This is a genomic window from Microbulbifer mixtoriginis (SeqCode) (assembly GCF_052466765.1).
Window position 1 is genome coordinate 1,728,473 of sequence record NZ_CP174289.1, and the last position, 57,671, is coordinate 1,786,143.

Genomic DNA, 57,671 nt, shown 5'->3' on the forward strand with positions numbered 1-57,671 from the left:
ACACCGATCAATAGCGATATAACTAAATTCACCAAAACAGTTCAGAGTTATTTTTTATTACCCTAAATAAAGAGCCAATGCTTCTGTGAATTGATTGCTGCGACTATAAAATTCTGCGGCAATCATCCCCTGAAAAGGAGCAATCCGATGGCAACTGCAAGATCTCCACATAACTCCAGCAGGGATAAGCTGCAACAGGCCTATAATCTCGCAGGAGAGGCCGCTTCTGATGCTGCTGAAAACCTGAGACAGAGAGCGAGATCTTCTGTCCAGCAACAGAGGCAACGCGCTTCAGAGGTTATGGAAAAAGCGGAGTCTTCCCTGCGGGAAAGACCGATCCTCGCAGTCGGCTGTGCTTTTGTGGTCGGCTGGGCAATCGCCAAGCTTTTTAAATAAAGCCAAAGCGTTTGCCGTTTTAACCGGTAAGGAAACCGCCGATGGGCAATGGAGAAAAACGCCAGGGAACTGACCAGAATTCCGACCCGACCGCGCAACAGCGCGGGCGGGACGGTTCCGCTGAAGGCAGCGGTAACGGTGATAGTAGCGACACTGGCGGCAGTTTAGAGGAGACTATGGCTCGTGTTGAAGCCACTCTCACTCTTATAACTGCATGGATGGGTAATATTCAGCGCTTATTTCAGCTAGAGCTGGAGAGAACCCTAACAGCCGGGAAAAGGCTGATTATTCTGCAGTTGATGCTGGTACCCCTGGGAACCGCACTACTCGTCAGCCTTTGCGGTGGCATTGGTTTGATTGCCTACTATTTTAGCCAATCGATCTATATCGGCTTCCTTGTATTTGTACTGATACAAATTGCCCTTTTCCTCGGTGTGTTGCTTTATCAGCAAAAACTGCGCCCTCTGCTGGGGTTTGAAGAAACCAAACGGCAGTTAAAAGAGGCCATACAAGATGTCGCTGAAACAATTAAATAGAGAAATTACACAATGCCGTGTGGACGCTGAAAAACAGCGTCGCAGTGCGTTGCACTTGTTTGATCAACAGCAAAGGCAAATTAACCAGCAGCTGGGCAAAATTCCTATAGTGGCCATTCTCGGCGTCGCTTTTGCCGCCGGCTTTATTACCGAAAAACTCTGGCAGCTGCCACACACCTCACAAATCATTCAATTCGCACTCTCTATGCGCGCCCTATAAGCTATTTCGCTAAAGCTAAATAAGCAGAGAGACAACCATCTCACCCTGGGCGTGCAATAGAAAAAACTGCCAGTCAATACTGCTCAGCTGCCTTTTTGCGCCATTTTGTCCTGGGTTTTTTCATCAAAATCACTGGCGTCATGGCGTTCATGGAGCTGCTTACTGGGATCCCCCCAGGTGCGGTTCACCATACGCCCACGCTGTACCGCCGGTCGCTGTGCAATTTCATCCGACCAGCGCACAAGGTGTTTGTAACTCTCGGTCTGCAGGAATTCGCTGGCATCATAGGCCTCATTACGGATCAGGGCTCCGTACCAGGGCCAGATGGCTATATCTGCAATGGTGTATTCACGCCCAGCGATAAACTGGTGCTTAGCCAGTTGCCGGTCCAATACATCCATCTGCCGCTTTACTTCCATGGCAAAACGATTGATGGGGTACTCCAGTTTCTCGGGCGCATAGGCATAAAAATGCCCAAAGCCTCCACCGAGATAGGGCGCCGCCCCCATCTGCCAAAACAGCCAATTGAGAGTCTCGGTACGCTGCTCCGGTGTATGCGGCAGAAAGGCGCCAAATTTCTCTCCCAGATACAGAAGAATTGATCCGCTTTCAAAAACCCGAATTGGTGGTGTCGTACTGTGGTCCACCAGGGCTGGGATCTTTGAATTCGGATTGATATCCACAAAACCACTGCCGAATTGCTCACCCTCAGTGATGCGAATCAAGTGGGCATCGTATTCCGCCCCTTCAACCCCCAGTGCCAGAAGCTCCTCCAGCATAATCGTAGCCTTGGCACCATTGGGGGTTCCCAGGGAGTACAGTTGCATCGGGTGCTTGCCCCGAGGTAATTCTTTATCATGGGTGGCTCCCGCTATGGGGCGGTTAATTTTGGCAAACTGCCCACCACTTTCCGCATCCCACTTCCAAACCTTGGGCGGAGTATAGGGTTGATCCGGCATTACAGAGCTCCAACTGGTGTTACGGGTTAATCCAATAGAGATAAGGGCATACTCCCCGAGAGTAAAGGGTCGCGCCAATAAATCCATGGAAACCTTAAATCGCCTCTCGCAAGCATCGCGCACTAGCCCAGAGGTACCAACTATTCTCAAAGCCAGAACCTAGCTTGGCGCCTTGCAGGGGTCCTCTGCTGCCAGAAGATCCCCGACTGAGTTGAAGGCCCCCCGCGACTCACCCATAATACCGGCCCTGCGCGACATTCGACGGAGCCCCAGGCCCTCTGCCTCTCACCGGGGCACCTCGACTCCGCCAAGGCGCTAGCATCATTTTGTTCCTGGGCTTCAACCGGACCTGATATGACCGAATTTGCAGTCATCCTGCTCAGCACCATCCTGGTCAACAACTATGTGTTGGTGCAGTTTCTTGGGCTGTGCCCCTTTATGGGTGTCTCCAACAAACTGGAGACCGCCGTGGGTATGGCCGGCGCCACCACTTTTGTACTCACACTGGCCTCTATCTGCTCTTACCTGGTAAATACCTATTTGCTTGAGCCCTTTGGCATCGAATACCTGCGCACTATTTCCTTTATTCTGGTGATCGCGGTAGTGGTGCAATTCGCCCGTATGTTTATCGAAAAAACCAGCCCACTGATGTACAAGGTTTTGGGCGTTTTTCTGCCGCTAATTACCACGAACTGTGCCGTACTGGGCGTAGCGCTGCAAAACACCATGAAGGCCCACACATTTATACAGTCCACCCTGTATGGCTTTGGCGCCGCGGTAGGCTTCTCCTTGGTATTGATTCTTTTTTCCTCCATGCGCGAGCGATTGTTTGCCGCGGATGTACCGCTGCCATTTCGCGGAGCCGCTATTGGCATGGTCACCGCAGGGCTGATGTCCCTGGCATTTATGGGCTTTAGCGGTCTGGTATAGGGTTACGTGATGCTGGACTGGATTTCTGAAATTTCCTCCCCCCTGCTGGTACTCGGCGGTATGGCTCTGGTGTTTGGCGCCCTGCTGGGATTTGCCGCCATTCGCTTTAAGGTGGAGGGGGATCCTCTGGTAGAACAGGTCGATGCCCTGCTGCCGCAAACTCAGTGCGGGCAGTGTGGCTATCCCGGTTGCCGTCCCTATGCCGAAGCAATTGTGCATGGAGACGCCATCAACAAATGCCCCCCAGGCGGTCAAGCCACCATCAACGAGCTGGCCAACCTGCTGGATATGGAACCCATGCCCCTGGATGCAGAGCACGGGGTCGAAGATGTAAAAAGAGTGGCCTTTATTCGCGAAGCCGAATGTATTGGCTGCACCAAGTGCATTCAGGCCTGCCCGGTGGATGCCATCGCCGGCGCAGCCAAATATATGCACACCGTAATTGCCGACGAATGCACTGGATGCGATCTCTGCGTAGAGCCCTGCCCCGTGGATTGTATTGATATGGTGCCCGTAGATATGCCGCTACAAGATTGGCATCCACAAAAGCCCGAAGACGGTATCCAGCTGATTGCCACCGACCGTCGCCCGCAGCAAACAGATCAACGGGGAGGTGCAGTTTGAACCCCGAAAATGAAAACCGCACAGCGCTACAGGAAAAAAACCAGCGGCGCGAAGCGGTAGAGGAGCGTCGCGCCGCCCGCGAGGCACAGCTAATCGCCAGCGAAAAGGCGCGGGAACTGCGCCCCAATGATTTCCACGGCGGCGTACATCCACCGGAAAACAAGCAACAGAGTACCGTCGAACCCATTGGCAGCATTCCCCTGTCCGAGGATTTGATTGTGCCTCTGCTGCAACACAGTGGTGCCACTGCATTGCCCCTGGTCAAACTCGGCGATGACGTACTAAAAGGCCAAAAAATTGCCGAGGCGGATGGCCTGATCAGCAGCCCTGTGCACGCCCCCAGTTCCGGTAAAGTCGTGGCCATAGAGCCCTGCGCCGTCCCCCACCCTTCGGGGCTCGCCGAGGACAGTATTGTGATCCGTACTGACGGCGAGGAGCACTGGTGTGAACTGCAACCCTGTGAGGATTACACCCAGCTTTCGCCTGTTGAGCTTCTGGAGAAAATTCGCGACTGCGGCATCGCCGGCATGGGCGGTGCGGGCTTCCCCACCGCAGTGAAACTCGATCCCTACGGCGGGGCGGAAATCGACACACTGATCATTAACGGGACAGAGTGCGAGCCTTACATTACCGCCGACGACATGCTGATGCGCGAGCGCGCTGAAGAGATTATCGCCGGGATTGGTATCATCTCTTATATCCTTGATGAGCCCGAGCGCGTATTGATCGGGATTGAGGACAATAAGCCGCAGGCCATTGCCGCCATGCGCGAAGCCGCCGGAGATACCCGCTTTGATATCGTGGTGTTCCCCACCAAGTACCCCTCTGGTGGGGAAAAGCAACTTATCCAGATTCTCACCGGCCGCGAAGTACCCAATCAGGGCCTGCCGGCCAATGTCGGCATCGTCTGCCAGAACGTGGGTACCGCCAGGGCCATTTATCGCGCCGTTCGCTATGGTGAACCTCTAATCAGCCGGGTAACCACAGTTGTTGGGCAAGCCCTGGAGCGCCAGCGCAATATCGATGTGCCCATCGGTACTCCCATTCACCATATTCTCAAACACCACGGTATCCACCGCGGCCAGATGCAAAAGGTGATTATCGGCGGCCCCATGATGGGTTACACCATCGACGATGAGCGCGCCCCTGTAGTCAAAACCACCAACTGCCTATTGGTGCCCACCAACCAGGAGTTGCCACCAGCACCGGTAGCCAAGGCTTGTATTCGCTGCGGTTACTGCGCCGAGGCCTGCCCAGCTTCACTGCTGCCACAGCAGCTGTACTGGTATGCACGAGCCGATGAGCGCGAAAAGCTGCAAGCTTATAACCTGTTCGACTGCATCGAATGCGGCGCCTGCTCCTATGTCTGCCCCAGTACGATTCCGCTGGTGCAGTATTACCGCGCTGCCAAAGGGGCAATACGCCTGGCGGAGGAGGAGAAAGAAAAGTCCGACCGCGCCCGCGATCGTTTTGAGTTCCGCAAGCTCCGCCTGGAAAAGGCCGAGAAAGAAAAAGAAGCCAAACGTGAGGCACGCCGCAAGGCAGCCGAACTGGCGCGCCAACAGCGCGAGCAGAGCCCTGAGTCCGAGGAAGCCAAAGAGAGCAAGCAACAAGCAGATATCGTCGCCGCTGCCCTGGCCCGGGTTAAATCCCGCCAGGAGGATCCCCAGCAGCTGCTCGCCCGTGCCCAGCGCACCTTCTCCAGCGCCGAAAGCCGCGTCGAACGCCTGCGCAATAAGGTGGAGGCCGCAGAAGAAGGCCAACGCGACCAGCTGGCAGCCCAACTCAAGGCTGCCGAGTTAAAACTGCAGGAAGCCGAACACAAGCTCACCCTGGCCAGGCGTCGCGCCGATCGCGATCCCGCCAGAGAGCCCAGTCAGGAAGAGACCAGTGCCGCCGTGCGCGCTATCACTAAGGCGCGTGCCTCGGCAGAAGCTCGCTCTCAAATGAGCGGTGCCGAGCGACTCGCCGCAGATATCGAGGCCCTGCAGAAGCGTCTAGGCAAAGCCGAGGCAAGGTTGCAAAAAGCCAAAAATGAAAATGATGCCAACCTGGCGGCCTTTGAGACTGCCTTGGAAAAGCTGCAGAAAAAGTTGGAAGACAAGATGCGAGAGCAAAAAGCCGCACAGGATGGTCGCCAGTAATGTCCTTGATGCGAGCCACCTCCCCCCACGCCCGCTCCGGCGATAACACGGCCAAAGTGATGTTGCAGGTAGCGGCCGCCACCGCACCTGGTGTTCTGGCTATGGTGATTTATTTCGGCATCGGCGTGTTGATCAATATTGCTTTCTCTGTAATTACCGCTCTGCTGTGCGAAGCCGCAATCATGAAACTGCGGGACAGGCCCGTGGCTTTCTACCTGCGTGACTACAGTGCCATGGTCACGGCACTCTTACTGGGCATTGCTCTGCCTCCATACTGTGCCTGGTGGTTGCCGGTAGTCGGCAGCGCCATGGCCATCGTATTGGCTAAACAGCTATATGGCGGCATGGGGTACAACCCTTTCAATCCGGCCATGGTGGGTTATGTGGTATTGCTGATCAGTTTCCCGGTGGATATGACCCGCTGGGTTGGCGCGGCGGATGTGATCGGTGGTGCACCGGATATTGGCGAGGCCATCTCCCTGGTCTTTGGCAGTTACAACGTGGATGGTTTCACCCGTGCCACTCCCTTGGAAATCGTGCGCCTCAACGAGTCAGTGTTGCTGTCACAACTCTACGAGATGGAACCGGTTTTCAGCCAGGGGACTTTTGCCGGGGCAGGCTGGGAAACCATCAGTTTCGGGTTCCTGTTGGGCGGACTTTTTCTATTGTTTCGCGGCATTATCACTTGGCACGCGCCAGTAGCCATGCTCGCAACCCTGACCCTGATCTCTCTGTTTTTCTACGACAGCGGCAGCTCTCTTTCCGAAGGCTCACCACTGCTGCACCTGTTCTCCGGCGCTACCATGTTCGGGGCCTTTTTCATCATCACAGATCCGGTCAGTGGCTGTACCAGTAATAAGGGGCGCCTGATCTTCGGCGCCGGTGTTGGACTCTTCACTTATATTATCCGCGCCTGGGGCAGCTACCCGGATGCCGTAGCCTTTGCGGTACTGCTGATGAACTTTGCCGCACCCACCATTGATAATTACACCCTGCCACGCACTTATGGCCACAAGCGGGCGCGTCGCGCCACTGACTTGGAGGAGCACTGATGCTCAAGCAGTCTATGGCCACCAATGCCGTTGTGCTGACCCTGTTTGCCCTGGTCACTGCAGGCACTCTGGCAGTGACCCAGATCACCACCCGAGAGCCCATTGAACGGGCGATACGCGCAGCCTCTGCCAAAGCCCTGCTGGAAATTATTCCTCTGGATCGCCACAGCAATGACCTACTTGTGGACACCTATCCAATTCCCAAGACCTACTGGAATCAACTAGGGCTCTCTCAGGGTGGCGATATCAACTTAGCGCGTGGCAAAGACGGTAAGATTTCAGCGGTCATTGTACCGGCGGTGGCACCAGACGGTTACTCGGGCCCAATCAAAATGCTGGTAGGCGTCAACCGCGATGGCACCATAGCTGGTGTACGGGTCACCAGCCACAGTGAAACGCCGGGCCTTGGTGATAAGGTCGAACTTAAAAAAAGTGATTGGATTCTTCAGTTCGATGGCCTCTCACTGAAAAACCCACCCTCTAGCGAGTGGAGAGTTCAAAAAGATGGCGGGGTCTTCGACCAATTTACCGGTGCAACGATCACCCCCCGCGCAGTGGTTGCTGAAGTACATCAGGTGCTGGAGTTTGTCGCCAAAAACCATCAGCAAATATTCAGTGCACCGGTGTCCAAGCGAGCCGTTGAGGTGGAAAATCCTGAAGCGGAAAATACTGATGAGGCTCAGCCCAATACGGAGCAGAATTAATGGCGTCCCCCGGTTACGCAGAAATTACCCACAACGGACTCTGGAAAAATAACCCCGCCCTAGTTCAGCTTTTGGGGCTCTGCCCCTTATTGGCAGTTACCGGCTCAGTGGTCAACGCTATTGGTCTGGGGCTCGCCACCACTGGTGTACTCACCTGTTCCAACTTGGCAGTTTCCCTAGTACGGAAACAGATGCCCGACACCGTGCGTTTACCCGCCTCGGTAATGATCATCGCCACCTTCGTCACCTGTGTCGAACTCTTGATGAAGGCTTTCACTTATGAGCTCTACCTGGTGCTGGGGATTTTTATTCCATTGATTGTTACCAACTGCGCCATCCTCGGCCGCGCCGATGCCTTCGCCAGTAAAAATCCGGTACTGCCGTCACTGGTCGATGGTTTTATGATGGGGGTTGGCTTTACCGCAGTGCTGATTGCTATCGGCGCCGTGCGGGAAATACTCGGCCAGGGCACTTTGTTTTCGGATATGGATTTGCTATTGGGGCCTATGGCCAAAGACTGGAGCCTAAACTTGCTGGGAAGTAATTATCCCGGTGTGCTGGTGGCGGTGTTACCGCCCGGTGCATTTCTGGTAGCCGGTCTACTGATTGCAGCGAAAAATGCTATTGATACGGGTATTGAACGGCGCCGCAGTCAGCAAATCAGAATTGTACCTGGCTCCAAACGGGTGCGCGTTACTGGAAAAATCTCTTAAGATTGCCCCAAACAAGCCCTTATTCCCTACGACAATCGTTTAGTGTAGCGAAAGCTATTCGATTGTCGCTGACCTACTTGCCGAGTAATTTTCATATTCCGGTGAGAAAAAGACCTAGGATTGACGCCTAAATCTTTATTTTCTGATTCAATAAAAGCCCCCTACACAAAAGTGCACAATATTGAGGAGATTCACGTAGAAAAACCACAAGTGAAGCCTCTGACTTGTGCAATCTTCGTGTAATCGAATGTAATAGCTTTATTCTCTCTTTTTGAATTCGTTTGGCTAGAATGGCACGACCGAACAGCTTGCTAGAGCGATCGGAGCCAACACAAAAAGAACAGGGATACTGCTATGACTGTAGACAATGGAAAGTCTGATCTGGTCTATCACGGCCGCCGTGCACAGCGAGCCGACAGCCGCCTGCGCCGCAAGGCCATCCTAGAGGCCACCCTGCGACTAATCGTAAAAGAGGGGATTCGCGGTATCCGCCACCGCGCCGTAGCTCGCGAAGCGAATGTACCACTGGCCGCCACTACCTACTATTTTAAAGACCTCAACGATCTGATCAGTGATTCATTCACTTACTTCGTTGAGCAGGGATTGGAAAGCACACGCCAACTTCAAGAAGAAAGTTTCAATGCGGCTCGCAACCTCTCTTCACAAGAGCGCGCATCGAGTAGTAGTCACAAACTGTTGGTGCAGCAGCTCACCCGCTTCATCCTCACACATGTGCGCAACCAGGCTGAAGATCGTGACCGCCGTTTGGTTGAGTTGGCCTTCCGCAATGAGGCGCTGCGCAACGAACAACTGACGCGGGCGGTACGCATGTCAAGCCATGCGAGAGAGTCCCTAATTCAGGAATTCTTCCACTTGCTGGGCGTTGTTGATCCAGAAGCCGCTGCGCAAATCGCTCACGGCACTATTCTCAAGTTGGAATATGAAATTTTGAGTGGCTCCATTGCACTGGATTCTCCATTGCTTGAGCGCACAGTTACCATGATGGTTCGCGGCTTAATTCCTGCAACAGCTACCCAAGTTGCCGAGACCGCAGCATACGGCTGAAATATAAAGACTATCTCACAGGTTAGCGGCACGGTGCCCAAACACTGTGCCGCCTTCTTCCTTAAGTGGCCAGCCTGATATCACTCACTGCACTATGAGCAGCTTCCCGACATAGCCGCCACCCACTGGCGTAGTAAGCTCACCCCCTCTTCATGTACCAAACTTCGCCCTAACTCCGGCATCATCGCGCCCGGATCGCTGGACTCTACACGGAAATTCAAAATTGAGTGATCCGGCTCTCCCGGTACTATGGCAAATACCCGCCCTCCACTGCCAGTACCCGCCGCTACTGGTGGTTTACACAAGCCCATCTTGCGCCAGTCTGTTTCACTGTGATGAAGCATCAGCCCCGATGTGTCAGCGGCACCGGCCGGGTTATGACAGTGACCGCAGTTGATATCGAGGTAGGCGCGAGCTCTATCTTCTAGCGATTTTGAAGTATCTGCATAACTAGCCTGGCTTGGTAGTGATATCAGCGCGGGAAGCCCTTTGAGATATCCCACTTTCTGCCAGTGGGATAACTGATTCTCTGTTCCACTAAGATAGGTAAAATCTCGATTTAAGTGTCTTGCTCTCGGGCCGAGTGGGGAAATCTTCTTTCCAGTAAAGTTGTCAGCATGGCAACCGGCGCATTGATTGGCATCGGGCACCACATAAGTAAATTCTGAGACATCCCCAGAGTCGTTCACCAGTTTAAAATGTGTGGTATCACCAGCGATTTCATAAACGGCTTCAGTTTGAGCCGCATTCCAAATATAGGGGATCGCCTGCCAGCCCCTCTGACGTTTTACTAACAGACGGGTCTCAATCAAACGCACAGCCCGCATATCCAAAGCTTCTCCACTGCGCCCCTCAAGGTAGTCCCGAGTAAAATTATCGGTGCGCAGAACTGTATTACCCTCTCCTCTTGGATAGTAAAAAGTCTTGGTAAGTACCGTGCCCACCGGATACTCAAACTGCTCCTCACCATACTCTGCCGAGGTGCCTGCGGGCATCCACACGGTTCGCAGTTTATGGGCGTAATCGGTAAAAAGCCCAGTATTTAAATCGTACGGCAGCACACCTGCGTTGGGGATCAAACCGTTATCAATAATATTGACCAGATTCCAGTCACTAAGCCTCTCAGGAATAGCATCTTCGGCAAATAGTTGAACTGGGGCTTGGGCTTTCTCACAGCCACTGAGGGTGACCATTAATGTAGTAATAAGGAGAAGGAAAGAGCCCACCAAGTAATTCCACTTATTCATTCCCCCCCTCCAAGACAGCCAAATGATCTCCCGCGCTTTTTTCTTCATCCGGCCGGTCAAATTTCAAAACGACCTCTGGTAGCTTTTTCAGACGGCACTGATGAGCAGAAATATCGGTGGAAATATTTTGATAGTTATTTTGGAAATCAATATTCAATATGCCCACATCCGTGTTATCGATGCATAGCCGAAGGTGGTCTGGCAGGGCGCCCTCAAACATTTTCTTGGTATCTACAACACCATCCCAAAGTACATCGGGCAAGCTTCCACCCAGTCCAAAACGCGCTAACTTTAGCGCCTTAAGTTCTAAGTGGTCTGGTGATGAACCACCTCCTGCAAAGTGATTGTTATAGATATAAATACCTTCCGGATATGGATCAAAGTCTGCCTGAGTCGACTTATCGCTGTAATAACCCGCAGTAAAGTAGCTACTCACAATAATATTGGCAGTATCATTATCCGCAATCTTGTTATCAAATATCTCAACCTGATCATTGGAATTAATCACGATACCCGATCCTGCAGGAACTGCAGCCACAGGGGTTCCTTCATGCCCAAAGTTTTTTACATTGTTTTTAAATATATCGTTATCATAAATACGCGTACTATGCCCAGGCTGAGGCAAATTTGGCATATTAAAAACCAGAATACCCCCTGTATTATTGGTTGCCACATTGCCATACACATCAGCACCGATAGTATTTTCTATTTCGATGCCCGCCACATTAAACTCAGCGCGATTGTTCCGCACAATCACATTGCGAGACTGACCGACATAAATACCAGCATCTGAAGCGCCAATAGCAACTGAACCTTCCACCAAGGTGTTTCGTGTCTGTACCGGATAAATTCCATAGGCACCATTTTCTGTAGATGGGCCATTAGTCCACTCAACACGAACATTACGAATAATAATGTTTTGCCCTTCATTAATTTTTAAGGCATCACCCACCGTATCCTCTATTGCCAAGTTTTCTATCGTGAAATCGTTAGCATTGACCAACAGTCCCTCAGCCCCTTGAATTTGACTCTTAAATGAGAGGATAGATTTATCCATTCCCATACCACGAATAGTGACATCATCAACATTTAGAGAAAGACTACGATCAATCTGAAATTCCCCTTCAGGAACAATAATGACATCACCTGGCTTAGCAGCAATAAGTTGCCTCAACAGTTTTTTCTGAAAATCAACATCATTAGTTGCAGGATTTGATTGAGGGGCTTTCTTCTCTCCGCAGGCGGAGACTAGTAATAACGTGAGAGCCACCCCGATGTAGGACAAGGTCTTCATGCTTCACCCTTTGTTTGAATTATTGTTTGTAGCTACTACATCTGGCTTTGGTAGGTACGAATGTACCAATTAAGTCGCGCAAAAAAACTTGCTAGGCAAGCTTCTGCATACTATCTGACCCCTAGATACCCTTCAAGACACTATTATTATTTGAAAGACTAGAAAACATGCAGGGCTACCAGCTTGGCGCTTCATGCAACCAATTATTGAAAGCACGTTTACCCGTACCCCACATTCCCTAAGGAATCGCAATCAAGATGGAATTTCGCAAGTTGATTTTAATGCCATTTGCCTTTCTAAGTTTTCAAGTGCTTGCTCAACCGACTTTAAAAATTGAGATTACAACCCCAGAGGGATGGCAGTTTCATACTCGACAGATATTGAGTGAATTAACCCTAAGTAAGGAATCTAAGTCTACATCTGCCCAAACAGCGCCCTCAGAGTACCAGGCAATTCGCTGCGATGGCCCCTGGGGGGCTGTAAAATATACTATCCCCCTATTAAAGGGCCCCGGTATTAAAATCTTATATGGGACAGATAGTCTTTTTCTGCAAGTTATTGAATATTCTGTTGACAGTAAAGAAGGTGCCATTTATTCAATGAGTATTCAATGCATTGATGTCGAGCCCACACAGATAATCAATGCGATCACTGAAATTGAACTCTCTATTGGAAAAGAAGCTTCTGAGCAATTGGAGCTCAGCAATGGCTATATTCTTAAGTACCATTACAAGCCTGGTTGAAGAATTTACAATAATTTAGCTGTTCAGAAACCTACCTATTTTTTCATAAGCTTCTGCACAAATATCTTTGAGCAAATCTTCAACATTTAAAAATCCATGTATAACACCCTCAAAGTGTATATACTCAGCGTGTGCACCAACCGACCTCACCCTCTCAAAGTAAAATTTACCCTCATCACACAAGGGACAAAACTCTGCTGTAATCACCAGAGTTTTTGGCAGCCTTTGAGTAAAATCCATATAAAGTGGAGATGCCGACTTTCTACACTGGCCATCCCGGAAATATTTTTCAAAGAACCAGTAACATTTCTCAGCTTCTAGAAAATATCCTTTCCCATATTTTTGGTAAGATTGACAGCCTGCCGTATAGTCAACACAAGGATAAATAAGAACCTGTTTGTCTATATAAATCCCAGTGTCAAATTGTGCTATATGCGACAAAGTTGCCGATAAAGAACCACCTGCAGAGTCTCCCGCTACTGAGAGTAACTTTTGATAGTCGATCTTGTGTCGGGAAAGGCTCGTCCAAACTCCACGAGCTACAGCGCAAGTATCTTCAATATTGGCTGGATAAGGATTTTCTGGAGCAAGCCGATATTCTGGTGCCACCACAATATGCTGTGTAGCTATCGCCATTTTACGACAAATAGGGTCATAGGCTTTAACACTATCCAGCATATGACCACCCCCGTGCAGATATAAAAGAACCGGTAGTGCCAAGCTCGAATTAGGGTTAAATATCCTCACAGGGACATTGTATCCACTGGTATAGATTTCATCATCTATCACCTGGTCAATGTCCGGGATGTCTGTAACATATTCCTGTATTATCCTTTCCGACCTCTCGCGAGATTCGATAACACTAAAGGCATGACCTTTGGCTGTACGCTCTGATAACAACTCATTGCATACTCTGAGAAATTCAGAGAGGTTCGGATTTACTTTCCTCAAAAGAGACCTCCAAAGAGTAACAGCACCCATAGTGTTTTGGTGCAAAAAGGAATATTACAATTGAGTTGAGATAAAATAGATTCAAGACAAGCTGATAAATGAAGGGGGTAAGCCAGCCGGCTCAAGTAAAACCGACTGGCAGATAAACACAAAAATTCACAGGTAGTGATCTGTGAAAAAAAATCAGTGGAAAACAGGAGCGGACACATAGCTCCAGAACAATACCGTGCCTACCATAATTATTACAGCGATAACCAGGGAAACAGTAATAATTGCACTGGCAAAAAGAAATCCTCGCTCCTCTGAGACACCCATAACAATAGGAATCCCCAGGTAAAGTAGATACACCGCATAAGCTACCGCCACAGTTGCCAACAAAATATCCAACCACAACACCGGATAGATTCCCGCAATACCTGCCAAAAATATTGGAGTCGCTGTAAACCCTGCCACGACTACACCTTTCATCGGGTGCGTTTCTGCACCATAGGTTCTCGCCATCCAGTGAATTAAGTAACCAATTGAGACAACCGCCAATACCATCGTACAGTAGAAAACCGCTACCAATTCCAACGCACTCTGGCCGGTTATTCTTACCGGATTCCCATTGCCGATACTCCAACCCACCTGAGTAGTGCCAAAATACCAGGCGATTGCAGGGAATAGTGCCAAAATAATAACGTAGGAGATTTGTCGGCGAAGTTTTTTCTCGGGGAGGCAGCTAATCAACTCCCACTGCTTGCGAGGTTGGAGCATCAGGCCGAACATATGGGTCAACATTCTGTTTTCCTCAGGTTCTAGGGAACTCTGAGTGCGACCTATCTAGTCAAATTGATCTTGGAACTGCCGGTCAATATGAAGGTACTACCAAAAGGCCACCCCAAAAGCTCCAGTGCGTTTCTTCTTGTATCGAGTTACTTGTAGGAGCAACAGTCGTTCAAGTCAACCGTAGAAAAGAGATTGGCGGGAATGCTTACATGCACGTTTCTCGCGGAAACATTTTTAAAGCGTGAGGTGATACCAAACAACCCCAGACTAAAGGGAAAGAGGCAGAAGTAGAGAAAAATCAAATGCTGCCATGCCAATTTCGCTAATTAAAAAAAGTAACCAGCCACCAACCTACAGCCGGTTACTTTTAATAATTTAGCTAAGCTCAGAAGCTCGCAGGTTCAACAGTCTGCATCCAGCCAAAGCGATCCTCTGCCCGCCCCTCTTGAATATCCAGAAGCGCCTGACGTAAAGCTTCGGCCACAGGACCTGGAGCCTGCTGCAGCTCATAGCAATGCTCTGCATCACCAATAACGCTAATAGGGCTGATAATAGCAGCTGTACCGCAGGCAAAAGCCTCTGTGCAGCTGCCAGAAGCTATCTGGTTGAGTAATCGATCAACCGGAATGGACTCCTCTACGACCTGATAGCCCAGGCTTTCGGCCAGCTCCAATAGTGAATAACGGGTAATACCCTCCAGGATGGAGCCGGTCAGTGCTGGCGTATGCAATGTCCCTTCAATTACCGCAAAGAAGTTCATCCCAGAGAGTTCATCTACGCTGTTTCGGTCAGACGGATTGAGCCATAAAGACTGATCATAACCGCGCTCCTTGAGCCGCCCTACGCTCAATAGAGAGGCCGCGTAGTTACCGCCAACCTTGGCATCCCCTGTGCCACCCACTGCGGCGCGTGCATCTTCCCTCTCCACCCAAAGACGCATGCTACCGGAGTGATAAGCCTCTGAGGGACTGGCAATCACATAGAACTCATAAGAGCTGCTAGCAGACACGGTAAGGTCCGCCTGGGTGCCAATCAGAAACGGCCGCAAGTAGAGAGACTCGCCGCTATTACCCGGTACCAGGTTGGCGCAATAGGAAGCAACAGTACGTACGGCATCGAGAAACAGGGATTCTGGCACCGGGGGCATGCACAGGCGTTTGGCAGAAAAGGCCATTCGCTCAGCATTTTTCTCGGGTCGGAATAGAGCAATACCACCAGCCTGGGTCCGGTAGGCCTTCATTCCTTCAAAACACGATTGAGCGTAGTGCAGCACTTTTGCTGCAGGATCTATCGACAAGGGCGTATAGGGAATCAACTCACCCTGACTCCAACAACCGTCCTGATAGACCGCACGAAACATTATAGGGGCCATTGCCGTCCCGAAGCCCAGCCTCTCGGGTACTTCATATCCACGCAGGCTTGCGGCCACTTCGGGATCGATATAGATGCTCACCGGCACTCTCCTCTCATTCGAATCGGCTGATTATGGCGCCTGCCGGCCAGCAATCCAAATGTAGTGACCACAGACCCCATGGCTTTAGCCGTTTTCACCTAATCAAACCTATTCATATAGGATGAAAATCCAAATACTCCTGTTCTTACCCCTGCAGCGCAAAGCCATCGAGTAGTCACTTAAATTTACTCTAAAAATTTTTGGCACTTACTTGCCGACCTTCGGCACTGCTATTTCTCCCCAGCTGCTAAACCGAAAGAGTGCCCGCAGGCATCCCGGTAACCTATTCACCGGTTGGTTGAAGTCTCCGTCACAATCCCTCTGATGACAGACTGTGCTGGCTATACTGTTTAATACGCAGCCAGGAGCGCAAAAATAAGCCTCCGGATGCGGCTTCTCTGAGCGGCTATGAGTAAAAAAGACGTGCCTTCAGAGTTGTAACAGAACCACATTTCAGGAGAGAGCTTCCACCGTATCTGTCGGTTTTCCGGCGATCGGGCGGAGACGAGATCCACACCCCTGCGTGATGGCTAAGGCCTATTGCACAGCTGTGGGCAAAGTAAACCGGAATGGAAGTGGTTCAATCGTGACACAGATAGATACCTGCAATCGCCTTGCTATCGGCTTGATGTTTACAGCCACAGCACTGCTGTGTAACGGCGCCATTGCCGCAGATGACGCCACTGCGAATCCAGATCCGAAAGGCCCTCCCCAGGCCTTTATTGAAGCCGCCTCCAAACCGCTGAAAAAAAACCGAAGACAGCTGCGCCCCTCAGAGGCTGTCGAATATTACCGTGAACGCATTGAAGATCTTGAAGCAGAGTATGGTGCCTATGGTATCGGTATTGATGAGCAGCTGCTGGGCCTGGCCACTGCACTGCAGAAAGCTGGAGCCCATGAGGAAGCCGCCACCGAATTCCGCCGTGCAATGTTAGTTAATAGAGTGAATGAGGGCCTCTATTCCCTCAGTCAGATACCGATGATTGAACGCTTGATAGAAAGCCAGATTGCGTTGAATCAATGGGAAGAAGCCAACGACAACCAACAGTATCTCTACTGGTTGCACGAAAAAAATTACGGTAAAAAAGATCCGCGGATGTTGCCTGTAATCAATAACCTGAGTCGCTGGCACCTACAATCTTATGTTGAGAAGAAAGGTGAGACTCTGGTCGAGCACCTAATCAACGCCACCAAGCTCTACACCCTCGCGGTCGATATCATCAGCAAAAATTTTGGCTCCAACGATCTGCGTCTAGTGGACGCACTACGCGGGCTGAAAGCAACGAATTACTATCTCGCCAATTACAAAGGAGAGGCCCAGGCGCCGCTCGTCGTCAATACCAGCTTTGGCGGCGGCCCCGATGTAAGTCAGCGCAGTATGGTAGATCACTATCGAATGAAGAGCTTCAATACTGGCAAAAAAGCGATTACCCGAATCGTCGATGTCTACCAGCGTAACCCTCAATCACCCCCGGCCGCATCTGCAAAAGCAAAAGTCGAGTTGGGCGACTGGTATATGATGTTCAATAAATGGCATTCCGCGCGCCGCACTTATGGAGAGGCTTATAAATCTCTGTGGGACAATGGTGCCTCCAGCGATGAAATTGAGGATATTTTTGGTCGCCCGATCGCACTACCTGCCCTGCCGATTTTGGAATCGGAAAGCAAAGCCCTGGCCAACTCACATATCACTGTTTCTTACGATGTCACTGCCTTTGGCAAAGCACGCAATATTAAAATCCTCAGAGCCTACCCATCCGATAAAGTACAGATTCGCTCCAAAGTCCGAAACATACTTAAACGCGCCAAATTCCGGCCGCGCTTTGAAGATGGTGAAGCGGTAGCAACACGCGGTATTGTTCAGCGCTTTGTTTTCGATTGAGTAATTCACTGAAAAGACACTGAGTGATGTGTTGTGGAGAGCGCGCAAATAATCAAATAACAACTACTTTTAAATTTCCACACCAGCCATTTTCCGGGCAGCTGGGGAGTCGCAGAATTGATCGCGGCCTCCCGGCATAACGCCAAGCCCTTCTAGGAGAAAAGAGATGACAACTCGGAAAGCGGTACGAAAAAGTCACCGCCAGGGCATTAGCTGGCACACTCTGTTCTCTGTCGTTGTACTGACTACAGTGATTACTGGATGTAAAAGCCAGCAAACCCAATCGCAACCACCGGCGATGCCCTCTTCCAGCTCGCAATCTCAGTCTCAGAGCAGCGCCTCATCAAGCAGCAGTTCTAGCAGTAGTTCACAGAGCTCTAGCCAGTCACAGTCCAGTAGCAGTGGTGGGCAACCCAGTAGTCGTTCTTCGAGCCAACCCAGCGCGAATATGCCAACGGCACAGCGAGAGTCCAAACAAAAGTCCGGAACAGCTTCCAGTGAAAATCAACGTTCCTCCCGTGAGCCCTCAGCAGGTGATAGCATGCCGGAGGCAGATTCCCGCAATCGCTCTCCATCATCCCCTGTCTACAGTGATTCACAGCAATCTCCGGATGAAAGACGTACGCCTCCAGATCCCTCTTCTAGCCAGGACGGCACCCCGCCGGATGAGATCGACTTCTCCGAGGAGGAGCAAACAGCTTCGGCTTCAAGTAGCTCCTCATCAAGTAGCTCTTCCTCGAACAGCTCCTCGTCGAGTAGTTCGGCCTCAAATAGCAATGCGTCCACCAACGGTCAACCCAGTAATGGCTCTACTCGCGCTGGCAGTGCGCCCAATGAAGTTCCCAGCACAGCCGCGGAGAGAGTCGCAGAGCTTGAGGGCCGCTTCGAATCCACTATGGTGAGCTACGACGGCATGATCCTGCGTGAACGGGACTATGTCCGTAACAGGCCTGGTTCCGCTTCAAAAGAGGGCGAGGAAGAGGCAATGGATGAAGCGCCACCTGGAGAATCACTGGAAGATCTCATTGAATCTGCGGAAGCCGAAATCCCCCCTCCACCCGGAAGCGGAGCACCCAGCGGCGGGGGCCCACAGCAAAACAATTCCAGCGGCCAGGTAACAGGCCCCGGTTTACCCACTAAGGGGCGCCAAGGGGAGTACAACCACAGCGGCTCACAGCCAGTGGTGCCTGCAGATATTCCCAGTGGTACCGATGACGATGTAGTGGCAAGACAAATTCGTGAAGCCGCCACACGGGAGACCGATCCTGAATTACGGGAAAAGCTCTGGGAAGAGTATCGAAAATATAAAAATGCGACGAAGTAGTTACAGAGGACGCATAGATGGCACTTTTAACTCGAAAAAACTATCGCTGTTTATTTACAGCTCGGCTCGCATTGATAACTGCTGGGTTACTGCTAGCACTACTTAGCGGATGTACCACAACCGAAGTACGAACTACTGCATTTACTCCCCTCACCATTGAGGACAAAAATATTGCGGAAGAGCGCCTGCTGGACGTCGGCGTTATCCAGTTCGATCCCGGTATAGACACTGTTGAAGTTGACGAAGACACCCTGGTCTTTCCCGAATTACGCCAGGCTGAGTCCCGCTTTATGGCAGTTACCCTGGCTGACTCATTGCAGTCCAGCCTGGGTTGGGGGGCAGTGAGAGTTATCCCATCTGCCCGCACCAATATTGATGTAACAGTTTCTGGAAAGATAATCCAATCCGATGGTGAAATTCTCACCATGGAAGTGACCGTTACCGATTCCCGTGGTCAACGCTGGTTTACCAAGGAATATTCGGAATACGCTTCTCACTACGCCTATGATCGTAAGCACCCTACTGAAGGAGATGCCTTTCAGGGAATCTATAACCGGGTTTCCAATGACATGTTGAATTATCGACAAGGGCTATCCAATCAACAGATTGCTGAAATCCGCACTATCTCTGAGATGCGCTTCGCCAGGAGCTTTTCCCCTGAAGCCTTTACGCGCTATCTGCAGCAAAGCCAAGAAGGTATTTATTACCTGAGCGCTCTACCTGCAGAAAATGATCCTATGTTGCAGCGAGTACGAAAAATCCGTGAGCGCGATTATCTATTTGTGGACACACTCCAGGAATACTACGGCACTTTTGCCAAAACCATGGAAGTACCCTACCAAGAGTGGCGAGCACGGAGCTATGAGGAAGTTCGGCAAATGCGCGAACTCAAGCGTAAAGCCCGCAACCACACCATCATGGGAGCCGCGGCCATTATCGGCGGTATCGCCGCAGCCGGTGCAGGAGGAGGCAGTGCCCAGGCTGCGGGACAGGTAGGTATTGGTGCTGGCGGTTATTTAATTAAGAGCGGCTTTGATCGTCGCGCAGATGCCAAGATGCATCTGGAAGCTCTGCAGGAATTAGGAGACTCGATGGAGGCTGAAGTCGAACCACAAATTGTCGAACTGGAAGATCGCACCGTCACCCTGAGCGGCACAGTAGAGAACCAATATCGTCAATGGCGGGAAATCTTGAAAGAAATTTATGAAGCCGAAACAGCGTCTTCCGAAACCAGTATATGAAGTGCAGACCTTATCGAGGTAAACCGGTCAGATTTTAACCCTTAGCAAGCACCCAAGATCTTCACTGGGTAACTTAATAAAACGGCGGAATCACTATGCAGCACCGCAATAACACCAAGGAAGATTCAACTCCGATCGAGCCCGCAGAGTTTAGCTTTGGCGGTGAGGAAGCTCGCATCCCCAAGAAAACCAGCCCTAAAACTGACAAGCCGGAAAGGGAAAATTCATACTGGCCTTTTTTGCTGGGGGCAGTAATGCTCAGTGGCTTGGTAGGGGTTTTCTGGGGACTTCCCCAAGTTGTGCAAACTCCAAAATTACAAACCGATAAAATGGCTGTTGCCAAAACAATAAATACACCAGAGGAGGATCCGGCACAGTCATCCCCCTACTCCGATGCTGAAATCATGCAGCAACGCAGGGATGTGCAAAAAATTCTGCAAGATATTCTCGCCCTTAAAGAGGAGCTACAAGAACGTCAAGTTGAGTTATGGGCATTCGAAGATTACTACTCCGCTGAAGACCTAGCTCTAAAGGCTGACAGTCTTTATCGAAAAAGACAATTCATGCAAGCCCTGGAAAAGTACCGGGAATCCTTACAAGCACTAGAAACATTGCGTGACAGTATTCCCGAGCGAATTGAGATACACCTTAGCGAGGGTAATCGTGCTTTGGATATAGGGGATAAGGATTCTGCACTAGATGCATTTAATCTAGTACTTACTATCTCTAAAGATCACCCAAGAGGTCTCAAGGGACTTGAGCGGACCGATAAATTACCCTCTGCCTGGTGGAGATATATTCAGGCAAAAGACGCCTACTCCGATTCCGACCTAGACCAGGCTAAGTCATCTCTTGAGCAATCACTCTCGGTTGACCCTGAGACTGTTGAAGCTCAAGCATTACTGGCAAAGGTTGAAATAGAAATCACTGAGAGAGACTACCAAAAGGCTATGTCTTCTGGCTACGCAGCGATTGCCGATAAAAATTACACATCCGCTAAACAATTCTTCAATCAAGCGCAAGCATTAAAGCCTACTGCTAAAGCACCGACCATCGGCCTACAACAGGCAAAAAATGGTATGGAGCGGGAGAAAATTAATAAACTACTGAGCTTGGCACGCTCACAGGAAAAAAAAGAAGATTGGCGTGATGCTCTCAAAAGTTATACGGCCTTGTTGAAAAAGGATAGTAGCCTGGTTGCTGCAGTTACGGGGAAGGCACGCTCTTCTGCCAGGGCCAAATTAGATGATCAGTTACAAGAATTACTCAAAGACCCCCTTACCCTTAGTGAAGGTAAGCGCAACCACTTTGCCCGCACTGTCTTAGCCGATGCACGTAAAGTAAACGGTCAAACACCACGCTTAGTTCAGCAAATAGAAGACCTAGAAAATGCGCTTACCCAAGCTCTGATACCTCTACCCGTTCGTTTCAAATCCGATCGTAGTACCAGTGTCACGATTTACCATGTTGGACGTCTGGGTAATTTTGACCAACGAGAAATCGCCTTAAAACCCGGTCGCTACACAGCCATTGGTACCCGCGATGGGTATCGGGATGTACGGCGTGAGTTCATTGTAAAACCCGGAAAACCTGTCACCGAAGTGGTCATTCAGTGCGCAGAGAAAGTAAACGGCGCTAATAATAGCTGAAGACAAGAACCCCTGAGCGAGATGAAAATCCAATAAAGAAGATATTCGCAAGGGGCAAATCCTGAGATGAATCAGAAGGTTCATTCACAGGAAAAGAGGTGTTCTGTGACAAACGGCTCGCTGATCGCCAACCCTCCGGTGGCAGCGAGCTAAGCTTTATTTCACACAAAAAAACATCCAACCCAGCCTTGGTATCGGCTGCGCTTTAGCGTGTATTTCATCGGTGCCAGATTATTGCGATAACTCCATAACGACACAGCAATAGGGAAGTGTAAATGGCAGTGAAAGAGGCGGTCTCAGTTCGTGATAATGAACCTGTAATCGATGACTCACCTCTCATCGAACCTATAGGCTTCACACCGGTTCAAGTCAGCTCTAACCGTGCTCGCCTGTTCCTGTCCAAGCGTGCACTGGTAGTAGCAGCCTGTCTGTTATTAAGTCTCTTGGCGCTGACCTACTTAATCATCGCCCGCTCCCTCATATTTGAAACCGTGCCTAACAATGCAAAAGTCAATATTAATGGCTTTGCCCTGCCACTGGGAGATGGACATCTGGTGCTTCCCGGCAACTACAGTTACACCATCAGTGCAGATGGTTATTTATCCAAGAGTGGTGAGGTTGAAGTCGGCAGCGATGGGCACAGCCGCCATGCAGTGACCCTGGATAAGCTGCCAGGCCATCTGCAAGTTGAAACAGACCCCCCGGTTCCAGTCAAAATAATAATCAATGGCGGTGAAGTGCCCAATACAAACGGACTGGTGGAAAATATACGTCCAGGTTCCCTTCGGGTAACAATTCTCTCCGATCGTTATCTCCCCTATACCCAAGTAATCAAAGTCGAGGGGCTCGACAACACTCATCGCTTGCAAGCAAAACTTCGTCCAGCCTGGGCCAATATACGTATTAGTAGTAATCCCCCAGGTGCCACTGTCACCTCCAATGGAAAAACTCTTGGCACAACACCTCTCAATACAGAGCTGGTGCAAGGGGATAGGGTTGTCTCCATCTCCCTACCAGAACATAAAACTGTCGATGTCCCAATAGCAGTTACCGCCGGTGTGGACCAAGCCCTTCCCACGGTAAATCTGGGCCCAGCCGATGGACTATTACGAGTTGTTTCAATTCCCGAAGGCGCCAGTGTAACTGTTGATGGGGAGTTCCGCGGACACACTCCTCTTGAACTTGAATTGTCATCAGGAGAAGCTCATCGATTACGCTTTTTTAAAGAAGGTTACGCCTCTGTAGTACACACCATAGACCTTTCCGCCGGAATGGAACGGGATCTCAGCGTTAACTTGAACGCCGTGTACGGTAGGGTATTTGTAACGAGTGTACCCACTGATGCAGAGGTTTATATTGATGGACAATATGCGGGTAAAAGCGGACAGTCATTCAACCTCCCAACGAAAAGTCACAAAATTGAAGTGAGGAAGAATGGCTACCAAGCATTTGATACCAGAGTAATCCCAAGCGACAAGCTGGAGCAGACGGTACGCGCAGTATTATTGACCAAAGAGCAGGCTCGCTGGCAGCAGGTTCCGGCATCCTATCAACATGGCGCGAATGGAACCATGAAGTTGATGCGCCCCAATGCTGTATTCACTATGGGATCCTCACGACGTGAACAAGGGCGCCGTGCCAATGAGGTGATGCGCCAAGTCGCTCTCAATCGTCCTTTTTATATCGGAGCCACCGAAGTCACTAATGGAGAATTCAGACGCTTTAAACGTATGCATACCTCAAGGCATGTGAATGGAGTTAGCCTGGATAATGACAACCTACCTGTCGTCAATGTCAGTTGGGCCGATGCGGCTTTATTTTGCAACTGGCTCAGTGAACGTGAAGGTCTTAACCCTGTATACCTAACCGAGCGCGGCAAAATAGTTGGGTTTGATTCAGCGGCAGATGGCTATCGTCTTCCCACAGAAGCCGAATGGGCCTGGTTGGCACGCTATGATAAGGGCACCATGCGTAAATACCCCTGGGGCAATGAACTACCTATCGGCGCCAACTCTGGTAACTATGCTGACAGCCACGCTGCCAAGCTGGTCCCGGCAGTATTACGCACCTATAGCGACCGCTATGCAGCCACGGCTCCCGTCGGCAGTTACAGTCCAAATCCTCTTGGTATATACGACTTGGGTGGCAATGTTTCTGAGTGGATTCACGACCTCTATACCATTGGTACCGGACTCTCATCGCGCCTGGAAGAAAATCCGATTGGCCCACAGGATGGCGACTACCATGTAATTCGTGGCTCCAGCTGGCGTCATTCAGGGTTAACCGAACTGCGTTTATCTTACCGTGATTATGGCGAAGCTCCCCGCAATGATATTGGATTTAGGGTCGCGCGCTGGATTAATTAAAGAAGGAGTAAAGATGTTCAAGATCATTTTAATACTCATCATTCTTTTACCCTCTTACTTATTTGCCCAGGAGAAAGAAGATACCAATGAGATGACCGTTGCTCAGGCGAACAAGGAGAAAACAGAAAAAAACAAACGCAAGGGCAATCGTTCAGATGATTACAAGTCTTCAGAAGAAATTTCTGAAGATTTATCTGTTTCTTATCCTGTGGATATTTAAAAGAGAAGCCGCCAAGGGCACCACCATGAAATTCAAATCCTCAGACTTTGTGTTCCAGATATTTGCTCTGCTGGGATCTATTATCCTGGTTCACGCCATTTATGTTGCCATCATTCGCCCTAACGCAGATGCCTTGATAGAAGAACAGCTTGCACGGGAGGCAGCAGGAGAAACCTACGTTCAGCAACGTTCCATTTATATTGTGATGAAAGACTACGAGCAGGAAGCTTGCTTTGTACTGATGTTGTGGGCCATGGCAATCATGGGCCTAAAGGCACACCGCAGCATACGCGAGCGTAAACTGCTCGATAAAGCCCTTCTTAATATCAGCGAAGGCACACCTATATTACCCGAAGACACCCGCGACCTGTCCCGCCCCATACAAGCACTACCCGAAGAGGAACGAAGTTATCTCGTGCCAAGAGCACTACTCACCGCGCTACAAAGATTCGGTTCTACCAAAAATGTGGCTGCAGTTTCCAATTCGGTGAAAGAAGTGTGCGAAACAGAGGGCGATCGGCTCGACTCGGAGTTAGCAATGGTGCGCTATATCACTTGGGCAATTCCCTCGATCGGGTTTATCGGAACCGTGCGCGGCATCGGCGAGGCACTTTCTCAAGCCCATAAAGCAGTAGAGGGTGATATTGCCGGGGTTACCGTAAGCCTTGGGGTCGCCTTCAACTCAACCTTCATTGCCCTGGTGATCAGCATTGTCATTATGTTTTTTACCCACCAGTTACAGCTTATGCAAGAAAGACTGGTCTTGGATACACAGAACTATTGCGATAACCGCCTGCTGAGATTTCTCAAAATCAGCTAGCCGAATTCAAAATTATCATCTCGGATATTCGCCGCGAGGAATACTCCATGGGACAAGGTGTCCTTGAAATCAATGACTGTGGTTTAAGAGTTTTTATCGATACCACGGAAGTTCTGGAAAGCCCCGGTATTGCGGTAATTGAACCGGGATGTATTCACATAGGCACCGCAGCGCAAATGCGTGCCCGCAGTCACCCCACCCAAGTCAACAACCAGTTTTGGCGAAGGCTGAGTTTAGAATCTTTAAAATCAACCAACCAGCGCTGCCGCCACCATGCCGATCTTGCCTACTGCCACTTACAAGAAATATCCGAACACTGTGATCTTCCCGAAGAACTGATGCTAGCAGTACCAGGTAATTTTACTCGCGAGCAATTAGCGCTGTTACTCGGGATTATTAAAGAAAGCAATATGAATGTGGTTGGCCTGGTTGACTCTGCCAGTGCTGCTATTGGTGACTTGGCCCCCGCTGGATTGCAAATGCATGTAGAACTGCAACTACATCAAACTCTCGTTTCCCGTATTTCGGTGGATAACCAAGCCACCGTAAAATCATCGGAGAGTGTTGCAGATGCAGGCCTATGTCATTTTCAGGAGGCCTGGGCAAGAGTTTTCACGGATGCTTTCGTTATGCAGTGCCGTTTTGATCCACTGCACTCTGCAGAATCCGAACAGCAACTCTATGATTTGATGCCCCAGTGGGTCAGCCGCGCAATGAGTCAGGGGGAAGTTCTTGCAGAGTTAGATGATCGTACGGCAAAAATATCTTTGCGCCAACTTCAGGACGCTACAGCTCCTATTCTTTCCCGTGTTCGGGCAATGATTGAAAACCTTGCAGATAGTGGCAGTGTGAGCTTTATATCCCATCGCTGGGCAGAAATTCCCGGTGGTCTGCAGATAGCCCAGCGTATGCACCTTCTATCCAGGGACAGCACTGCCCAATCTATTAAGAATCGCTGGAAAGAGTTGCGCAGTCCTGACTCTGCTTTGCGATTAGTGAGCAGTGTCAGAGCCGCCCCAGAAAGTGAAATCAGCCTGCATTTAGAAGCACCTTCAGAAGCCGTAGCCACACATCTTTTATATGGCCATCGCGCCCTTGCCGCACAACAGCCACTATTTGTTTTCTGGCACGAAGATAAATTTCAGGTTACTCCCACCCCTCCTGAGCACCCAGCAGCGACGGTTACCAACCATGCGGGGCGTCTTGCATTAAGAGTAGATGCGGGAATTCGTCTGATGCTTAACGGTGAGGAAATTGCAGCACCGGTTAATCTAAACGCCGGAGATAAGATCGGAATTGCGGATCGCCATGACGTCATAACTGCAATCAGTGTGGAACGCTATGAGACGTAAACAGCGTCGCTTTTCTACCTTCAGCTTATCTTTTCTAGACATCATGTCCTGTGGATTTGGTGCGGTTGCACTGATTTTTCTAATTATCAAGCATGGCTCCGATCACGAAATCGAAGTAGAAACTGAGGACTTGAGCGCTGAAGTCAACCTGCTACAAGAAGAAGTTGAAATTGGGGAGGAGCACCTTGTATTGGCACGCAACACCTTGGATATCGTCAGCGATGAACTCGCAGAGGCACAAGGACTTGCACGTCGTATACTCGAACAAATAGAGGAGGTAAAAGGCAATATTGCCGAAGTGGACAGTATTGATGAAAAGGAAGACATAAAAAGATTACAAGACAAACTCAAAAAATTAGAACAGGCCAAAAAGGACTTAGAGGAAGAAAATAAGAAGCTCGGTAACAATGTGCGCAAATATAGTGGAGATGGTGACCGTCAGTACCTTACAGGGCTTCGACTTGGTGGTAATCGCATCCTGATTTTACTTGATGCCTCTGCTTCAATGCTCGGTGATGAACTTATCAAAGTTATTCGCGCCCGCAATATGTCATCAAGGGTTAAACGTCAGACAGAAAAATGGCGTCGGGCCATCAATACCGTTTCCTGGCTCACCGCCCAGTTACCACCAGACAGTCAGTACCAGATCTATACTTTCAATACATCTTTTCGCGCCGTAATCACCGGGACGGAAGATCGCTGGCTCAATGTAGATGATCGTGACCAGTTGGATAAAGCAATCAAACAATTGGATGAAATCGTGCCAGAAAATGGCACTAGTTTAGAAAGGGTATTCAATGCCATTCACGCCATGACACCTTTACCCGATAACATTATTTTGATCACCGATGGCCTGCCTACACAAGGTATGAAGCCACCCAGAAGTGCCACTGTCTCAGGTAGGGAACGCCGTAATTTATTCAAACGTGCGGTTAAAGTGCTTCCCAAGAATGTTCCGATCAATATCATTCTCACTCCAATGGAAGGTGACCCTTTCGCGGCCAGTGAATACTGGAAACTGGCCATGCAAACTCAAGGATCTTTTCTCGCCCCATCAAGGGATTGGCCATGATTGGTTCTTCAAAGAAAAAACGCCAAGAAGAATTCAGCATCTCCTTTCTCGATGTCATTTGCTGTGGATTTGGCGCTATTGTATTGCTGTTAATGATTGCCAAAACAGCCGAGCCCATTGTATTGGAAGAAGCGGAGATAGATCTGGAGGCTCAGGTTATAGAGCTTCAAGAACAAATCGCAGAAATTCGTGGTGAAACCACCGTCCTCAACAGGGACCTCAATGCCAAGCGCGAGCAGATTGACATTGAGCGCAAGCGCATTGCCAATCTACGTGGAGAACTTCAAGCTCTGCAGGCCGTCTACGCCAGTAAAACGGAAGGACAAAGCCAGGAAGGCAAGTTGAAGGGTGAGTTGACTATCGCTCTTCAGACGATGACCGAAGAAATGCGTCGCCTACTCGGCGAAAATTACCAGCGTAAAAATAATGTCATAGGTGGTATACCAGTCGACAGTGAATACATTCTTTTCATTATCGACACCTCCGGCAGTATGTTTAACTATGGTTGGGACCGCATGATGGCGGAAATGGTCAATACTTTAGACCTGTATCCCAACGTCAAAGGTATTCAGGTAATGAATGACATGGGGGATTACATGTTTTTCAATTACCGCAACAAGTGGATCCCCGATACCCCTGGACGTCGCCAGGCGATCCTCCAACGATTAAAAACATGGAACCCTTTCAGTAACTCTAGTCCTGTAGAGGGCATACAAAAAGCCGTGCGTAGTTTCTACGATCCCAGTAAAAAAATTAGCATCTATGTATTAGGTGATGAATTTACAGGGAAATCAATTCGCAATGTCATGTTGGCTGTGGATCGAGTCAATGCCCAACATGGAGAGGGTAAACGCAATATTCGCATCCACGCAGTAGGGTTCCCAATACAGTTTTCCAGGCCTCCGCATTTGCAAACTACCGGATTACGTTTTGCCGCGCTGATGAGAGAACTAACCTATCGTAATGGTGGCACTTTTGTTGGACTTAATGATTTTCGCTAGCTGATTGTTATCAGGAGTCATGCATGAAGCACAGGATAAAGGAGACACCCACATTTCATCTGGCGATTGTGGTTTTTCTCTCTCTAATTGTTACGGCCTGCTCCCATACGGTTCAGGTTGAAGGAAACTATCCCGCTCCTGTAGGTCATCAATTTCCACTCTCAGTGGGTATCTATCTGAGCGAGGATTTCAAAAATTATACCTATCAGGAGGATAGTGAGGACCGAGAGGAATGGAAAATAAATACTGGCAGAGCACAGGGAAATCTATTTGAAACAGTTCTCCGCTCTATGTTTGTCAATACTATCTCACTTTCTGAATACCCTAAGGATGTCCCCGCTAATGTTGAGCTTGTTATAGTTCCGGAAGTCCGTGAACTTCAGTTCACCATGCCCAGAGAAACAAGAGTCAATATTTTTGAGGTGTGGATCAAATATGATATGAACGCCTATGACTCCCAGGGAAACCAAGTTGCCAACTGGGTGATCACTGCTTACGGTAAAACACCAACCGCCTTTTTACAGTCCCAAGAGCAGGCCTTAACCCAAGCAATCAATATTGCTCTTCGCGATGCAGGTGCAACCTTATATACAGGTTTCGAAAAGGTTCCCGAGCTACAGGCATTTCTCTCTGGCAGAATTAGATCTGCGTCATTACAGGAATTTAAAGTAAAGTCCCCACAGGCTGAATAGAGGGTTTCATCATGTTCAAGCCATTAATTGTTATATCCCTGCTCATCCTTAGCGGATGCACCACTGTAGTTATTGATGAGTACAGACGTAGCGATGGTGAACTTGCGGCTGGGGATTCCGTGGTGATATTAGGGCGCCGCCATTCCAGTGATTACGAAACGGAACCCAATCTTATCGACTGTGTCGGCAGAGAATTACACAATCCTGAGATGGGGGTTAATATTATTCCCGAAAAAGAGTTTATTGATCTTATGTATCCCTGGTTCGAGCCAAGAACCGCCCCCATGCATGTGCGTTCACTCGATCGCCTTATGGAAAACAAAGAGGTCCGTGAACGAATGGAGTCTTATGGGGTGAAATACATCGTCTGGATAGACGGCTCCACAGAAACCACTGCCAGTGCCGGCTCTATCAGCTGCACGATCAGTACTGGCGGAGCTGGTTGTTTCGGTTTCGGTACCTGGGATAAGGAATCTGATTATGAAGCATCAGTATGGGATTTTCGCGATCGAGAGCTGTCCGGAAAGCTGAGCGCAGATGCCAAAGGCACATCTTATATGCCCGCCATCGTAATACCAATCCCCCTGATCGCACGGGTACAAAACAATGCTTGTAAAGGGATGGCCGTGCAACTACAGCAATTTTTGGTACCCGCAGCAGGCACCAGTTCTTAAACAATAAATAAGCAGGGAGGCAGGGTTAATGCAAAATTTCTTTCGGTGGTACGTCTTTTTATTGGTCCTTGTATGTACTGCATGTGCTTTCAACCCGGCCACCAACCGGCCCGATCTGGTCTTGATGTCCGAGGATAAAGAGATTTCTATCGGCAAAGAAATGCATGAAAAGCTGATCGAAAGCACCCCTATCTACCAGGATCCAGTACTCACAGCCTATGTTGACCACGTAGGGCAAAAAGTAGCGGCAGCCAGCGATAGACCCGACATCAAGTATCATTTCACGATTATCGACAGCCAGGATATCAACGCTTTTGCCCTACCTGGAGGCTATGTTTATATCAATCGCGGCCTGCTGACTTACCTTCACTCCGAAGCAGAAATGGCAGCTGTACTCGCCCATGAGATAGGCCATATCACTGCACGCCATGCCGTTCGTCAAAAGACCGCTGCCACTGGTGCCAGTGCCGCATCAGTATTATCTGTATTGGTAACAGGCAGCCGGGTTGTTGGTGATGCAGCAAATCTCTGGAGTACTGCTGCGGTGAAAGGCTATGGGAGGGAAATGGAGTTGGAGGCAGACCGCTTTGGTGCGCAGTATATGTTCAAAGCCGGTTATGATCCCACCGCAATGCTCAATGTAATTGGCATACTAAAAGATCAGGAAATCTTCGCCCGCAGACGGGCGCGTGTGGAGGGTAAAAAACCGCAGACATATCATGGCGTTTTTTCTACTCACCCACGCAACGATATTCGTCTACAGGAAGTAGTCAAGGCCGCAGGTACCCTACCTGAAGAGAGCAAGGATGTTAAAGTAGCCTATTACCGTGAAAAAACTGATGGTCTTGTTTACGGTGATAATGCCAGGCAATCCAATAAAAATCGTTTTAATCATAAACGTTTAGGCTTCTCACTGCTGTTTCCTGATGGTTGGACAGTAGCCAATCAACGCTCCTCCATCGTAGGCACCGCTCCTGACCAATCAGCAACAATTACGATTAAGGTCGCTAAGCGTGAGGGGAATCAACCCGCAGATATGGCCTTGCGTGAGCAGTACGATTTACGCAAGCTGGAACAAGATGAAGAACTAAATCAATACCGACTAGAGGGACACACAGGTAAAGTCCCACCACTTGAAAAGAATAATATTGATCTAGATCGAGTTGCAATTATCTACTATGGCAGCCGTCAATTTATGCTGGAAGGTAAAGTGGCCAATGCATCATCGCAGAAAAAGGATGATCTCGAACATTATGACACACTGTTTTTAACCAGTATTCGCAGTTTCAGACCCTTGCGGGAAACCGATATTGTAGAGAAGGATATAAGACGACTGCGCTACGTAAAAGCTACAGAAAAAACTACCTTTTCCTCCCTGGCACGACACATGGAAATTGGTGAATATGCTGAGGAACAGCTGCGACTTCTCAATGGTTATTATCCTCGGGGCGAACCAGAGCCCGGTGAATGGATCAAAATAATCCAGTAAAAAAGCTACCACCTTTCAATTATTCTTGGCATTTGTAGCAATATTCTGTATACCTGAGAAATACCGTATGGAAAATTAAATAATAACTTACGGAATTCACTATACGTGCAGAATTTTTCATTCTCCATAGAGACCCTTTGGTCTACCTTACTCACAATTGAAGAACACTCTATGCCAGTAACATCAGTGGTGTATGGATACTTTAATTAAGTGCATAGAAACATATTCACAACTTATGCACAGTACAATGTATTCTTTTTATTCTTCATTCATAGCAAGGCATAAATATCGATCCGCACGACCCTATATAGATCAAGTGCTAAAAACCATAATAATAGGAGCTTTAAATGAACGGCATGATGATGCAGTCACAACTTACCCTAACCGGTATCATGCAGCACGCCTTGAGTAATTCACCCAATAGTGAAATTGTCTCCATTACTACGGATAATCCTCAGTTTCGCTACACCTACAAAGAGGCCTTTAAACGCTCTGCCCAACTTGCCCAGGCCCTAGCCAGACTTGGAGCTAACAATGGAGATCGTATCGGCACTCTGGCCTGGAATGACCATCGTCATTTTGAACTCTACTATGCGACTTCCTGTAGCGGATTTGTTTGCCATACCATCAATCCACGCTTATTTCCTGAACAAATTCATTATATTGTCGAGCATGCCGAAGATCGCTGGCTGTTTATCGACCCAATGTTTGTTCCGCTTATTGAAAAAATGGTTGATAGACTCAACAGCGTAGAGGGTTTCATCGTTTTAACCGACAGGGCTCATATGCCCCAAAGCACTCTACATAATTACTATTGCTATGAAGAGCTTCTCGATAATCATTTTGGCGATTTCCACTGGCCGGAACTGAATGAGCAAAATGCCGCCGCTCTCTGTTATACCTCTGGCACCACAGGGAACCCTAAGGGAGTCCTCTACTCTCACCGAGCAATGACACTGCACACCTACGGGGTACTAATGCCCGATGTCTTCGCCATACGCCGCGATGAAGCCATCCTTCCCGTAGTGCCCATGTTTCATGTTAATGCTTGGTCCATTCCCTACGCGGCACCTGCTGTTGGCGCTAAGTTAGTTTTACCAGGCCCTAAAATGGGTTGTGGTGAAACGCTTAGTAGACTTATACAACAAGAGTCAGTCACCATCGCCGCTGGAGTGCCCACCGTTTGGCTAGCACTTCTCAAATATTTGCGTGAAAGTGGAGAAAAGGTCTCTAGCTTGAACCGTGTGGTCGTCGGCGGCTCTGCCTGCCCTTGGAGTATCATGGAAGAGTTTGAAGAAAAGCATGGTGTCTATACCCATCATGCCTGGGGTATGACAGAGATGAGCCCACTTGGTACCTACAATGCCCGCATAGATGAATATTTACCTAAGAATGAAGCCAAGGCCCTGCGCCTGAAGCAGGGCCGTGCGGGGTTTGGAGTAGAAATGCGAATTGTAGACCCTCTCGGCAGCCCCCTTCCTCACGATGGTATTGCTTTTGGCACACTACAGGTAAGAGGCCCCTGGGTTTGCGAACGCTACTATAAAGCCGAAGAGCCTGCGCTCACGGTGGACGGATGGTTTGATACCGGCGATGTGGCCACTATAGACTCTTTAGGCTATCTGACCATCACCGACCGAACCAAGGATGTGATTAAATCTGGGGGAGAATGGATATCTTCCATTGAGCTTGAAAATTTCGCTATAACCGTTGATGGTGTTGCCGAGGCAGCAGTTATAGGTGTCGCTCATGAAAAATGGGCCGAACGGCCACTATTGATCGTGGTGCCAGAAACCGACGGAAAGCTCGAAGCCAAGCAGATTCTCGCCGCTTTTCACGGGCGCTTCGCAAAATGGTGGATTCCTGATGACTGTATCATCACCTCAGAAATCCCCCATACCGCTACGGGAAAAATTAGCAAGAAAGACTTGCGGCAGCAATTTGCACAACACCTCTGGCCTCAAGAAGTATCAGTATAAATTGCCATCAGAAAGGCAAGCATCTTAGCAACCAGTTCAACCGGGCAATAAGCCCGGTTTGCCACTTGAAACCGTTGAGCAAATCTAAATGCCCTATGGTTCACACTATATTTAACCACTTTAGCATTGATATATCTCTGTCATATTCTTTTGCTAGAAAGCTTCCCACACTTATTTGGGATCTCTTGCAAATGTTCAAAAGAATTCTGTCTACCTTATTACTCATTGGCTCTGCCAGTGCAAATATCACCTGTGCTGAAAACAGTACCGCTGGAGCCGAATCCCCCTTGGTTATCGCTCATCGTGGTGCCTCTGCTTACTTACCAGAGCACACTCTCGAAGCAAAGGCCATGGCCTATGCTATGCGACCAGATTATATTGAGCAGGATCTGGTTCTTAGCAAAGATAATCACCTGATCGTGATGCACGATATCTATCTCGATAGCACCACCAATGTTGCAGAGATATTTCCTGGACGAGCTCGTGAAGATGGGCATTACTACACTATCGATTTCACACTGGAAGAATTAAAAAAGCTCCGTGTTAGCGAAGCTTTCTCAATAGGCGAGGATGGGCCTCAGGCAAAATATCCACATCGCTTCCCCCTATGGAAATCCAGTTTTCAACTATCCACTTTCGAAGAAGAAATAGAACTCATCCAGGGTTTAAATAAATCCCTTGGATATGAAATTGGTATTTATCCAGAAATAAAAAAACCATACTTCCACCACTGGGAAGGAAAAGATATCGCCACAATCGCTTTGCAAAAACTTAAGGAATACGGCTATAGCGACAAACAACAAAAAGTTTTTTTACAGTGCTTCGATGCAGAAGAGTTACAACGTATCAAGTTTGAACTAATGCCCGCCATGGGGATGGATCTTTCCCTCGTTCAGCTTATTGCTGCAACCAGCTGGGGGGAAAAACTGATTGAGATTGATGGCATAATTCAAAATTATGATTACGATTGGATGCTGGAGCCTGGCGGCATGCGTAAAATCGCCAGCTATGCCAATGGCATCGGCCCTTGGTACCCCATGTTAATAGAAGTTGAGGATGGCAAGCCAAGGGCCAACAATATCGTCCGCCGTGCCCATCGCAGGGATCTCCAGGTTCACCCCTATACTTTTCGCGCCGACCCGGAGAAACTTCCAGAGGAATTCGATAGCTTTAACCAATTCCTCCACTTTGCCGCCTACCAACTGCGCATCGATGGAATTTTTACTGACCAGCCCGATCAAGCTGTCAATTACCTTTCCCGCCCTCACCATAGAAAACGCGAATACTAAGCAAACAAAAAAGTGGCCGCATCAGCGGCCACTTTTTTAATCGAACTTTGAGAAATCTGCAGGGCGCTTCTCCATAAAGGCAGTAGCCGCCTCTTTAAACTCCTCAGAAGTGAGGCGGTCCTGGAAATGGCGACCCTCCTCCTGAATAATCTCCAAACCCTTTTCCTGGGTTGCGCGACGCAATAACTGCTTGGAAAGCCGCACGGCAGCCGGTGCCTTCGCCGCTAGCTCAGCGGCCACCTCTCGGGCCCGAACAATCGCCTGCTCCGGCTCCACCGCCGCATTACAGATACCGATCTCCACAGCTTCCTGAGCACTAAACTTTTTGCCCAATAGCAATAATTCCGATGCTTTTGCGTGGCCGGCAATACGAGGCAATAAGTAACTGGAACCATACTCAGGGCATAACCCCAGGTTGACAAACGGCATTTGGAACAGGGCATCGTGTCCGGCAAATGACAGATCACAGTGCAACAGCATAGTGGTACCGATACCCACTGCAGGGCCATTCACTGCTGCAACCACTGGCTTGGGAAAGTTGTAAAGTGCGCTCATAAACTGGAATACCGGAGACTCCTCACCCTCTGCAGAGCCACCGAGAAAATCTGTCAAATCGTTGCCACTGGTAAAAATGCCCTCGGCACCAGTGAGAATAACTACGCGGATTTCACTATTATTGACTGCACTATTGAGCAACTCTGCCATGGCAGTATACATAGCCATAGTCAGTGCATTTTTGCGCTCAGGGCGATTGATGGTTATTTCCAGGATACGCTCGTTTACCTGGGCCTGAATTTCCGCACATGCGCTTTGCATAATGTTCTCCGGGTTCGAATCATTTAAGACTGATAGACAGCCGCAGCGGCCAAAAAAACAGAGCTGTGAGTAAACGCAGAGCTTCTGATAGTGCTTCCGGAATACTAATAGGATCTTGGCCTAAGTGTGCAACCACAAATAAACAGATTTCCGTTGATTAGCGCGAAATTTCTATGCCTTTCCCAAGGGAAACCACTTTTATCTTATTAGTTAGCACAAAAGGCTTGATAACCGGGTGTATAGCCGCGAGCCGCCTTTGACAGGCGATTCATATTAACGACTATAAGCCCAGAGGCGAGTTCATAACCAACCACATTCGTTGACGGGAATAACCCGGTGGCTCATAGATCACCGAGCTATTCTTTCAGGGCACTTGTTAGGGCTTTAGCGCGGACTCTCTACGCAGAGGCTGGCACATACAGTGAACACCACCACCTCCGGGAGTAATCATGGAGATATCCGGATCAATTACCTCAAGACCATGAGCCCGACACTTCTCCGCGAGGCCAGTATTGGCTTTGGGTAGCATCACTCGATCATTCCCCAGGGCCACCACATTAACTCCCAGTTCCAGTACTTGCGGGAAAGGAATATCGATAATCTCTATATTGCGACTCTTAAACCACTGCACCAGCTCCGGCTCGACGGCATCAACACAGATGGCCGCAAGCTTTTCCGCCAGCATTGCCACCATAACATCGATATGCAGGAAGAAGGGGTCAAACTGGTAGCCCTTTACCTCCCAACCCTCCTTCTCTACCCAGCTCTTCATCTGCGCAAAGCCCTGAGGACTGGTGCGCTCACCAGAATAACCGCACAGAATCACTCCCGGCTCAAGCACCATAAAGTCACCACCTTCCAGAGAGCCGGCGGTGATGACATCATAAATGGGGATATCCAGTTCCGCATACTTCTTAACGATAGGGGCCCACTCCCCCCGGCGCCAAGGGCTAAACATTTGCGTAACAATAGGTCCCCAGGGCGTCATTACCGAAGAATCACGTCCGTAGATCTGATAGGGCAAGCTGCTGTCTGCCGGAATCAAATGGGTAGTCACTCCCGCATGGCGATAGGCATCCAACATTTCTTTATGCTGCATCTCAGCCACTTTGTGATCGAACTGCATGCCTAAGCGTTCAGCTCGGCGTGCACTGGCATTTCCCGTGCGCCAGCTGAAGTTATCCACCGGCCCGATGAGTACATCGCGCAATACGCCGTACTCGGAGTCCATTCCCCAGTTAGTCAGTGGAGCTGTACCACCGTTATCCTTACGGTACTTCAAGGTAAATTCACTCATGATCAACCTAAATCTATTGATAGGAACCCAGCCAACCTTTTAGGCTTACCAGGCGTTCTTATTGCATATTGGCTAGTAAGGATAATCAGCCCGCTTCGGCGCTATTTAACATGGCGTGCAACAAAACATTACAGCCCGCTTCCAGGTGGCCTGGCTCAGCCGACTCCGCTTCATTGTGTGAAAGCCCCCCGGCACAGGGAACGAAAATCATAGACACGGGTGCAACCCGCGAGATATAGACCGAGTCGTGCCCAGCTCCAGAAACCATCTTACGATTGCTATACCCCAGGTTTTGCACCGCACTGTCAACCGCCTCAATACAGTCTTTATCAAAAGCCACCGGTGGTGAGAACCATTCTTCGCGCACATCGATAACAACACCGCTGGCCTCTTGCGCCTGCTCGGCTACCCGGTAGAGAGTGCGGTGTAAATGCTCCAACCCCTCCGGTGTTGGGTGGCGTAAATCCAATGCGAGCACTACTTTTTCCGGTACGGTATTGCGGCTACCCGGTTCTGCACGCAAGTCGCCACAGGTAATCCGGGCATCCTCGGAGTAAGCCTTCACTTCCCCATATAGTTTCTCGCACAGCCACGCCATGGCCTGGACAGGGTCGCGACGATCCTCCATTGGGGTGGGCCCTGCATGACAGGGGGTACCAAAGAAGGTCACATCGTACCAGCGGATTCCCTGCACCCCGGTAACGACTCCAATCACTTGATCCTGTTTTTCCAGAATAGGTCCCTGCTCAATATGCGCCTCAAAGGCCGCTTTGATAGGTGCCGGCTGGACCGGTTCAGGACCTAAATACCCAATACGCTCCAGCTCCTGGCCAATGGTTATGCCAGATTTATCCATGCGGCTGTGGCCATAATCGAGGCTAAACTCCCCCGCCCAAACACCGGATCCGACCATGGCTGGGGAAAAGCGAGCCCCTTCTTCGTTAGTCCACACCACCACTTCCAGGGGTGCCTTGGTTCGAATCCCACCCTCCTCAAGGGTGCGCAATACTTCGAGGCCGGCCAGCACACCGTAAACTCCATCAAACTTGCCGCCAGTGGGCTGGGTATCCAGATGCGATCCTGTAATCACTGCGGGGAGGTCATTGTCGGTACCGGAACGGCGAGCAAAGATATTCCCCATGCGATCCACGCGAATTTCACAACCGATTTCCCGGCACCAGCGTACAAACAGGTCGCGCCCTTTACGATCCTCATCAGTCAGAGCCTGCCGGTTACAACCCCCAGCAGGGGTTGCACCAATTTCAGCCATTTGCATAAGACTTTGCCAGAGACGTGTGCCATCAATACGCAATTGTTGTGCGGGGTTTTCCATTCAAAAAGCTCCGGGCCTGATATTGAGGATCATATTAATCACTTTGGCAAAAGTTATGTTTTGATCCTTACAGATTAAAGAGAGCATTATTTCGCCGTTGATCAAAACTCGACCAGAATTTACCAAATGACTCTCACTTATAGCTCATACTTGAAAATAGACGAGCTGCTAGGGTGCCAGAAGCCCCTATCAGATGGCTCTAAGCACGATGAACCTCTGTTTATTGTGAAACACCAGAGCTTCGAGCTCTGGTTGAAGCAGATGTTACATGAACAGAGCTTCCTGGTATGGCTCTTCAGTTGACCGCGCCTTACATCCCCTTAAGCGAGTGGATAAAATTTACCGTACGCTGATTCAATAAGTGGATATTCTTGAAACGCTGACACTACTGGAATTCTTATCCTTCAGGGACCGGCTCTCAACCGCCAGCGGCTTTCAGTCATTTCAGTTCTGCGAGATAAAGGTTCTGATTGGTATCTATCACAATGATCCCCTGCTGAATGAGATCTGTGAGGGCTGCTCGATATCGACTGTTATTTACAACAATAATGGTAGAGCGAAGGATGGAAGCAAAGCAGGTACTGGCGGATCGGCCATGAGCGGGCAAAAAGCAATTTTTACCGTTCGCCTTTCCTGCGCTATTGAAGGCTCCCGTTGCGGGGTCTCAGTAATTAGCAGCAGGCATAAAAAAAGCCAGCATATTGCTGGCTTTTTTTATGCAATGTGAAGGCTCGCTCGCTTCTCTCTGGTTTACTTCTCGAAAGGCACCAGGGAAACTTGAATAGCCGGATTCACTTCCTTAGCAGCATCCGCGATCTGTACATAAGTATCCGCACTCGACTTGTTATGCGCACGTACAATCACAATAGCTTGAGGGTTCTCGGCATACAGCTGCGCGATACGGGCACGAACAGCGCGACTATCAATACGGCTACCAGCAAGACTGATCTCATCATTGGCGTTCACAACCAGCAGGATGTTTTGCTTATCTGAATCAGGCGGGTTGTCCTGGGTCTGGTTCGGATCAGGCACATTTACGTCCAACGCTTTCTCTTTTACAAAGGACGCCGTTACGATAAAGAAGATCAACATGATGAACACTACGTCCAGCATGGGCGTTAGGTCGATATCCGCCTTCTCTTCTTCTACGGCCTTTCCGCGTCGTCTACTCATAAAACACCGTGCTGTTATCAAATACCAAGGGTGCCGGTTTAACCGGTCTCATCTGGTGGGCAAGATTGCCGCGAATCGCCAGGCATTGCAAGTACAACCTATAACCAATAGAAATAACCCTTTAAAATCAATAAGTTAAGAAAGCAAACTGAATAATCAGATCATTTTTTGATCGAAAGATCCGACTATCGCTGCTGCAGATAACGCTGGTAATCCGGTACCTCCCGGTCAAACTCACGCTCCATTAGGGTCGACTGAACAATCATGTCTGCACTACTCGAATTGCAGGCCACGGGTATATTCCAAGCGGCAGCAATACGTAACAGTGCTTTGACATCTGGATCGTGAGGCATAGGCTCAAAGGGGTCCCAGAAAAAGACTAGCAAGTCTACCTTGCCTTCACTGATTCGAGCTCCAAGCTGCTGATCCCCCCCTAGGGGACCGCTCAATAGCTTCTCTACTTTGAGACCGGTAGCTTCCTCTATCTTACCGCCAGTTGTGCCCGTAGCCAGAAGACTGTGCTTCTCCAGAAGATAACGGTGACGAAGACACCACTGTATCAAGGTCCCCTTGCGGTTGTCGTGGGCGACCAGGGCGATCCGTTTACTCGCGGGTAACGCCTTAGAGATAAATTCCATAAGGACCTCAATAAAAAGTAACTCTTCTATATTATCCCAATCACACGGAAGTTGTTCCCTCTACTCCACCCCACGAAGTATTAAGGAATTGCTCCCCACAGAAGTAGGTTCACCTCGGTATAATGGTGAAAACCTCGTACCTAAGTAAGGAGAGAATATGAGTGTAGGAGCCTGGGAGCCACAGGTGAGTGGCCGGCAAGAAGAAAACCAGTGGGAATTCGACCGGGATCAATTGCAGAGGCTTATCAGTATTGCCGCCTCTGATAACAGCCTAAGCGCAAATCTAAATAAAGATGACTTAAAGGCCTCAAAGCTGATTCGCCTGCCGGCTCAGCAATGGTTAGAAGAGAGCCAACACTGGGACAACGAGCAGTTATGGCAACTCATACGCTTCTTCACCCTTGCAGAAATGGAACTGACCGGCTGGGATGCCGGGGCAGAGTCTGCTGTCATTCCCCTGGCCAAAGAGCTGCGCCAACGCAAAGCACCATTACAAAAAGAACAACTTCTCTGGATTCGTCAACACTCCAATAACCGCTACCTTCCCTACGGGCCACTGTAACCTTTAGATACCAAGACACGGTGATAGAGCCGCAATCCCTTCCTCTATCACCAAAGTCTCTGCTTAAGTTATCAACTCTTTATAAAGAAGAATCCATCTCCAAGCGGTATTAAGATACCTTGAAAACTTTCAGCTAATTCACCGCAATCGCCATCACTATCAGAAACCACTGCAAGGGAATATCTTGTTAACCTAGAATTCTCTGCCCAGCATTAAACTGAGCCCCCTAAGGCTATTCATAGCAATGCCTACTTAGGAAGCATACTTTTAGCTCCAGGAAGTGATGACTCTACAAAAGACTCAACCTGTCACTAGATAACAAAGAATTTACTTTAAAGCCTTCATTATCCCAGTTACCCAAGTGAATGTTCTTGAGCGTTTTAACACTCAGCAAATACCCACTAACTTTTTGATACTTAGTTAACAGACCAGTTGAGTTAGTCTGCAACAAAGCGATTAGTTCCTACGACTATTTCAAGATAGCCACAAACACTCAAAACTCAACCAGAATTCAGATCGGCTGTTGGCATCAATGGGAAAATTCTTGGCCAATATCCAGCTTAACCGCCGAGCTTTTCTCTTAACTCACCTAAACAGAGTAATATCCCCATAAATAAAGAGGCTATCTAATTAATCAAAGCCTACATGTACACGCATAAGAAGTGCCTTACTGATCCGCGACGGCTCAGCTGAACTTTGACATCCCTAACCTCTCGCAGGTGCAGGATAGTAATATCCACGGCTTTCAAAGTTCTTCTGTTAGACAGTGCATCCAGACTAGAGACCCATGAAAAGAGTGGGCATTTCTCCAGAGCCAGCCACTACTTTTACTCCACTTAAGAAGCCAGAGCTTTTAAGGCATGGTTAGAGTCACTTTCACTATAGTGAAATCAGTATTCAGCCACATTAACTCAGCGCGGTAGGGTTACATCTGATAAAGACTGCAATGATTCATAGTCGCAGGCTCCGAGCTTAAGCATTTGTCGATAACAGTCCGTTAAGTTTTGTTAACTCTTTACTTGCTCAACACACTAACCCCACTACCTGGGTTTGCGCTAAATCGGAACTGTAAGTGCTCTCCAGTTTAATCTCTTATACAAAAACGAGAGTCATCAATAAACCATAGGAAATTACTCAACTATTCACTTGCAATTACACCTTTCAGTTTATGTAACGAGAGTAAAACAAAAGCCTTCTTTACTGCGCAAATACCTACTACGACTCTCTTTTTAGGTCCTCAAATTGAAAATATATAAAAAAAAACGATTTTTTTTACATGAAATAGCAAAATTCCATATAAAACACTTGCATTTAGGTATACAAATAAGCTGCAATTAGCGCCGCTCACTTGGGGGGACTCACTATCAATTGTTTTCTGCCGAAAACAGACGTCTTCGACAGTGCATTTCACTGGGAAGATGGCTGAGAATAATTGATAGGAATGCCCCCATTTAACAAAACAATACATTTGCAGGGAAATTTAAATGGCTACAAAAAAAGTATCCGCAGTCGCCACTAGCGATGTTGCACAGCTGGAAGCGGAGCTGCGCTCCCTTACCGCAAAACTGGAAAGTGCCCGTCTCAAACAAGAGAAGGACCTGACCGCTAAAGTAGAAAAGTTGGCAAACAGTGCCAAGAAAACCGCAGAAAAAGCTAAAGCGACTCAAGAAAAAGTTGCCGCTGTCCGCGCTAAGAAGAAAACCCCGGCCCAGCAAAACCAGCTGAAAAAAGCGCGTGATGCTGCTGCTGCAGCCAAAACTGCCGCTGCAGAGGCCAAAACTGCCGCTGCAGAAGCAAAAGAAGAGCTGGCCGGCATTAAAGCTGCAAACAAGCTTGCAGCTAAAGTAGCCAAAGTCGTCGCTAAAGAAGAAGCCGCTATCGCTAAGAAGCTGGCAGCCGAAGAGAAGAAGCAAGCTACAGCAGAAGCCAAAAAAGCTGCAGCTGCTGCCAAGAAAGCTGCCACTGCAGAGAAGAAAAAAGCTGCTGCGGTAAAGAAAAAGCCCGGTCGCCCAGCCAAAGCTGACTCAGCTAAGAAGAAGCCAGGCCGTCCTCCTAAGGCTGCAGCCACTACTGAAGAGCCCAAGAAAAAGCCGGGTCGCCCAAAGAAAACCGAAGAAGCTAAAAAGCCCGGTCGTCCAGCCAAAACCGAAGCTGCCAAGAAAAAGCCTGGCCGTCCAAAGAAAGCAGAAACAGAAGCCGCAGCAACTGAAGCTGCTCCTGTAAAACGCGGTCGCGGCCGCCCGCCAAAGGCAGAAACTGCGAAAAAGAAGCCCGGTCGCCCTGCCAAAAGCGAAGCAGCCAAGAAAAAGCCAGGGCGCCCCAAAAAAGTCGAAGCCGCAGCCCCAGCTGCAACTGAAGCTGCTCCTGTAAAGCGCGGCCGTGGTCGTCCGCCCAAGGCTAAGTAATAAGTAACTCACTTAGCTTGTTCAGCGGGAACAACAGCGCCCGCTGAACCGCCCCCGGCAAGCCCGGGGGCTATCCTTTGCACTCACCGATTTGAGCACCAATACTGACCGCGCGTATGTGGTGATCCTCCCCCAAATACAAAATGCAATCGGCCCAGTTAGGCATATCAATTAACAGATTTCGTGTTATCCGTTCATAGTGCTCAATAAAGCGGTCCAGCTCAGACTCCTCCATCCCCGCCCCTGTGCGTTTACGTAACTTTTGTTCCTGTAGTTTGCGCCACTCAAAAATTGACTCCATTCCAGGAGCACACAGCATCACCATGATATCCACGCGCTGAAATAGTTCGCGATAGATCCCTTCCAGTTGCTGATTAATAAAACGTCTCCAGCTGCCGGAAGTGTCCTCTAACCTCTCCAATGAATTAATAGGCCGAATTGGTGTTATCGATGCCTTAGCGCCGAGACACCATCCCTCAAGTAATACAATATCCACCTTGCCACTATGCACAGGCCAAAGGTTACTGGGCACCCTGTCATCTTTGGATTTATCAAAACGTGGCAGAGAAACTTGTGACTGATCTCCAGCACTGCAAAGAGCATCCAGAGTATCTAACCCCAATTGAACATCGTGAGTGCCCGGTACTCCGCGGGTGCGCAAGAGCGGGTGAACCTCTTGGGAGAGCTGCAGCCGCTGGGAATGAGTCAGGTAAATGTCATCCAAAGAAAAAGTACAGCAGTTGAACCCCTGTTTCGCCAGGATCAGGCAAATAAAGTCTGATAACGTTGACTTGCCAGTGCCCTGCCCACCACTAATCCCCACAATCAGGGTCTGCCCTTCCTTGCGTCTTTTCATGAGCCATAAAGCCAATGGCAAGTAATAGGCCTCTATCTCATGAGAAAAATCTGCTGGCAGTTGGTGCCTCTGAATAAAACTACCAATCACCTGCCGTAGACTTGTCCCTGCTAATTCACGGCTAAGTTTGATAATTTCCTCCGGCCAGCGACATATTCCAGTCTCTAACTTGTTTCCCAATCTTCCCTCCAGATTCTGCTCCAATTTTTAATCAAGCCGCTTATTCACCATAAAGAAACGGGGGCCATGGCCCCCGCAAAAAGTGATCACAAGAATAATTTAATACTGAATATGCTAGCTCAATCGAGGACCTGCTAACTTTCTCCAAGAGAGTTTGCTGCGCAAATGCCCAGGCAAAACCAAAAGAACCGGGGTCACCAGTAACGTCAGGAGTGTGGAGAAGGACAATCCATAGACGATAGCACTGGCCAGTTTGACCCAGAATGATGCGATTACACCGTCGACCACAACATTTCGTCCTACCATGTCGACACTCACACCTAGGGCTAGCGGCAACAAACCTAAAATCGTCGTCGCAGTAGTGAGAAATACCGGGCGTAACCTCTGCGTGGAAGCTTTGAGGGCCGCCTCTGCGGGGCTAAGGTTAGGCTCACTTTTACGTACAAAGTTATAGGTATCGATCAAAACAATATTGTTGTTAACCACAATCCCCGCGAGGGCAACGATCCCTACTCCAGTCATGATGACACTGAAGGTGCTCTGGCTAAGTAACAAACCCAACATCACACCAATCGTCGACATAATCACCGAAGACAAGATCAGCAATGACTGATAAAAACTGTTGAATTGGGTTACCAACAGGATGAACATCAAAAACAGTGAAAGTAGAAAAGCCACCCCTAGAAACTGAAAGGACTCACTCTGCTCTTCATCCGCACCGCGAAATAATAACTCCACGCTTGGATCTACCGGATTCTGCTCAAGCCAAGCCCGGATTTCTTTGACCTTATCGTCTGGCAACACACCCTCCTGGGCGTCAGCTTTTACTTGCATGCGGGTAATGCCGTCGATCCTTTCAATTTTGTCTACTTTCGGCATGGCCACTGTATGTACAAAGCTGCTGATAGGCACTGTACCGCGCGGAGTGTTGACCTTGAGTTGATCAAGAGCGGCTATACCGCGAGCACTCTGCGGGTAACGAATACGAATATCCACCTCTTCATCAGTATCATCGGGGCGGTATTCAGCCACTCGCACACCGTTGGTTACCAGCTGAACCGCTCGTCCTACTTCAGTCAGATCAGCTCCATACAAGGAGGCCTTGGCACGATCCACCCGCACCTCCCACTGAATCCCTGGCAGTGGTGCAGTATTGACTATATCTCGTAAACCACCGAAATCATCTTCCATTGCCCGGTGTAGTCGCCAAGTCTCGGCCAATAATTTTTCATAGTTCTGCCCGCGTAGCTCTAACACAATATCTTTGCCAACTGGCGGGCCGCCTTCCATTACGTTAGCCGTAACCTTGATCCCTGCAAAATTTGCTGTGCGCGCACGAATATCTTCGAAAACTTCCCGGCTGCGCCGCTCGCGCTCTTCAGCCGGCAGCAGCTCCACCAACATATTGGCAATCTGGTCCGGGGCACGATCGGAGTTACCGGAAATTCCACCGGAACCGATTGTCGTGTGCGCTATACGTACTTCTGGAATACTCAGGACCGCTTTTTCCACTTGGGCGACCAGCACTTTCTTCTCCGCCATGGAGAGATTGCCCTGCGCTCTAATCTCAACATTGCCGTACTGCTCTTCGGTCTCGGTGAAAAATTCAACCCCGGCACCAAAGCGGCCAAAAGCAATAAATATGCAGACCAAGAGAACAATTGTGGTGCTAAAGGCCATCCCTGGGCGACGCAAGACAAAAGCCAAGAGGCGGGCATAGTAACCGGTAATTCCCGGTAGGAGCGTGGGCTGCCCCTCCTCTAACTGCTTTAAGTAACTACGCGTTGAAGCTGTTAAATTACTTTTGCCAAATAAAGCGCCCAGCACCGGAGCAAAAAACAGTGCATAGAGCAGTGATCCCGCTAATACCGCAAAGACAGTCACCGGCAGGTAGCGCATAAACTCGCCGACCACTCCCGGCCACAGCATTATCGGAAGAAAAGCGGCGAGCGTAGTTGCCGTTGAGGCGACAACCGGCCAAAACATACGACTGACCGATGCGATATAAGCGTTACGAGCACTCAAACCCTCTGCCATTTTTCGATCGGCAAATTCGGTAATCACGATGGAACCATCAATCAGCATACCGAGGGCCAGTAACATGCCGAACATCACCATAAAATTAAAGGAGTACCCCAGATACCAGGTGACGATAGAACCGAACAGCAGCGAGAATGGCACTCCCAATCCAACCAGAATGCCTGAGCGGAAACCCAGGGCAGCCACCACAATAATCATTACCAGCAGCATTGCGGTAAGAATATTGCCCTGCATTTCACTGACCATATCCCGCGCAAAGTTGGACTGGTCAAAAACAAACTCCACTTTTACGCCTTGGGGTAAAGCTCCCAGCTCCTCTTGCACAACCGATCTGACCCGATCTGCCACATTTACGGAGCTGGCGTCATTGCGTTTCTCGACATTAATAGCGAGACCGGGGCGACCGTTGATGCTGGTAAAACTCACAGCATCCTTGAAGGTGCGGCGAATATCGGTCACATCACCCAGGGTAACAACGCCATCTGCCGAATTCTTTAACGGGATCTCATAAACATCCTGTGCACTCTCAATCAGGCCGGGAACTTTGACAGAAAAGCGCCCGCGATCCGTATCCAATTCTCCTGCGGGAATCAGCAAGTTATTACCCAGCACCGCGTTAATCAGCTCTGCACTGGTCACCTGATAGTGTTCCAGGCGCACCGGATCAATAGTTGCCTCAACTACCTCTTCGCGATTACCGTGTAGATCTGCGCTCAATACATCGCTGATATTTTCTATTTTGCGCTTAAGTAACTGGGCACTACTGAGCAGTACCCGCTCACTAACTTTTTCCCCAGAGAGGGTAACCACAATGGTGGGAAAAGGTTGCGCCGATGCCTCCTCAACGGTGGGTTCTTCCGCATCCCTTGGCAGCTCTGCACGGGCCCTCTCCACCGCGTTGCGTATATCATCCACCGCATCATCCACATCAATTGCGGAGTCAAATTCCACCACGATATAGGCCAGGGACTCACGGGCGACTGCAATCACCTCGACAACTCCCTCGACCGCACGGATTTCCTGCTCCAAGGGGCGCACCAAAAGGCGCACGCCATCCTCGGGAGAAATCCCCTCATGGGTAACCTGCACCATAACAAATGGCGGATTCACTTCAGGGCTAGATTCAATTGTCATAGCACCGCGGGCCACAAGCCCCACTAAGACAATCAGCAACATCAGGCAAATGGCACTGCGATTGCGCGCAATCGCATTCTCCAATAATTTCATCGCTAGTTACCTTCCTGATCATCCTGTGCACTGGGCACTGAAACCGGCTCAGGGGTGATATCCACAGGCTGGGATTGCACACTGAGTGCAGGTTCTGGTGGAGACATTTCCACCTTGACAATATCGCCCTGGCTCACATATTCCTGACCGACGGTGATCAGAGTAACCGGGTCCGGCAGGCCACTGACCCAAACACCCCCGTCTCCATCACCCACCAAAGTGACATTGATAAAATCGACCCGATTGTTTTCATTGAGCACCCGCACACCCAGTGTGCCGCTGTCATCCAGAGTCAGTAGTGAGGAGTTAATATGGTGTGCCAGTATTTCACCGGTGGGCAGAGCCAAGCGACCACTTAAACCACCGCGCAGCAAGTTGCCGGGATTATTCACTGCCACCTCGACACGGTAAGCGCGGGTGATCTCTTGAGCCTGCTGGCTGATGTAACGCAATTTACCCTGAACCGGAATACCACGTTGTAATTCTGCACTGGCCGGGCCCGCGGGCACTAAATTGCCCACTTGATTCTCGGAGACCTCACCAACTACCAGAATTGGATCCAAATCCAGCAGGGTCGCACATTCTTCTCCCCGGCGAATAAAATCACCCAGCTCTACTGCGCGCTTATTGACCACGCCGGCAAAAGGCGCGCGGATTTTCAAGTTATCCACCATCACCTTGGCCGAGGTGAAATCCGCCTGCGCTTGCGCCAGAGCAACATTCTGCTGAGCCATGGCCGTATCGGACTGCAAGCCTTTCTTTTTTAGCCGCTCAGCGCCAGCATAATCCAGACGCGCTTTATTGAGCGCGGCTTCGGCCAGGGCCAGTTTTTCCAGACGGTCCTCCGCTTCGATTTCACAGATCACCTCACCCTGTTGTACTTGGCTTCCCTCTGGCACTGGCAGCCGGGCTATAACACCATCCAGTTCCGCTCTCAGGCGCACGCTGCGATTTGCTTCGGTATGCCCATTGACCAACACCCGTGTCGCGTAGGACTGAGCCTCAATCCGCCGGGCCTGAACCCGCATCGCCGCCTCGGGAACAATCCCCGCTTTTTCGGCGGAATTCGCACTCTCACTATCCTCTTCAGGTAGCAAAACTCCACTGAATAGCCAGGCAAGGGCCAGTAGGGTAACGAGTAATGCGATTCGATAATTTCGGTTAGACCAGATAGATACCAGTGCACTCATAAATAGAAACCTGTCAGGCACAAATAAAGCGGCCGGCAGCAACGCTGGCGCAGTGTTTTGAGTAGGCCAAATTTTACACAGCCCAGTCCTATTCCTAAATTGAATTTTCAGAGAAATAGACCAGCTGACAAGGCTGCGGGGCCGGTAACATCAGTCGATGTCTGAGTAAATTGAGTATAAGAAGGGGCAGGTGCTTCGCGTGGAGCAAAGAGGGGAAATCGGTCAGACTGTCTTCACAGGGCACTCCGACCGCATCATTTAGTGAGAATTAAGACAGCATCGATTCCAAAAAGCCCAGCATATCTGACTCATCATCAATCAGTTCACCGGAACCAAATTCCGCATTCCAATCGAGAAGTATTCTGGCCAGAGCCCTTGCCTGTTCGGCCAGGGCAACTAACTCTTCGCGGCTATTCTTCGGCCCTGTGTAAAGCTTTAATTTGCGATGGCTGTCGGCCAGTTGATGGCTGGGGTACTTAGAGCGATACACTTCCAACTTCCAGCGCAGCGAATGCACCATATTGCGATAAAACGTCAATTTTGTTGGCAACTGCAGCAGAGTGAAATCTTCAAGATCCCCAAACAGGGAGCAATCGAGCCCGAGCACCTGGGTCTCGCGGCTATTGTGCGCAGCAAAAATATTCGCGCTACGAGGCTCTGCCAACAACATAGAGAGGTCGCCAAATAATTCCCCTGGGCGAATAACCGCCAGGGGACGCTCGCCATTAAGCCCACTGCCCTCCACTTGAACCTGCAGTTCTCCCCGCAAAAGGAAAAAAACCCACTGATCCACGTCGCCGGCGCGCAGCAGCTGTTCACCAGGTTCCAAACTCAAAAGTCGGGAGCGCTTTAACAATACATCGTACTGCCACTCACTGGCCGCACGAATATCTCGAAACAGATGAATGACGTTAAGAAGCTTATCGACAGCTTCCCGCGGATAGTCAATAAGGGGCTTGGTTTCCATAGATACCGCAAAATTAGTGAAAACTTTTCCATTTTTTCTAAAAGTGTGGCCGATGCCACTTAGCGATGCCGGATTCTAAACGATATCGATCTGCCACACACATCGTTGGCTATGACAATCGTTTCCCACTCGGCACCCGCGATCCTGCGAAGGGGGGCATTCTAACCTCTCCAGGCTTGAACTCCATTCCAGTTGCAGTAGAGTTAGGCGAAGTGTTGAGTACAGTGTGCTCACTCACACTTTGAATGCGCACTATTTCATCTGATTTGTGTGCACCGGGGAGGGACACCTCAATCTTAATTACCGGGACCCGAGTGTCCGGACATGCAGACACCATAGAACAATGAAATCGATAAAAATTGTCTTCTCACTTTGGGTGTTAACATTTGCTGTAACTACCTCAGCTGCACCGCTCTTAAATGGCCTTGCGCTCGAACAACAATTTAACAAAGAACTCTATATAGCCGCTGTCTACTCGGAGAGTCTTTCCAGTGATTCAGCCGGCCTTTACAACCCAGAGACACCGCGACGCCTGGAAGTACGGGTGCTCGCCAAAAGCCTGCCCGCGCGCCGTTTCCGCAACCAGTGGATGGAAAGTATCGCCATCAATAACCGCGGTGACACCCTGAGCAGTCAGGCGGAGGATATGGTGACCTTTGCCAACCTGTTTAAAGGCCGTCTGCACCGCGGGGACCAGCTAGCCATCGATTTTGCCGCCGACAGCGGTATCACTTCGGTTTCCCTGAATGGCATCACCCTCGGTGAGATAGCCAATCCGGATTTCTTCAATACCCTGCTGCGCGCCTGGATCGGCCCTGTCCCCCCCTCGACAGATTTTCGTGACGGACTGCTCTCTGCCGGAAATATTCCCGACTCCCTGCGCTCCACTTTTGAGAGCCTAGAGCCCAGCAGCGAGCGGATCGCCGAACTGCAGTTGAAGTTGATTAGCCAAGAGGAAGCCCTGGCGGCGGCGCAGGCACCACAGAAAGAGGAGGAGCTATCCAAGCCCACACTGGTTGAGGTGGATCTCGCCCCGCCCACCATGACTCTGACTCCGGCAAGCTCCGAAGTGTTGGAGGTGGCCGAGCAAATCACAGAGCAGGTAGCTCAGACTGAAGCCACCGATGGGCTCTCACAGACAGAGGAAGCCCCCCTGCAGCAGGAAAACGAAAGTAGCGGCGAGCCTATCCAACTAGCCGCAAACAGCCCCGAGGATATAGCGCTGGCAGAAATGGGTGAGGAGTTTGAGGAGGAAGAAGAGGCCCCCCTAACCGCCGGTATGATCTTGGCTCGCCAAATTTACACTTCCAATCTACTGCGCCACACCTACCGTCATATTCGCTATCCGAAACGCGCCCAGGAGCGGGGCCAGGAAGGTAGTGTGCGCCTGAATGTGGTTATTAACACCCGCGGCGAAGTAGAGGAGATTCAGGCAGTGCAAGAATCCCGCTTTGGAACTCTCAACCGTGAAGCTCGCGCTGCGGTAGAGAGAGCGGCGCCATACCCCGCAGTACCCTCCCAGCTGGGCGAGGAGACTTTCAGCTTCTCACTGCCGATTACCTTCAATCTACCCGACTGACCCACTCTTTCGCAAAAGCCCCACTCTGTGGGGCTTTTTACTAAGAAATTTCGCTAAATTTGTAACTCCTAACCAAATTAGCCAAGCCACCATCTGCCGCAATCCATCCGCCGCTAAACGCAGCCCTCTTGCCCAACCTTACTGTCCCCTTTTACCATGTACGTTTGATACAACTGTGCAAAATTTAGCCAAAAGAGCCGAAATGAAAAAACTATTACTACCTGTCGCTATTGCAGGCATTCTCGCCGGCACCCAGCTGTCACTAACAGCCCACGCCCACGATCACAGTGGCTCCAGCCACCATAAGGCCACTGCTGAACAGCAGCAGCTCACTTCCGGTATCGACCTCACCGCGATGGATACTAGTGTTCGCCCACAGGATGACTTCTTCGCCTATGTAAACGGCACCTGGCTAAAGAACACCGAAATTCCAGCAGATAAATCCCTCTGGGGCGGCTTTACAACCCTGAGAGACAAAAGCACAGAACAAGTTAAAACGCTGATCATGGAGGCCAGTAAAGGCGCCAGCAGCAAAGATGCCAAGCAGATCGGTGACCTCTACAACAGCTTTATGAATGAAAAGCTGATTGAAAAGAAAGGCATTACCGCCGTCTCCTCCGAACTCGCCAAAATCGACGCAATTAAGACCCGCAAGGATCTGACCAACTATTTCGCCTACGCTGATATCGCCGGCTACGACGTACCCTTCGGTGGCGGCATCTACCAAGACCTGAAAGAGGTCGAAAACTATATTTTCTACCTGTGGCAGGCCGGCCTGGGTATGCCGGACCGCGACTACTATTTCGAAGATACCGAGAAGAGCAAGGGGCTGCGCAAGGCCTATAAAGAGTATCTGGTAGAAATCCAAAAGTTAGGCCAGCTGGATAATGCCGAAGCGTTCTCCAAGAAAATCTTCAAGCTGGAAGAGAGCCTCGCCAAGCATCACCGTACACGCCTGGACAACCGCGACCCCGAAAAGTATTACAACAAGAAATCCACTGCGGAGCTGAAAAAGCTGATGCCCGCAGTTGACTGGAACAGCTACCTAAGCGCAGCCAAACTGGCCAAGGCTGACAGCTTTATTGTGGGCCAGCCCGAGTACCTGGAAGCCGCTAATCAGATCATTGTCGACACCGATATGGCCACCTGGAAGCGCTACCTGAAAGTCAAGGTACTTTCCGCCATGGCGCCTTACATGCACAGTGAGATTGCCCAGGCACATTTCGATTTTTACAACACCAAACTCCACGGCGTAGAGCAGATGGAACCTCGCTGGAAGCGCGGCACCCAGTTTGTGAATGGCGCAGTGGGTGAGCTGGTCGGCAAGCGCTACGTTGAAAAGTACTTCCCACCGGAAGCTAAAGCGCGTATGACTGTGCTTGTGGACAACCTGAAAGCCGCCTACCGTGAATCCATCGAGTCCTTGGAGTGGATGGGTGAGGACACCCGCAAACAGGCATTGTTTAAGCTGGAAAACTTCACCACCAAGATTGGCTACCCGGACAAGTGGCGCGACTACTCCGCCCTCAAGGTAGATGCCGATAACCTGGTGGGCAATGTGCTGGCAGCCAATATGTTTGAGGCCAGTTATGATCGCAACAAACTGGGCAAGCCCATCGACCGCGGTGAGTGGGGCATGAGCCCACAGACCGTGAATGCCTACTACAACCCGGCAATGAACGAGATCGTGTTCCCCGCAGCAATTCTGCAACCGCCATTCTTTAATATGAATGCCGACGATGCAGTGAACTACGGCGGTATCGGTGGTGTGATCGGCCATGAAATCGGTCACGGCTTCGATGACAAGGGCAGTAAATTCGATGGCAAAGGCTACCTAAATAACTGGTGGACTGACTCTGACCGCAATAACTTTGAGAGCCTTACCAGTAAGCTGGTCTCTCAATACGACGCCTACGAGCCCTTAGAAGATGAGCACATCAACGGCAAGCTGACTCTGGGTGAAAACATCGGCGACTTGTCCGGCCTCGGCATCGCCTATAAAGCCTACAAAATGTCCCTGAACGGCAAAGAAGCACCGGTCATCGACGGTTTCACCGGCGATCAGCGCGTATTTATGGGCTGGGCACAGGTTTGGCGTAGCAAGATCCGCGATGAAGCTCTGAGCGGCCGTATGAAGGTGGATACCCATTCTCCTGCTGAGTACCGAGTGAAAGGGGTCCTCCCCAATATCGAAGCTTTCTACGAAGCTTTTGATATTAAAGAAGGTGACGGTATGTACCTGCCGAAAGAGGAGCGCGTGAAGATCTGGTAATCGTTGGCAATAATCCTGCCATCTGTTACCGGCTTTCCGCTCTACCGGCCGCCCCGGCGGCCGGTTTCTCTCAATATTTTCCTCGAAGTTTCCCTCTCTCCTAATATTTCCTCATTCTTGTACCATCCATTTCATCAACACTACAGGATGGACAAATCTTTGCCGCAATAGCTTAAGATGGATGGCGTGCTTTCATAAGAGATACCACCAATGGCCCATCGCACCCAGTTCCAACTGCTTGCCAGCCGCCGCTTTCTGCCCTTCTTTATCACCCAGTTTTTAGGTGCCTTTAACGATAACGTATATAAAAATGCGTTGATCGTGATGATCGCCTTTCGCTTGGTGGAAAGCGAAGCCAATGCTCTAATTAATATCGCCGCCGGCCTGTTTATACTGCCGTTTTTCCTATTTTCCGCCTCTGCAGGTCAGTTGGCGGACAAATTTGATAAGAGCCGCTTAATTAGACTGATCAAGCTGGGAGAGATCGTTATTGGCTCCCTCGGTATAGGTGCGCTTTATAGTGGCAGTAATCTGCTCTGCCTTGCCGTTTTGTTCCTGCTCGGAGTGCAGTCCGCCTTCTTTGGCCCGGTGAAGTACGCCATCCTGCCACAATCCTTGAAACGCTCTGAACTGGTCGGTGGTAACGCCCTGGTAGAGATGGGTACTTTTGTTGGTATCCTCGCTGGCACCATTGTGGGCGGCCTACTCGCCGGACTGACCGGGCAAGGGGAACACGGTCTCTTCTACCTCAGCCTGATTATTATGGGGGCCGCGATATTCGGCTACTTGGCAAGCCGCTGGATTCCTCAAAGTCCAGCGCCCTCGCCAAATTTGCATATCAACCCAAACCCCATCACCCAAACCAACAAAATCCTGCGTACTACCGCCAAAACCCCATCAATTTTCTATGCCATTATCGGCATCTCCTGGTTTTGGCTATTGGGCGCGGCTTATCTGACGCAGATACCCAGTTTTACTAATAATGTACTGGGGGGAGATGAATCCCTTGTCACCCTATTGTTGTGTGCCTTTACCGTCGGTATTGCCCTGGGCTCCATGCTGTGCGAGCGCTTATCCAACGGCCATATCGAATTGGGCCTAGTGCCACTGGGTGCCGCCGGTCTCACCATTGCCGGAATCGCCCTTTCCAGTGCCGGGGGGAGCTTTCAGGAACTGCAAGAGCCCACCTTAAGCGCTTTCTTCAACAGCAATGGCGCCCTCACTATTCTTACCTGCATCGTATTGTTAGGTATTTTTGGTGGCCTCTACATTGTGCCTCTCTACGCTATGATGCAAGACCGATCGCCTCGAGAAATTCGCGCACAGATTATCTCGGTCAACAATATTCTTAACGCGCTGTTTATGGTTGTTTCAGCGCTGCTGGGTATTTTGTTCCTGAATATCCTAGGAGCCACGATTCCACAGTTTTTCCTGGTCATCGCCCTGATGAACGCCGCCGTAGCTATCTTTGTATTCACCAAGGTTCCCGAATTCGCGATGCGTCTACTTATCTGGATGCTCTCCCACACAATGTATCGGGTTAAGCATCAAGGGTTAGAGCAGATTCCCGCAGAGGGACCAGCCCTGATCGTGTGTAACCATGTAAGTTATGTGGATGCCCTACTGTTAGCCGGCGCCGTACGCCGCCCAATACGCTTTATCATGTATAAGCCGATTTACGAAATCCCGGTACTGCACTTTATCTTCCGCACTGGGCGCGCCATTCCCATCTGCTCCAAGTCACGGGATCCTGCAGGCTATGATCAGGCATTCAAGGACATTGAGCAGGGTTTGCAAGATGGTGACCTGCTATGTATTTTCCCAGAGGGACAACTCACTAAAGACGGAGAGATGCAACCGTTTAAAGCCGGCATTGAAAAAATCCTTGCGCGCACCCCTGTGCCAGTAATCCCCATGGCCCTACGCGGACTTTGGGGCAGCTTCTTCAGTCATAAAGGTGGACACGCCTTCACCACCCTGCCAAAGCGCTTCTGGTCCAAAGTCAGTGTCGTGGCAGGCGCTCCGATTGAAGCGCCTGAAGCCAAGGTAGAGGCATTACACGATGAGGTACTGGAGTTGCGCGGGGAATTAAAATAGATCAACACATATTTTGGGGCTGGGATAACACCAGCCCTGTCATCAAAACCCTTACACGCCAGGATATTTGACCAGACCAAGGCTACTGTAGTCTTACTGCTGTCCTATGCTTAACCAAACTTCCTTCAATGTAACCCCATCTTCAGAACCCTATAAAGCACGGTGACCGAATACGGGTCTAACAAGGAATATGCGCAGCGTCACTCAACAAATATGAATCCCCGGCTGATAACCAATCAGATATAGGCTGCCTCATGTAAGGAAGTGGCAATGGCTCGACAGAATCAGTTTCAGCTATTGGGAAAACGCCGCTTCCTCCCTCTATTCCTTACTCTGATCACTGTCTATTTCAATAACAATATCTTCAGAAATGCTCTCTTAGTTATTCTCGCTTTCCAGCTGGCAAAAAACGAAGCCAATACTCTGATCAATCTGGCAACCGCACTTTATCTTTTACCTTTTTTCCTTTTTTCTATCACAGCGGGACAATTGGCAGATAGGTTCGATAAAAGCAAATTTATTAGGCTGATTAAGCTGCTAGAAATCCCCATTGTACTTCTGGGGGCTGTTGCGCTATATGCCAACAGTAAGATTCTAAGCTTCTTAGTTTTATTCCTATTAGCAACCCACGAGACTTTCTACGGCCCTGCCCGCTATGCAGTTATGCCCCAACACCTGAAACGAAAAGAACTGATGGGTGCTAATGGGTTGGCACAAATGGCAATTTTTGCTGGCAGCCTTAGCGGAGCAATCGTAGGCGCTCTACTTGCAGATTTTATCAAGCCGGGACAACATGGGGTTTTATATCTTAGCCTTGTCATGTCTGGTATCGCAGTTTTTGGTTATTTAAGCAGCCGCGCAATACCTCCAGCACCACCATTGTCACCCCGCTTAAAAGTGAATTGGAACCCAGTAAAGCAAACTCTGAAAATTTTACAGCAAACAATAAAGAACCCTTCGGTTTTTTATTCCATCATCGCCTGTTCTTGGTTTTGGTTAATCAGCACAACTTTTATTGCGCAAATTCCCAGTTTCACCAAAAACACTCTGGGCGCCAGCGAACCTGTGGTTACCCTGATGATTTGCTGCTTAACAATTGGTATTTCGCTTGGATCCCTTATGTGCAACACCTTATCTCGAGGTCGCATTACACTTGGCATAGTACCCATCGGTGGCCTTGGGATAACTCTGGGCGGTCTTGGCCTGGGTTTTAGTGCACTAGGTTTTCATACTATATCTGGAGCATCCATATCAGAATTTATGATGAGCGACAACGCAGTTTCAATTTTGCTCTACACAGTATTGGTGGGTTTCTCCGGGGGGATCTTTATCGTGCCACTCTATACCATCATTCAAGACCGGGCAGAAAAGCAAATACGCGGACAAATTCTTGCACTGAATAACATGTCCTACGCCCTATTCGTTGTCATAATCTCAATAGTCAATATTATATTGCTAGATGCGGCAAAGATATCTATCACCCAACTTATAATATTCCTTGCAATTTTAAATCTCCTTGCATTAATTTTTATCTGTTTCAAATTGCCCGAGCTGTTAGTGCACCTAACCACCTGGGCCTATACAAATATCGTGGCTCGAGTGCAAGGAGAAAACTTGAAACTGATACCAGAACAAGGAGCCACTCTCATCATCTGCACGTCCATGAATTACCGGGCACCTCTAATCCTATATGAGATAATACCGCGCCCCGTTCGTTTTATCTTACCGCAATCATTATTCAATCATAAAATAATACGCTTTGCCCTTAGCAATGGGGGCACACAACCTATAATTTACAACTCAGAAAAAACAGAAAAGAATATCAACCTTCTCAACAAAATAGAAAACGCAACAAAAAAAGAGGAACTTTTGTGTCTATTTATAGACAAGCAAGATCATTCAAGTTCAATCATGAAAAGAAGAAAACAGTTATGGGGCATATTTAAGAATCATAAAGTTCCCATTATTCAAACCCTATTGCAGATCAAGAAGACAAAAATCCAGTTAAGCAGAAGAACATTATTAACCTTAAAAAACATTTACAAAGACGACGACATTTAAAAAGAAAACCTACAAAGACAGCCTCACCATTTAAGGATAAAGACCTCAAAAACCACAACTACTCTTTTACAATAACAATCAACACTATAAAACCAGATTTCATCTACTAGTTGGCAGCAGTTCCTTCTA

General features: G+C 49.5%; 49 protein-coding genes. 34 read left to right on the forward strand and 15 right to left on the reverse strand.

What is annotated here, in order from left to right:
- The first annotated feature begins 147 nt into the window (after positions 1-147).
- The 3 genes from ACJJIV_RS07610 to ACJJIV_RS07620 are packed head-to-tail and all read left to right on the forward strand — an operon-like array spanning position 148 to position 1,152.
- Positions 148-396, forward strand: a complete 249-nt coding sequence (locus ACJJIV_RS07610; RefSeq protein WP_252084591.1) for a hypothetical protein — start codon at positions 148-150, stop codon at positions 394-396.
- Positions 397-437: 41 nt separating this feature from the next.
- Positions 438-932, forward strand: a complete 495-nt coding sequence (locus tag ACJJIV_RS07615; RefSeq protein ID WP_444891324.1) for a hypothetical protein — start codon at positions 438-440, stop codon at positions 930-932.
- The gene (locus ACJJIV_RS07620) at positions 910-1,152 is read left to right on the forward strand and encodes a hypothetical protein (RefSeq protein ID WP_444891325.1); all 243 of its coding nucleotides are present in this window, start codon (positions 910-912) and stop codon (positions 1,150-1,152) included. Before ACJJIV_RS07615 ends, ACJJIV_RS07620 begins: the two co-directional genes overlap by 23 nt.
- A gap of 83 nt (positions 1,153-1,235) precedes the next feature.
- Here ACJJIV_RS07620 and yghU read toward each other — a convergent pair whose 3' ends face one another.
- Complete coding sequence (gene yghU / locus ACJJIV_RS07625; RefSeq protein ID WP_444891704.1) at positions 1,236-2,111, reverse strand: glutathione-dependent disulfide-bond oxidoreductase; 876 nt, start codon at positions 2,109-2,111, stop codon at positions 1,236-1,238.
- A gap of 354 nt (positions 2,112-2,465) precedes the next feature.
- Between yghU and rsxA the strand changes: the two genes are divergently transcribed.
- From rsxA to ACJJIV_RS07660, 7 genes are all read left to right on the forward strand, one after another.
- The gene (rsxA, locus tag ACJJIV_RS07630; protein ID WP_444883780.1) at positions 2,466-3,041 is read left to right on the forward strand and encodes an electron transport complex subunit RsxA; all 576 of its coding nucleotides are present in this window, start codon (positions 2,466-2,468) and stop codon (positions 3,039-3,041) included.
- Between the two features lie 9 nt (positions 3,042-3,050).
- On the forward strand, positions 3,051-3,665 hold the full coding sequence (gene rsxB / locus ACJJIV_RS07635; protein WP_252084588.1) for an electron transport complex subunit RsxB: 615 nt from the start codon (positions 3,051-3,053) through the stop codon (positions 3,663-3,665).
- Between the two features lie 116 nt (positions 3,666-3,781).
- Positions 3,782-5,809, forward strand: a complete 2,028-nt coding sequence (gene rsxC / locus ACJJIV_RS07640; protein WP_444891705.1) for an electron transport complex subunit RsxC — start codon at positions 3,782-3,784, stop codon at positions 5,807-5,809.
- Positions 5,809-6,861 carry an RnfABCDGE type electron transport complex subunit D gene (locus tag ACJJIV_RS07645; RefSeq protein WP_444891326.1) on the forward strand — a complete coding sequence of 351 codons (1,053 nt, stop codon included), beginning with the start codon at positions 5,809-5,811 and terminating at the stop codon, positions 6,859-6,861. The genes rsxC and ACJJIV_RS07645 overlap by 1 nt, the downstream gene beginning before the upstream one ends.
- Complete coding sequence (gene rsxG, locus ACJJIV_RS07650; protein ID WP_252084586.1) at positions 6,861-7,565, forward strand: electron transport complex subunit RsxG; 705 nt, start codon at positions 6,861-6,863, stop codon at positions 7,563-7,565. The genes ACJJIV_RS07645 and rsxG overlap by 1 nt, the downstream gene beginning before the upstream one ends.
- Positions 7,565-8,278 carry an electron transport complex subunit E gene (locus ACJJIV_RS07655; protein ID WP_444891327.1) on the forward strand — a complete coding sequence of 238 codons (714 nt, stop codon included), beginning with the start codon at positions 7,565-7,567 and terminating at the stop codon, positions 8,276-8,278. Before rsxG ends, ACJJIV_RS07655 begins: the two co-directional genes overlap by 1 nt.
- Before the next feature lie 354 nt (positions 8,279-8,632).
- Positions 8,633-9,343: a TetR/AcrR family transcriptional regulator gene (locus ACJJIV_RS07660; protein ID WP_252084584.1), complete on the forward strand. Its 711-nt coding sequence runs from the start codon at positions 8,633-8,635 to the stop codon at positions 9,341-9,343.
- Between the two features lie 92 nt (positions 9,344-9,435).
- Here the strand turns inward: ACJJIV_RS07660 and ACJJIV_RS07665 are convergent, their stop codons facing one another.
- Together ACJJIV_RS07665 and ACJJIV_RS07670 are read right to left on the reverse strand one after the other, a co-directional pair.
- Complete coding sequence (locus ACJJIV_RS07665) at positions 9,436-10,590, reverse strand: SO2930 family diheme c-type cytochrome (RefSeq protein WP_444883775.1); 1,155 nt, start codon at positions 10,588-10,590, stop codon at positions 9,436-9,438.
- On the reverse strand, positions 10,583-11,884 hold the full coding sequence (locus ACJJIV_RS07670) for a parallel beta-helix domain-containing protein (RefSeq protein ID WP_444891328.1): 1,302 nt from the start codon (positions 11,882-11,884) through the stop codon (positions 10,583-10,585). Before ACJJIV_RS07670 ends, ACJJIV_RS07665 begins: the two co-directional genes overlap by 8 nt.
- 257 nt (positions 11,885-12,141) lie before the next feature.
- On the opposite strand from ACJJIV_RS07670, the gene ACJJIV_RS07675 reads away from it, so the two are divergent.
- Positions 12,142-12,627 (forward strand): hypothetical protein, encoded by a 486-nt coding sequence (locus ACJJIV_RS07675; RefSeq protein WP_252084581.1) that lies wholly within the window; start codon positions 12,142-12,144, stop codon positions 12,625-12,627.
- A gap of 15 nt (positions 12,628-12,642) precedes the next feature.
- Here ACJJIV_RS07675 and ACJJIV_RS07680 read toward each other — a convergent pair whose 3' ends face one another.
- From ACJJIV_RS07680 to ACJJIV_RS07690, 3 genes are all read right to left on the reverse strand, one after another.
- Complete coding sequence (locus tag ACJJIV_RS07680) at positions 12,643-13,578, reverse strand: alpha/beta hydrolase (protein ID WP_444891329.1); 936 nt, start codon at positions 13,576-13,578, stop codon at positions 12,643-12,645.
- Between the two features lie 183 nt (positions 13,579-13,761).
- Positions 13,762-14,358: a Yip1 family protein gene (locus tag ACJJIV_RS07685; protein WP_252084579.1), complete on the reverse strand. Its 597-nt coding sequence runs from the start codon at positions 14,356-14,358 to the stop codon at positions 13,762-13,764.
- A 373-nt stretch (positions 14,359-14,731) separates the two neighbouring features.
- Positions 14,732-15,799: a branched-chain amino acid aminotransferase gene (locus tag ACJJIV_RS07690; protein ID WP_444891330.1), complete on the reverse strand. Its 1,068-nt coding sequence runs from the start codon at positions 15,797-15,799 to the stop codon at positions 14,732-14,734.
- Between the two features lie 586 nt (positions 15,800-16,385).
- Here ACJJIV_RS07690 and ACJJIV_RS07695 point away from each other — a divergent pair.
- From ACJJIV_RS07695 to glpQ, 15 genes are all read left to right on the forward strand, one after another.
- On the forward strand, positions 16,386-17,681 hold the full coding sequence (locus ACJJIV_RS07695; RefSeq protein ID WP_252084577.1) for a tetratricopeptide repeat protein: 1,296 nt from the start codon (positions 16,386-16,388) through the stop codon (positions 17,679-17,681).
- Between the two features lie 166 nt (positions 17,682-17,847).
- Complete coding sequence (locus ACJJIV_RS07700) at positions 17,848-19,005, forward strand: hypothetical protein (protein WP_444891331.1); 1,158 nt, start codon at positions 17,848-17,850, stop codon at positions 19,003-19,005.
- 17 nt (positions 19,006-19,022) lie between these two features.
- The gene (locus ACJJIV_RS07705) at positions 19,023-20,246 is read left to right on the forward strand and encodes a hypothetical protein (protein ID WP_444883770.1); all 1,224 of its coding nucleotides are present in this window, start codon (positions 19,023-19,025) and stop codon (positions 20,244-20,246) included.
- 95 nt (positions 20,247-20,341) lie between these two features.
- A complete protein-coding gene (locus ACJJIV_RS07710) occupies positions 20,342-21,895 on the forward strand; it encodes a tetratricopeptide repeat protein (RefSeq protein WP_444891332.1) in 1,554 nt (517 codons plus the stop codon).
- A 275-nt stretch (positions 21,896-22,170) separates the two neighbouring features.
- A complete protein-coding gene (locus ACJJIV_RS07715; protein ID WP_444891333.1) occupies positions 22,171-24,261 on the forward strand; it encodes a PEGA domain-containing protein in 2,091 nt (696 codons plus the stop codon).
- Positions 24,262-24,274: 13 nt separating this feature from the next.
- Positions 24,275-24,481 carry a hypothetical protein gene (locus ACJJIV_RS07720; protein WP_252084572.1) on the forward strand — a complete coding sequence of 69 codons (207 nt, stop codon included), beginning with the start codon at positions 24,275-24,277 and terminating at the stop codon, positions 24,479-24,481.
- 25 nt (positions 24,482-24,506) lie between these two features.
- Positions 24,507-25,301: a MotA/TolQ/ExbB proton channel family protein gene (locus tag ACJJIV_RS07725; RefSeq protein ID WP_252084571.1), complete on the forward strand. Its 795-nt coding sequence runs from the start codon at positions 24,507-24,509 to the stop codon at positions 25,299-25,301.
- Between the two features lie 47 nt (positions 25,302-25,348).
- Complete coding sequence (locus ACJJIV_RS07730; RefSeq protein ID WP_444891334.1) at positions 25,349-26,653, forward strand: hypothetical protein; 1,305 nt, start codon at positions 25,349-25,351, stop codon at positions 26,651-26,653.
- Entirely contained in the window at positions 26,643-27,725 is a 1,083-nt protein-coding gene (locus ACJJIV_RS07735; protein ID WP_444891335.1) for a VWA domain-containing protein, read from the forward strand. The genes ACJJIV_RS07730 and ACJJIV_RS07735 overlap by 11 nt, the downstream gene beginning before the upstream one ends.
- Positions 27,722-28,726: a VWA domain-containing protein gene (locus ACJJIV_RS07740; protein ID WP_252084568.1), complete on the forward strand. Its 1,005-nt coding sequence runs from the start codon at positions 27,722-27,724 to the stop codon at positions 28,724-28,726. Before ACJJIV_RS07735 ends, ACJJIV_RS07740 begins: the two co-directional genes overlap by 4 nt.
- Positions 28,727-28,749: 23 nt before the next feature.
- Positions 28,750-29,418, forward strand: coding sequence for a hypothetical protein (locus ACJJIV_RS07745; RefSeq protein WP_444883764.1), 669 nt, complete (start codon positions 28,750-28,752; stop codon positions 29,416-29,418).
- A gap of 11 nt (positions 29,419-29,429) precedes the next feature.
- Entirely contained in the window at positions 29,430-30,092 is a 663-nt protein-coding gene (locus ACJJIV_RS07750) for a hypothetical protein (RefSeq protein WP_444891336.1), read from the forward strand.
- Between the two features lie 28 nt (positions 30,093-30,120).
- Entirely contained in the window at positions 30,121-31,581 is a 1,461-nt protein-coding gene (locus tag ACJJIV_RS07755) for a M48 family metalloprotease (RefSeq protein ID WP_444891337.1), read from the forward strand.
- Positions 31,582-31,928: 347 nt separating this feature from the next.
- Positions 31,929-33,560, forward strand: a complete 1,632-nt coding sequence (locus ACJJIV_RS07760) for a long-chain-fatty-acid--CoA ligase (RefSeq protein WP_444891338.1) — start codon at positions 31,929-31,931, stop codon at positions 33,558-33,560.
- Positions 33,561-33,751: 191 nt separating this feature from the next.
- Positions 33,752-34,849, forward strand: coding sequence for a glycerophosphodiester phosphodiesterase (glpQ, locus tag ACJJIV_RS07765; RefSeq protein WP_444891339.1), 1,098 nt, complete (start codon positions 33,752-33,754; stop codon positions 34,847-34,849).
- 36 nt (positions 34,850-34,885) lie between these two features.
- Here glpQ and ACJJIV_RS07770 read toward each other — a convergent pair whose 3' ends face one another.
- The 3 genes from ACJJIV_RS07770 to ACJJIV_RS07780 form a co-directional block, all read right to left on the reverse strand.
- Complete coding sequence (locus ACJJIV_RS07770) at positions 34,886-35,665, reverse strand: enoyl-CoA hydratase (RefSeq protein ID WP_252084561.1); 780 nt, start codon at positions 35,663-35,665, stop codon at positions 34,886-34,888.
- 376 nt (positions 35,666-36,041) lie between these two features.
- Positions 36,042-36,962: a dimethylarginine dimethylaminohydrolase family protein gene (locus ACJJIV_RS07775; protein ID WP_252084560.1), complete on the reverse strand. Its 921-nt coding sequence runs from the start codon at positions 36,960-36,962 to the stop codon at positions 36,042-36,044.
- Between the two features lie 85 nt (positions 36,963-37,047).
- Positions 37,048-38,295: a Zn-dependent hydrolase gene (locus ACJJIV_RS07780; protein WP_444891340.1), complete on the reverse strand. Its 1,248-nt coding sequence runs from the start codon at positions 38,293-38,295 to the stop codon at positions 37,048-37,050.
- Between the two features lie 126 nt (positions 38,296-38,421).
- Here ACJJIV_RS07780 and ACJJIV_RS07785 point away from each other — a divergent pair, with 126 nt between their 5' ends.
- Both ACJJIV_RS07785 and ACJJIV_RS07790 read left to right on the forward strand, forming a co-directional pair.
- Entirely contained in the window at positions 38,422-38,598 is a 177-nt protein-coding gene (locus ACJJIV_RS07785; RefSeq protein ID WP_444891341.1) for a tryptophan 2,3-dioxygenase family protein, read from the forward strand.
- Positions 38,599-38,656: 58 nt separating this feature from the next.
- Positions 38,657-39,022: a tryptophan 2,3-dioxygenase family protein gene (locus tag ACJJIV_RS07790; RefSeq protein WP_444891342.1), complete on the forward strand. Its 366-nt coding sequence runs from the start codon at positions 38,657-38,659 to the stop codon at positions 39,020-39,022.
- A gap of 23 nt (positions 39,023-39,045) precedes the next feature.
- Here ACJJIV_RS07790 and ACJJIV_RS07795 read toward each other — a convergent pair whose 3' ends face one another.
- Together ACJJIV_RS07795 and ACJJIV_RS07800 are read right to left on the reverse strand one after the other, a co-directional pair.
- Positions 39,046-39,468 carry an ExbD/TolR family protein gene (locus tag ACJJIV_RS07795; protein ID WP_252084556.1) on the reverse strand — a complete coding sequence of 141 codons (423 nt, stop codon included), beginning with the start codon at positions 39,466-39,468 and terminating at the stop codon, positions 39,046-39,048.
- Between the two features lie 185 nt (positions 39,469-39,653).
- The gene (locus tag ACJJIV_RS07800; RefSeq protein WP_444883759.1) at positions 39,654-40,106 is read right to left on the reverse strand and encodes a methylglyoxal synthase; all 453 of its coding nucleotides are present in this window, start codon (positions 40,104-40,106) and stop codon (positions 39,654-39,656) included.
- 157 nt (positions 40,107-40,263) lie between these two features.
- On the opposite strand from ACJJIV_RS07800, the gene ACJJIV_RS07805 reads away from it, so the two are divergent.
- Both ACJJIV_RS07805 and ACJJIV_RS07810 read left to right on the forward strand, forming a co-directional pair.
- Positions 40,264-40,668: a hypothetical protein gene (locus ACJJIV_RS07805; protein WP_444891343.1), complete on the forward strand. Its 405-nt coding sequence runs from the start codon at positions 40,264-40,266 to the stop codon at positions 40,666-40,668.
- A 1,484-nt stretch (positions 40,669-42,152) separates the two neighbouring features.
- Complete coding sequence (locus ACJJIV_RS07810; protein WP_444891344.1) at positions 42,153-43,073, forward strand: hypothetical protein; 921 nt, start codon at positions 42,153-42,155, stop codon at positions 43,071-43,073.
- A gap of 70 nt (positions 43,074-43,143) precedes the next feature.
- Here the strand turns inward: ACJJIV_RS07810 and ACJJIV_RS07815 are convergent, their stop codons facing one another.
- From ACJJIV_RS07815 to ACJJIV_RS07830, 4 genes are all read right to left on the reverse strand, one after another.
- Positions 43,144-44,109, reverse strand: a complete 966-nt coding sequence (locus tag ACJJIV_RS07815) for a phosphoribulokinase (protein WP_444891345.1) — start codon at positions 44,107-44,109, stop codon at positions 43,144-43,146.
- A 114-nt stretch (positions 44,110-44,223) separates the two neighbouring features.
- On the reverse strand, positions 44,224-47,376 hold the full coding sequence (locus tag ACJJIV_RS07820; RefSeq protein WP_444891346.1) for an efflux RND transporter permease subunit: 3,153 nt from the start codon (positions 47,374-47,376) through the stop codon (positions 44,224-44,226).
- Positions 47,377-47,378: 2 nt separating this feature from the next.
- The gene (locus ACJJIV_RS07825; protein WP_444891347.1) at positions 47,379-48,566 is read right to left on the reverse strand and encodes an efflux RND transporter periplasmic adaptor subunit; all 1,188 of its coding nucleotides are present in this window, start codon (positions 48,564-48,566) and stop codon (positions 47,379-47,381) included.
- 268 nt (positions 48,567-48,834) lie between these two features.
- On the reverse strand, positions 48,835-49,533 hold the full coding sequence (locus ACJJIV_RS07830; RefSeq protein WP_444891348.1) for a cyclic nucleotide-binding domain-containing protein: 699 nt from the start codon (positions 49,531-49,533) through the stop codon (positions 48,835-48,837).
- Positions 49,534-49,876: 343 nt separating this feature from the next.
- On the opposite strand from ACJJIV_RS07830, the gene ACJJIV_RS07835 reads away from it, so the two are divergent.
- From ACJJIV_RS07835 to ACJJIV_RS07850, 4 genes are all read left to right on the forward strand, one after another.
- A complete protein-coding gene (locus ACJJIV_RS07835; RefSeq protein WP_444891349.1) occupies positions 49,877-51,112 on the forward strand; it encodes a TonB family protein in 1,236 nt (411 codons plus the stop codon).
- A gap of 202 nt (positions 51,113-51,314) precedes the next feature.
- Positions 51,315-53,384: a M13 family metallopeptidase gene (locus tag ACJJIV_RS07840; RefSeq protein WP_444883753.1), complete on the forward strand. Its 2,070-nt coding sequence runs from the start codon at positions 51,315-51,317 to the stop codon at positions 53,382-53,384.
- A gap of 210 nt (positions 53,385-53,594) precedes the next feature.
- Entirely contained in the window at positions 53,595-55,481 is a 1,887-nt protein-coding gene (locus ACJJIV_RS07845; protein ID WP_444883752.1) for an MFS transporter, read from the forward strand.
- Between the two features lie 270 nt (positions 55,482-55,751).
- Positions 55,752-57,542: an MFS transporter gene (locus tag ACJJIV_RS07850; protein ID WP_444891350.1), complete on the forward strand. Its 1,791-nt coding sequence runs from the start codon at positions 55,752-55,754 to the stop codon at positions 57,540-57,542.
- Positions 57,543-57,671: the final 129 nt, after the last annotated feature.

Bases quoted from the DNA above. Each gene is read 5' to 3' on its own strand.
- ACJJIV_RS07610 (WP_252084591.1), top strand. From the start codon at position 148: ATGGCAACTGCAAGATCTCCACATAACTCCAGCAGGGATAAGCTGCAA.
- ACJJIV_RS07615 (WP_444891324.1), top strand. From the start codon at position 438: ATGGGCAATGGAGAAAAACGCCAGGGAACTGACCAGAATTCCGACCCG.
- ACJJIV_RS07620 (WP_444891325.1), top strand. From the start codon at position 910: ATGTCGCTGAAACAATTAAATAGAGAAATTACACAATGCCGTGTGGAC.
- yghU (WP_444891704.1), bottom strand. From the start codon at position 2,111: ATGCCGGATCAACCCTATACTCCGCCCAAGGTTTGGAAGTGGGATGCG.
- rsxA (WP_444883780.1), top strand. From the start codon at position 2,466: ATGACCGAATTTGCAGTCATCCTGCTCAGCACCATCCTGGTCAACAAC.
- rsxB (WP_252084588.1), top strand. From the start codon at position 3,051: ATGCTGGACTGGATTTCTGAAATTTCCTCCCCCCTGCTGGTACTCGGC.
- ACJJIV_RS07645 (WP_444891326.1), top strand. From the start codon at position 5,809: ATGTCCTTGATGCGAGCCACCTCCCCCCACGCCCGCTCCGGCGATAAC.
- rsxG (WP_252084586.1), top strand. From the start codon at position 6,861: ATGCTCAAGCAGTCTATGGCCACCAATGCCGTTGTGCTGACCCTGTTT.
- ACJJIV_RS07655 (WP_444891327.1), top strand. From the start codon at position 7,565: ATGGCGTCCCCCGGTTACGCAGAAATTACCCACAACGGACTCTGGAAA.
- ACJJIV_RS07660 (WP_252084584.1), top strand. From the start codon at position 8,633: ATGACTGTAGACAATGGAAAGTCTGATCTGGTCTATCACGGCCGCCGT.
- ACJJIV_RS07665 (WP_444883775.1), bottom strand. From the start codon at position 10,590: ATGAATAAGTGGAATTACTTGGTGGGCTCTTTCCTTCTCCTTATTACT.
- ACJJIV_RS07670 (WP_444891328.1), bottom strand. From the start codon at position 11,884: ATGAAGACCTTGTCCTACATCGGGGTGGCTCTCACGTTATTACTAGTC.
- ACJJIV_RS07675 (WP_252084581.1), top strand. From the start codon at position 12,142: ATGGAATTTCGCAAGTTGATTTTAATGCCATTTGCCTTTCTAAGTTTT.
- ACJJIV_RS07685 (WP_252084579.1), bottom strand. From the start codon at position 14,358: ATGTTGACCCATATGTTCGGCCTGATGCTCCAACCTCGCAAGCAGTGG.
- ACJJIV_RS07700 (WP_444891331.1), top strand. From the start codon at position 17,848: ATGACAACTCGGAAAGCGGTACGAAAAAGTCACCGCCAGGGCATTAGC.
- ACJJIV_RS07705 (WP_444883770.1), top strand. From the start codon at position 19,023: ATGGCACTTTTAACTCGAAAAAACTATCGCTGTTTATTTACAGCTCGG.
- ACJJIV_RS07710 (WP_444891332.1), top strand. From the start codon at position 20,342: ATGCAGCACCGCAATAACACCAAGGAAGATTCAACTCCGATCGAGCCC.
- ACJJIV_RS07715 (WP_444891333.1), top strand. From the start codon at position 22,171: ATGGCAGTGAAAGAGGCGGTCTCAGTTCGTGATAATGAACCTGTAATC.
- ACJJIV_RS07720 (WP_252084572.1), top strand. From the start codon at position 24,275: ATGTTCAAGATCATTTTAATACTCATCATTCTTTTACCCTCTTACTTA.
- ACJJIV_RS07725 (WP_252084571.1), top strand. From the start codon at position 24,507: ATGAAATTCAAATCCTCAGACTTTGTGTTCCAGATATTTGCTCTGCTG.
- ACJJIV_RS07730 (WP_444891334.1), top strand. From the start codon at position 25,349: ATGGGACAAGGTGTCCTTGAAATCAATGACTGTGGTTTAAGAGTTTTT.
- ACJJIV_RS07735 (WP_444891335.1), top strand. From the start codon at position 26,643: ATGAGACGTAAACAGCGTCGCTTTTCTACCTTCAGCTTATCTTTTCTA.
- ACJJIV_RS07740 (WP_252084568.1), top strand. From the start codon at position 27,722: ATGATTGGTTCTTCAAAGAAAAAACGCCAAGAAGAATTCAGCATCTCC.
- ACJJIV_RS07745 (WP_444883764.1), top strand. From the start codon at position 28,750: ATGAAGCACAGGATAAAGGAGACACCCACATTTCATCTGGCGATTGTG.
- ACJJIV_RS07750 (WP_444891336.1), top strand. From the start codon at position 29,430: ATGTTCAAGCCATTAATTGTTATATCCCTGCTCATCCTTAGCGGATGC.
- ACJJIV_RS07755 (WP_444891337.1), top strand. From the start codon at position 30,121: ATGCAAAATTTCTTTCGGTGGTACGTCTTTTTATTGGTCCTTGTATGT.
- ACJJIV_RS07760 (WP_444891338.1), top strand. From the start codon at position 31,929: ATGAACGGCATGATGATGCAGTCACAACTTACCCTAACCGGTATCATG.
- glpQ (WP_444891339.1), top strand. From the start codon at position 33,752: ATGTTCAAAAGAATTCTGTCTACCTTATTACTCATTGGCTCTGCCAGT.
- ACJJIV_RS07770 (WP_252084561.1), bottom strand. From the start codon at position 35,665: ATGCAAAGCGCATGTGCGGAAATTCAGGCCCAGGTAAACGAGCGTATC.
- ACJJIV_RS07775 (WP_252084560.1), bottom strand. From the start codon at position 36,962: ATGAGTGAATTTACCTTGAAGTACCGTAAGGATAACGGTGGTACAGCT.
- ACJJIV_RS07780 (WP_444891340.1), bottom strand. From the start codon at position 38,295: ATGGAAAACCCCGCACAACAATTGCGTATTGATGGCACACGTCTCTGG.
- ACJJIV_RS07785 (WP_444891341.1), top strand. From the start codon at position 38,422: ATGACTCTCACTTATAGCTCATACTTGAAAATAGACGAGCTGCTAGGG.
- ACJJIV_RS07795 (WP_252084556.1), bottom strand. From the start codon at position 39,468: ATGAGTAGACGACGCGGAAAGGCCGTAGAAGAAGAGAAGGCGGATATC.
- ACJJIV_RS07800 (WP_444883759.1), bottom strand. From the start codon at position 40,106: ATGGAATTTATCTCTAAGGCGTTACCCGCGAGTAAACGGATCGCCCTG.
- ACJJIV_RS07805 (WP_444891343.1), top strand. From the start codon at position 40,264: ATGAGTGTAGGAGCCTGGGAGCCACAGGTGAGTGGCCGGCAAGAAGAA.
- ACJJIV_RS07810 (WP_444891344.1), top strand. From the start codon at position 42,153: ATGGCTACAAAAAAAGTATCCGCAGTCGCCACTAGCGATGTTGCACAG.
- ACJJIV_RS07820 (WP_444891346.1), bottom strand. From the start codon at position 47,376: ATGAAATTATTGGAGAATGCGATTGCGCGCAATCGCAGTGCCATTTGC.
- ACJJIV_RS07825 (WP_444891347.1), bottom strand. From the start codon at position 48,566: ATGAGTGCACTGGTATCTATCTGGTCTAACCGAAATTATCGAATCGCA.
- ACJJIV_RS07830 (WP_444891348.1), bottom strand. From the start codon at position 49,533: ATGGAAACCAAGCCCCTTATTGACTATCCGCGGGAAGCTGTCGATAAG.
- ACJJIV_RS07835 (WP_444891349.1), top strand. From the start codon at position 49,877: ATGAAATCGATAAAAATTGTCTTCTCACTTTGGGTGTTAACATTTGCT.
- ACJJIV_RS07840 (WP_444883753.1), top strand. From the start codon at position 51,315: ATGAAAAAACTATTACTACCTGTCGCTATTGCAGGCATTCTCGCCGGC.
- ACJJIV_RS07845 (WP_444883752.1), top strand. From the start codon at position 53,595: ATGGCCCATCGCACCCAGTTCCAACTGCTTGCCAGCCGCCGCTTTCTG.
- ACJJIV_RS07850 (WP_444891350.1), top strand. From the start codon at position 55,752: ATGGCTCGACAGAATCAGTTTCAGCTATTGGGAAAACGCCGCTTCCTC.